Origin of the sequence: Paenibacillus terreus (genome assembly GCF_042138595.1) — a bacterium.
Lineage (GTDB): Bacteria > Bacillota > Bacilli > Paenibacillales > Paenibacillaceae > Paenibacillus > Paenibacillus terreus.
Genome location: NZ_JBHIRX010000024.1, coordinates 1 through 57,671 on the forward strand (window position 1 = coordinate 1; position 57,671 = coordinate 57,671).

At 52.0% G+C, this 57,671-nt stretch carries 47 protein-coding genes, 1 pseudogene and 2 riboswitches (1 of these 50 running past the window's edge); of the genes and pseudogenes, 10 read left to right on the forward strand and 38 right to left on the reverse strand.

All coding sequences use genetic code 11. The annotated features are described in order from the left end of the window. Nucleotides 1-131: 131 nt before the first annotated feature. The 7 genes from ACE5KN_RS27775 to gcvH form a co-directional block, all read right to left on the reverse strand. On the reverse strand, nucleotides 132-764 hold the full coding sequence (locus ACE5KN_RS27775) for a 50S ribosomal protein L25 (protein ID WP_375527358.1): 633 nt from the start codon (nucleotides 762-764) through the stop codon (nucleotides 132-134). 200 nt (nucleotides 765-964) lie between these two features. Further along, on the reverse strand, nucleotides 965-3,361 hold the full coding sequence (gene pulA / locus ACE5KN_RS27780) for a type I pullulanase (RefSeq protein ID WP_375527357.1): 2,397 nt from the start codon (nucleotides 3,359-3,361) through the stop codon (nucleotides 965-967). 362 nt (nucleotides 3,362-3,723) lie between these two features. Beyond that, complete coding sequence (locus ACE5KN_RS27785) at nucleotides 3,724-4,869, reverse strand: mannitol-1-phosphate 5-dehydrogenase (RefSeq protein ID WP_375527356.1); 1,146 nt, start codon at nucleotides 4,867-4,869, stop codon at nucleotides 3,724-3,726. Further along, complete coding sequence (locus ACE5KN_RS27790) at nucleotides 4,866-5,300, reverse strand: PTS mannitol transporter subunit IIA (protein ID WP_355320498.1); 435 nt, start codon at nucleotides 5,298-5,300, stop codon at nucleotides 4,866-4,868. The genes ACE5KN_RS27785 and ACE5KN_RS27790 overlap by 4 nt, the downstream gene beginning before the upstream one ends. After that, entirely contained in the window at nucleotides 5,297-7,375 is a 2,079-nt protein-coding gene (locus ACE5KN_RS27795) for a BglG family transcription antiterminator (RefSeq protein WP_375527355.1), read from the reverse strand. Before ACE5KN_RS27795 ends, ACE5KN_RS27790 begins: the two co-directional genes overlap by 4 nt. A 259-nt stretch (nucleotides 7,376-7,634) precedes the next feature. Then, a complete protein-coding gene (locus ACE5KN_RS27800; protein ID WP_375527354.1) occupies nucleotides 7,635-9,095 on the reverse strand; it encodes a PTS mannitol transporter subunit IIBC in 1,461 nt (486 codons plus the stop codon). Nucleotides 9,096-9,606: 511 nt separating this feature from the next. Continuing rightward, on the reverse strand, nucleotides 9,607-10,002 hold the full coding sequence (gcvH, locus tag ACE5KN_RS27805; RefSeq protein ID WP_375527353.1) for a glycine cleavage system protein GcvH: 396 nt from the start codon (nucleotides 10,000-10,002) through the stop codon (nucleotides 9,607-9,609). Between the two features lie 351 nt (nucleotides 10,003-10,353). Next, a riboswitch (glycine riboswitch) is annotated at nucleotides 10,354-10,467 on the forward strand. Then, nucleotides 10,468-10,561: riboswitch (glycine riboswitch) on the forward strand. A gap of 91 nt (nucleotides 10,562-10,652) precedes the next feature. On the opposite strand from gcvH, the gene gcvT reads away from it, so the two are divergent. Genes gcvT through gcvPB form a run of 3 tightly spaced genes read left to right on the forward strand, consistent with a single transcriptional unit; the run spans nucleotide 10,653 to nucleotide 14,616 of the window. Continuing rightward, nucleotides 10,653-11,756, forward strand: coding sequence for a glycine cleavage system aminomethyltransferase GcvT (gene gcvT / locus ACE5KN_RS27810; protein ID WP_375527352.1), 1,104 nt, complete (start codon nucleotides 10,653-10,655; stop codon nucleotides 11,754-11,756). A gap of 41 nt (nucleotides 11,757-11,797) precedes the next feature. Continuing rightward, nucleotides 11,798-13,153 carry an aminomethyl-transferring glycine dehydrogenase subunit GcvPA gene (gcvPA, locus tag ACE5KN_RS27815; RefSeq protein WP_375527351.1) on the forward strand — a complete coding sequence of 452 codons (1,356 nt, stop codon included), beginning with the start codon at nucleotides 11,798-11,800 and terminating at the stop codon, nucleotides 13,151-13,153. Next, complete coding sequence (gene gcvPB / locus ACE5KN_RS27820; RefSeq protein WP_375527350.1) at nucleotides 13,150-14,616, forward strand: aminomethyl-transferring glycine dehydrogenase subunit GcvPB; 1,467 nt, start codon at nucleotides 13,150-13,152, stop codon at nucleotides 14,614-14,616. Before gcvPA ends, gcvPB begins: the two co-directional genes overlap by 4 nt. Nucleotides 14,617-14,705: 89 nt before the next feature. On the opposite strand, the gene ACE5KN_RS27825 is transcribed toward gcvPB, so the two are convergent. The 11 genes from ACE5KN_RS27825 to ACE5KN_RS27875 all read right to left on the reverse strand — a co-directional run bounded on the left by ACE5KN_RS27825 (nucleotide 14,706) and on the right by ACE5KN_RS27875 (nucleotide 28,553). Then, nucleotides 14,706-14,987 (reverse strand): stalk domain-containing protein, encoded by a 282-nt coding sequence (locus ACE5KN_RS27825; protein WP_375527349.1) that lies wholly within the window; start codon nucleotides 14,985-14,987, stop codon nucleotides 14,706-14,708. A 513-nt stretch (nucleotides 14,988-15,500) separates the two neighbouring features. After that, on the reverse strand, nucleotides 15,501-17,213 hold the full coding sequence (ptsP, locus tag ACE5KN_RS27830) for a phosphoenolpyruvate--protein phosphotransferase (protein ID WP_375527348.1): 1,713 nt from the start codon (nucleotides 17,211-17,213) through the stop codon (nucleotides 15,501-15,503). Then, on the reverse strand, nucleotides 17,206-17,481 hold the full coding sequence (locus ACE5KN_RS27835) for an HPr family phosphocarrier protein (protein ID WP_375527347.1): 276 nt from the start codon (nucleotides 17,479-17,481) through the stop codon (nucleotides 17,206-17,208). The genes ptsP and ACE5KN_RS27835 overlap by 8 nt, the downstream gene beginning before the upstream one ends. Nucleotides 17,482-17,616: 135 nt before the next feature. Next, the gene (gene ptsG, locus ACE5KN_RS27840; protein ID WP_375527346.1) at nucleotides 17,617-19,659 is read right to left on the reverse strand and encodes a glucose-specific PTS transporter subunit IIBC; all 2,043 of its coding nucleotides are present in this window, start codon (nucleotides 19,657-19,659) and stop codon (nucleotides 17,617-17,619) included. Nucleotides 19,660-19,919: 260 nt separating this feature from the next. Then, complete coding sequence (gene glcT / locus ACE5KN_RS27845) at nucleotides 19,920-20,768, reverse strand: glucose PTS transporter transcription antiterminator GlcT (RefSeq protein WP_375527345.1); 849 nt, start codon at nucleotides 20,766-20,768, stop codon at nucleotides 19,920-19,922. A 138-nt stretch (nucleotides 20,769-20,906) separates the two neighbouring features. After that, entirely contained in the window at nucleotides 20,907-22,439 is a 1,533-nt protein-coding gene (gene floT / locus ACE5KN_RS27850; protein WP_375527344.1) for a flotillin lipid rafts scaffold protein FloT, read from the reverse strand. A gap of 44 nt (nucleotides 22,440-22,483) precedes the next feature. After that, nucleotides 22,484-23,002 (reverse strand): NfeD family membrane protein, encoded by a 519-nt coding sequence (locus ACE5KN_RS27855; protein WP_375527343.1) that lies wholly within the window; start codon nucleotides 23,000-23,002, stop codon nucleotides 22,484-22,486. 205 nt (nucleotides 23,003-23,207) lie between these two features. Continuing rightward, the gene (locus ACE5KN_RS27860; RefSeq protein WP_375527342.1) at nucleotides 23,208-24,371 is read right to left on the reverse strand and encodes an iron-containing alcohol dehydrogenase; all 1,164 of its coding nucleotides are present in this window, start codon (nucleotides 24,369-24,371) and stop codon (nucleotides 23,208-23,210) included. 395 nt (nucleotides 24,372-24,766) lie between these two features. Then, entirely contained in the window at nucleotides 24,767-26,368 is a 1,602-nt protein-coding gene (locus ACE5KN_RS27865; protein WP_375527341.1) for a UDP-glucose--hexose-1-phosphate uridylyltransferase, read from the reverse strand. A gap of 14 nt (nucleotides 26,369-26,382) precedes the next feature. Further along, a complete protein-coding gene (gene galE / locus ACE5KN_RS27870; RefSeq protein WP_375527340.1) occupies nucleotides 26,383-27,372 on the reverse strand; it encodes a UDP-glucose 4-epimerase GalE in 990 nt (329 codons plus the stop codon). A gap of 2 nt (nucleotides 27,373-27,374) precedes the next feature. Continuing rightward, a complete protein-coding gene (locus ACE5KN_RS27875; RefSeq protein ID WP_375527339.1) occupies nucleotides 27,375-28,553 on the reverse strand; it encodes a galactokinase in 1,179 nt (392 codons plus the stop codon). A gap of 245 nt (nucleotides 28,554-28,798) precedes the next feature. On the opposite strand from ACE5KN_RS27875, the gene ACE5KN_RS27880 reads away from it, so the two are divergent. Next, entirely contained in the window at nucleotides 28,799-29,653 is an 855-nt protein-coding gene (locus ACE5KN_RS27880; protein ID WP_375527338.1) for an AraC family transcriptional regulator, read from the forward strand. Nucleotides 29,654-29,738: 85 nt separating this feature from the next. Here ACE5KN_RS27880 and mgrA read toward each other — a convergent pair whose 3' ends face one another. The 3 genes from mgrA to ACE5KN_RS27895 form a co-directional block, all read right to left on the reverse strand. Then, nucleotides 29,739-30,755 (reverse strand): L-glyceraldehyde 3-phosphate reductase, encoded by a 1,017-nt coding sequence (mgrA, locus tag ACE5KN_RS27885; RefSeq protein ID WP_375527337.1) that lies wholly within the window; start codon nucleotides 30,753-30,755, stop codon nucleotides 29,739-29,741. A 115-nt stretch (nucleotides 30,756-30,870) separates the two neighbouring features. Further along, nucleotides 30,871-31,617: an NAD-dependent protein deacylase gene (locus tag ACE5KN_RS27890; RefSeq protein WP_375527336.1), complete on the reverse strand. Its 747-nt coding sequence runs from the start codon at nucleotides 31,615-31,617 to the stop codon at nucleotides 30,871-30,873. Next, nucleotides 31,614-32,417 (reverse strand): HAD family hydrolase, encoded by an 804-nt coding sequence (locus ACE5KN_RS27895; RefSeq protein ID WP_375527335.1) that lies wholly within the window; start codon nucleotides 32,415-32,417, stop codon nucleotides 31,614-31,616. Before ACE5KN_RS27895 ends, ACE5KN_RS27890 begins: the two co-directional genes overlap by 4 nt. Before the next feature lie 349 nt (nucleotides 32,418-32,766). On the opposite strand from ACE5KN_RS27895, the gene ACE5KN_RS27900 reads away from it, so the two are divergent. From ACE5KN_RS27900 to ilvD, 3 genes are all read left to right on the forward strand, one after another. Continuing rightward, nucleotides 32,767-33,840 (forward strand): acyltransferase family protein, encoded by a 1,074-nt coding sequence (locus ACE5KN_RS27900; RefSeq protein ID WP_375527334.1) that lies wholly within the window; start codon nucleotides 32,767-32,769, stop codon nucleotides 33,838-33,840. A gap of 105 nt (nucleotides 33,841-33,945) precedes the next feature. Then, a complete protein-coding gene (locus ACE5KN_RS27905; RefSeq protein WP_375527333.1) occupies nucleotides 33,946-34,194 on the forward strand; it encodes a KGG domain-containing protein in 249 nt (82 codons plus the stop codon). 197 nt (nucleotides 34,195-34,391) lie between these two features. Then, complete coding sequence (gene ilvD / locus ACE5KN_RS27910) at nucleotides 34,392-36,083, forward strand: dihydroxy-acid dehydratase (protein ID WP_375527332.1); 1,692 nt, start codon at nucleotides 34,392-34,394, stop codon at nucleotides 36,081-36,083. 95 nt (nucleotides 36,084-36,178) lie between these two features. Here ilvD and ACE5KN_RS27915 read toward each other — a convergent pair. After that, nucleotides 36,179-36,283: pseudogene (locus ACE5KN_RS27915) on the reverse strand (LysE family translocator); the annotation flags it as partial. A gap of 178 nt (nucleotides 36,284-36,461) precedes the next feature. Then, entirely contained in the window at nucleotides 36,462-37,868 is a 1,407-nt protein-coding gene (locus ACE5KN_RS27920) for a polysaccharide deacetylase family protein (RefSeq protein WP_375527364.1), read from the reverse strand. Nucleotides 37,869-38,248: 380 nt separating this feature from the next. On the opposite strand from ACE5KN_RS27920, the gene ytvI reads away from it, so the two are divergent. After that, nucleotides 38,249-39,409 carry a sporulation integral membrane protein YtvI gene (gene ytvI / locus ACE5KN_RS27925; protein WP_375527331.1) on the forward strand — a complete coding sequence of 387 codons (1,161 nt, stop codon included), beginning with the start codon at nucleotides 38,249-38,251 and terminating at the stop codon, nucleotides 39,407-39,409. Here the strand turns inward: ytvI and ACE5KN_RS27930 are convergent. The 15 genes from ACE5KN_RS27930 to cymR form a co-directional block, all read right to left on the reverse strand. Then, nucleotides 39,358-41,136, reverse strand: a complete 1,779-nt coding sequence (locus tag ACE5KN_RS27930; protein WP_375527330.1) for a peptidoglycan D,D-transpeptidase FtsI family protein — start codon at nucleotides 41,134-41,136, stop codon at nucleotides 39,358-39,360. The genes ytvI and ACE5KN_RS27930 overlap by 52 nt on opposite strands. Before the next feature lie 196 nt (nucleotides 41,137-41,332). Next, complete coding sequence (locus ACE5KN_RS27935) at nucleotides 41,333-43,483, reverse strand: methyl-accepting chemotaxis protein (RefSeq protein WP_375527329.1); 2,151 nt, start codon at nucleotides 43,481-43,483, stop codon at nucleotides 41,333-41,335. A gap of 323 nt (nucleotides 43,484-43,806) precedes the next feature. Further along, on the reverse strand, nucleotides 43,807-45,135 hold the full coding sequence (locus ACE5KN_RS27940; RefSeq protein ID WP_375527328.1) for a peptidase U32 family protein: 1,329 nt from the start codon (nucleotides 45,133-45,135) through the stop codon (nucleotides 43,807-43,809). Between the two features lie 19 nt (nucleotides 45,136-45,154). Then, the gene (locus ACE5KN_RS27945) at nucleotides 45,155-46,084 is read right to left on the reverse strand and encodes a peptidase U32 family protein (RefSeq protein ID WP_375527327.1); all 930 of its coding nucleotides are present in this window, start codon (nucleotides 46,082-46,084) and stop codon (nucleotides 45,155-45,157) included. Between the two features lie 12 nt (nucleotides 46,085-46,096). Continuing rightward, the gene (gene mltG, locus ACE5KN_RS27950; protein ID WP_375527363.1) at nucleotides 46,097-47,122 is read right to left on the reverse strand and encodes an endolytic transglycosylase MltG; all 1,026 of its coding nucleotides are present in this window, start codon (nucleotides 47,120-47,122) and stop codon (nucleotides 46,097-46,099) included. A gap of 117 nt (nucleotides 47,123-47,239) precedes the next feature. Beyond that, nucleotides 47,240-47,536 carry a DUF1292 domain-containing protein gene (locus tag ACE5KN_RS27955; protein WP_375527326.1) on the reverse strand — a complete coding sequence of 99 codons (297 nt, stop codon included), beginning with the start codon at nucleotides 47,534-47,536 and terminating at the stop codon, nucleotides 47,240-47,242. After that, complete coding sequence (locus ACE5KN_RS27960; RefSeq protein WP_355320535.1) at nucleotides 47,533-47,838, reverse strand: DUF1292 domain-containing protein; 306 nt, start codon at nucleotides 47,836-47,838, stop codon at nucleotides 47,533-47,535. The genes ACE5KN_RS27955 and ACE5KN_RS27960 overlap by 4 nt, the downstream gene beginning before the upstream one ends. Nucleotides 47,839-47,852: 14 nt before the next feature. Next, a complete protein-coding gene (gene ruvX / locus ACE5KN_RS27965) occupies nucleotides 47,853-48,269 on the reverse strand; it encodes a Holliday junction resolvase RuvX (protein WP_375527325.1) in 417 nt (138 codons plus the stop codon). Continuing rightward, entirely contained in the window at nucleotides 48,266-48,541 is a 276-nt protein-coding gene (locus ACE5KN_RS27970; protein ID WP_375527324.1) for an IreB family regulatory phosphoprotein, read from the reverse strand. The genes ruvX and ACE5KN_RS27970 overlap by 4 nt, the downstream gene beginning before the upstream one ends. Before the next feature lie 146 nt (nucleotides 48,542-48,687). Then, nucleotides 48,688-51,321: an alanine--tRNA ligase gene (gene alaS / locus ACE5KN_RS27975; RefSeq protein ID WP_375527323.1), complete on the reverse strand. Its 2,634-nt coding sequence runs from the start codon at nucleotides 51,319-51,321 to the stop codon at nucleotides 48,688-48,690. Between the two features lie 355 nt (nucleotides 51,322-51,676). Beyond that, complete coding sequence (locus ACE5KN_RS27980; RefSeq protein ID WP_375527362.1) at nucleotides 51,677-52,744, reverse strand: AI-2E family transporter; 1,068 nt, start codon at nucleotides 52,742-52,744, stop codon at nucleotides 51,677-51,679. Between the two features lie 167 nt (nucleotides 52,745-52,911). Further along, complete coding sequence (locus ACE5KN_RS27985; protein WP_375527322.1) at nucleotides 52,912-53,121, reverse strand: YrzR-like zinc ribbon domain; 210 nt, start codon at nucleotides 53,119-53,121, stop codon at nucleotides 52,912-52,914. Nucleotides 53,122-53,130: 9 nt separating this feature from the next. Then, on the reverse strand, nucleotides 53,131-53,652 hold the full coding sequence (locus ACE5KN_RS27990; protein WP_375527321.1) for a PRC-barrel domain-containing protein: 522 nt from the start codon (nucleotides 53,650-53,652) through the stop codon (nucleotides 53,131-53,133). A gap of 128 nt (nucleotides 53,653-53,780) precedes the next feature. Further along, on the reverse strand, nucleotides 53,781-54,932 hold the full coding sequence (locus ACE5KN_RS27995) for a cysteine desulfurase family protein (RefSeq protein ID WP_375527320.1): 1,152 nt from the start codon (nucleotides 54,930-54,932) through the stop codon (nucleotides 53,781-53,783). 16 nt (nucleotides 54,933-54,948) lie between these two features. Beyond that, complete coding sequence (gene cymR, locus ACE5KN_RS28000) at nucleotides 54,949-55,368, reverse strand: cysteine metabolism transcriptional regulator CymR (protein ID WP_375527319.1); 420 nt, start codon at nucleotides 55,366-55,368, stop codon at nucleotides 54,949-54,951. A gap of 249 nt (nucleotides 55,369-55,617) precedes the next feature. On the opposite strand from cymR, the gene mnmA reads away from it, so the two are divergent. Beyond that, nucleotides 55,618-56,742 carry a tRNA 2-thiouridine(34) synthase MnmA gene (gene mnmA, locus ACE5KN_RS28005; protein WP_375527361.1) on the forward strand — a complete coding sequence of 375 codons (1,125 nt, stop codon included), beginning with the start codon at nucleotides 55,618-55,620 and terminating at the stop codon, nucleotides 56,740-56,742. 136 nt (nucleotides 56,743-56,878) lie between these two features. After that, nucleotides 56,879-57,671, forward strand: the 5' portion of a protein-coding gene (locus ACE5KN_RS28010; protein ID WP_375527318.1) for a PPK2 family polyphosphate kinase. The gene runs 53 nt beyond the window's last position; only the first 793 of its 846 coding nucleotides appear in the window; it begins with the start codon at nucleotides 56,879-56,881; its stop codon lies off the right edge, out of view.

Below are 57,671 nucleotides of genomic sequence, written 5' to 3' on the forward strand. Positions count from 1 at the left end.
AAAAATAACACCCCCTAGAATTTCATCGGCTAAACCCGGGGGTTTTTCCAATGTCTATTCTAAGGGGTGCACTTCACTATGGCTCAAGGGCATTCTGTTCAGGCAAACAAGCCTGTATATTACGTCAACTTTTAAGAATCGCCTTCTGCACCCTCGGCTGCCTCAGCTTCCCCGGCATTGTCGGCCGCCTCATTCTCGGCTTCAACCGCGCGGGGAATCACAATGGAAGCAAGCAGCTCTTCTGAAGGGGAAATCAGCGTTACCTTGTCAGGCAGCTTGATGTCTCCTGCTGTCAGCTTGTCCCCGACCTCCATGCCTGAAATGTCAGCCTCGATCACAGACGGCAGATCATCCGGCAGCGCCTCGATCTCAAGCTCTGTTTCCTGTACCTGCAGAATGCCGCCTGTTTTGGTGCCTGCCGCCGTACCCTGATAGTCGATAGCTACACGGACACGGATGGGTTTGTTTTTGGAAACCTTCAGAAAATCAGCATGCAGCCATTGGCCGTCACGCTCCTGATAATCTTTGATCAGCACCGGCACCTTGCGGCCGCCTTCCAATACAAGATCCAGCATCTCCGTACGTCCCGTCCGGATCACTTTCTTGAATTCCTTGGCATCCACACTTACCGGAGTCCCCTCCATATCGGAGCCATACACAACCGCCGGAATACGACCATTCAATCTCAGCTTGCGCAGTTCCGAGCGCTTTGTCCCCGTTCTCGGCTCCGTCGTCAGTTGATTGCTTTTATTGCCGTTAGCCATAGTATATAACCTCCTCCAGGTTCTCTTCACAAGTGGCTGTGCCTTGATGTTCGGGCCGGCTGCCGCAGCGGCAAGGCTGCAAGCAAAACAAGCCCCATAAATATACCTTAACCATTTTACAGAGCGTTGACACATTTTATGCAAAAAAAGACGCTTTTTTCTCATGAAAGAGATAAAGCGTCCTAGTAATTCCGGGCCTGTTAAACCGCTTGTACCGCCACCGTTCCGCTGTGAATGATGACCCGGACAGGCTCGTTCCCGTCACCAAGCTCCAAATAGCGGTCCATATCGATATCCTTGTCCTCCCACTGGTTCAGCCTGAAAATATACCCGATCCTCCGTACATGCGGCGCTACCCGGATACGGGCTACAGCCCGTCCCTCCCGGGTCATCGTGAGCGGAACATGGCCGTCCTGTAGACCGGTTCCCCATACCCAGACGTTCCAGCCTTCATATCGGCCGTCCGCACGCTGGTAGTACATCTCAACCAACCGGAAGCCATCCTGCTTATGGACCTCCGCCATTTCACTGTCCGTATTTCCCACCTGAACGGAAAGCGGATCATCCATACCATCATGCAGCACCATCATGGACCAGCGCGGAACCGTCACCCTGTCGCCTTCAGCGATGGAAAGCGTCTCCGTGCCTGCCTCGCAATCATTGACGACGATGTGCCAACGCTCCGAATCGTCAGGCAAAAACATCGTTTCGTCCCGGTCGGAGCCGTTATAAATCACCACTATATTTCTCCAGCTGTCCCCGTTGGCATATCCATGGAGCCGGAAAGCGACCACATGATCGGAGGCGCGCAAAATTTCCAGATGCCGCTCCACCTGCTCACGGGTCCTCATGCGGAATGCGGGATGGCTGCGGCGCAACGCTATCAGCCCTTGATAATAAAGAAACACCGGCAAAAAGCGGGCTTTATTGCCCCAACGGATTGCATTGACCTCGTCGCCGCTGCGGTAGCTGTTATGATCCCCATACTTGGAGCGCAGCATCTCATCGCCTGCATGAATAAACGGAATGCCTTGGGAGGTGAGAACCATGCCATTGGCTAGCAGAGAACGGCGCACCGACTCCTCCTTCAGCAAATCATCCCCGTTCACCCAGCGATACGGATCCGCGGCTTCCACCGCTTCGGCCGCACTCCGTCCATCTGCCGGCACTCCCTGATTCCATTCCGGAAAAGAACACGCATGGCGCAGATGGCGGGCTGTAATGATTTTATCCCACAAATTCAGATTATCGTGGGCTGTCACATAGTTGACCGTTTCAGAGGGAAGCTCGGTAAAATCGTAAATAGCCCCGCGGATTCCCTGCACCACATCGTCTTCCTTGCCCCAGGCGCCGGTTGCAAATCCAGTGCCCCAGCCATCGCTGTCGCCTTTAATCGCATTGCGGTAATTGTCGTTGAAGACGGCAAAGCCTTTGCCCCGCTGCGCTCCCTTCAGCGTTTTGTGCTGCAGGGGGGACTCTCCGCCCGTCCAGGGCTCCCCGTAAATGATCATGCCTGAGAATACCTCGCTGCGCAGCTCTTTCGTAAGCTCTTCAACCGTAGGGGTATCAATCAGGCCCATCAGATCAAACCGGAAGCCGTCCACATGATACTCCTCGGCCCAAAACCGCAGCGAATCCTTGATGAACTTGCGGACCATCGGACGCTCGGTCGCCAGCTCGTTGCCTACTCCCGAACCGTTGGTCAGCCTGCCTTGCTCGTCTGTGCGGTAAAAATAACCGGGAACCACCCGTTCAAACGGCCCGTCATCCACAGAAAATGTATGATTGTACACCACATCCATAATGACGCCGATGCCTGCGGCATGAAGTGCCTGTACCACCTGCTTGAACTCGCGGATTCTTGCTGCAGGGTCCACAGGATCGCTGGCATAAGATCCTTCAGGCACATTGTAATGCTGCGGATCATAGCCCCAGTTATAGCCTGAACGGTCCCCCGCGGCCACTGCCAGCTCATTCACCGTCTTGTAATCCGGCACCGGCATCAAATGCACATGCGTAACACCCAGCTCCTGCAAATGATCAATGCCGATGCGATTGCCCTGTGCATCCTTCAGCCCTGTTTGCACAAACGCCTGAAAACCTCCTCGTCCACCCCTAAAAGGAGCTTCAGGATCGGAGGAAAAATCCCGCACATGCAGCTCGTAAATGACGGCATCCACCGGCTCCCCGCGCTGGGGGCGAACGTCATTTTCCCAGCCTACAGGGTTCGTTTCAGCCAGGTCGACAATGGCGGAACGCTGTCCGTTAGCAGAAACGGCAAAGCTGTATGGGTCAGCGGCATAATTCGGCTCTCTACCTGGCAAAGTGACAAGGTACATATAAAAATAACCTTTCCAATCCCCTTGCAGCTTCAGCGACCAAACGCCATATTCATTACGGGTTAGGGGAAATTCACGGCCTCCGCTATGATCCGTCACATTTCCCTGCTCATCATATTCACCCGCATCTTCGTACAAAGACACAACGACACGCTCCGCAGTTGGAGCCCATATGTTAAAAAGACAGTAATCCTTCGTGTAGGTCAAACCAAGGTCCCGGCCATGATAAACCGGATTGAGAGATGCTTCATTTGCCATCTGCATCACCACCATTATTTTCAATACTGCATTAAACTTACTTTGAAAGTCACATAATAAACCGATAAGCTGAATCTGTCCACTGACCAATACTACCATTTATGCTTCCTGAACCTCTTTTGTATACCTTTGCACCAACAAATAGTTCAGATATAACGGACTTATTTCCTGTCGCCGTTAGCCTGTCGAATATAGAAGAGGGGATTGATGACACTCTTCTATATATTCTATGCCATATCAAGCAGTGCTGCTATAGTCCGGCATAGAGTACCAGCGCCAAACTTACAGTCATATATGTATATACACAAAAAGCACCCAGGCGTATAAAGGGCCTGAATGCTTTTCTGCTCAAGTAAGTATCATTATGCGTTTAATTTCTCGTACTGCTCCAAAACTTGGCGATGTACAGGATGATCCTGCGGGATCGATGTATACCGTGTGATTGCGGCAGCCAATCCTTCGGTGCGGATCGCTTCCTGCAGCTCTACGGCTTCAGGATCTTCGCTGACATTAAACTTGCACGCAGCCGCCATGCCAAGCGCCAGGTGATCCGGGTTAATGCCGTATTCATAGGCTTGCAGGGCCGGACGAACAAGGCGATCGTTCGGCGACAGCTTCCGCAGCGGGGAGCGGCCCACGCGGGCGACTTCGTCAGTCAGATTCGGGTTGCGGAAACGGTCCAAAATTTTGCTGATATATTTATCATGCTCCGCCTGATCAAAGCCGAAGCGTTTGACCAGTACGGCCCCAGTCTCCTCCAGCGCACCTCGCACGGAAGCGACTACCTTTTCGTCAGCAATGGCCGCCTGGATCGTTTCGAAGCCTGCCACATAACCGAGATAAGCTGCAACACAGTGGCCTGTGTTTACGGTAAACAGCTTGCGCTCAATGTACGGCTCCAAATTATCCACATACAATACACCTTCGATTTCCGTATGGTCCGGAGCCATTTGGGAACGGTCAACCACCCACTCATAAAAAGGTTCCACCTGCACATGCAGCGGATCCTCGTGGTGCTGGATCGGTACGATCCGGTCTACCGCCGCGTTCGGGAAATATACGGAAGTCTCCGCTTTCGCGCGTACATCCTCTTCCAGCAGGGCAAATACATGCTCCTTCAGCTGCGCGCTGCCGCCGATGGCATTTTCGCATGCGATTACATGCAGCGGGGATGCCCCGTCTGCAATCCGCTGTGTGATGCCTTTGGCAATTCCAGGCGCGATATGCTTCAGAATATTTACGCCAACCGCCGTCGTTACCAAATCCGCAGTGGCCACCGCGCTGGCCACCTCATCCACATTTTTTCCGTCAATGGCGGTTACATTGGTTACGATTTCCGTGTCCTTGGCATCATTGGCCAATTCCACAGTGTACTGGTTGCGGCTGCGCAGCTCGGACACAAGTGTGTCGTTGACATCAGAGAAAATCACTTCATATCCGGCACGCGACAGCAGCAATCCGATAAATCCGCGTCCGATGTTGCCTGCTCCGAAGTGGACCGCTCTCATAGTTCCATCTCGCTTTCAAACAGATCGATAATTTCCTGTGCGCTTGTGGCGTTGCGCAGTTTGTCCATGTTCTCTTCCTCGGAGCATACCACGGCAATCCCGGTCAGAATTTCCATGTGCTCCCCTCCCTGTGCTGCGATGCCGATAACCATATATGCTTTCTCTCCGTTAAAATCCACACCCTGCGGGAATTGGATAATGGAGATGCCTGTAGAGTTGATAAACTCCTTGGATTCTTTTGTTCCGTGCGGAATCGCCAATCCATTGCCTACATAGGTGGATACGATTTCTTCACGCTCGACCATCTTGTCAATGTACGCTTCCGTAATGTGGCCGGCATCCAGCAGAATCTGGCCCGCCATGCGGATTGCCTCGTATTTGTCACTCGCTGTTGCGTTCATTTTAACTTTGTCTGTGGACATGATGCTCATTGTATGGTCCTCCCTGTCTCTAGTTTGCTGCGGAAAAAGTCGGCCAGTTCATCCGCTATATAGCTGGTGATTTCATCCCGGCTTCCGTGCTCCAGCAGCGTAATCATTTCTCCTTGAAGCAGCAATGCGCTGATTTCGCTGAGCACCTCCAGGCTCTCCTTGGACAGCTCGCGCGGCCCCAGCATTAACAGCAACTCATTTACCGCTTCCTGTGCTCCTTCCAACTCCAACGGTTCGCTCAGCCTGTACAGCGAAAGCGAAGGCGTGCGGATGTGTCTGCTGCGTGTGTGGAACAAGGCCAGCTGTGTATCCGGAATCACCTGACTGCCTTGCTGCTCTCTTTCGGCCAGAAGCTCTGCTACTGCTTCCGGGTCATGCACGGTTCCCCGCCCGACCTCGGAAATGCACATGGCGTATAAAACTTCATTCATATCCATTCCCCGGTTATCCAACGGGTAGACATGAAAATTCTGCACGATCCGCACAATCTCCTGCAGACTGTCCTTGAGCCCGACCAGCCACCCCAATCCTTGGTTCGGTTCCACAGTCTGCCCTTGCCTGCCGCTTACCTTCTTGAGTGTTATGTTCTGGATAAAATGACGCAGGCGGTCACTCTCCTCCTGCGTCAGCAGTGGACTGATTTTCAGATAACGATCCTTCTCAAGGGGCAGATCAACGGTCGAAATGACCAGATCGTAATCCTCCTTGGGAATGCGGGCCGCTTCGAACCATGACGCCCGGTCCACGATCTTGATTTGCGGAAGCTCCTTCGCAAGCCGTGTAGCCAGCAGCCGCGAAGAGCCTATTCCGCTGGTACATACCACAATGGCGCGCACCTCCCGCTGCAGCTGGCGCAGCCGCTCGATGGAAGCCCCGAAGTGCATGACCAGAAAGCCCACTTCTTCATCAGGCACATTCAGCTCGGTCATTCCCGACGCGGCCTCCTTGACCGCCTCGAACAGCTCGGCATAGTCCTTGCGGATCTGCTGCAGCAGCGGATTGCGAATGTCATTTCCTTCTTTCAGTCGTTTAATGACAGGCTCGACATGGGCAATCAGTCCTTCACGCAGGAGGCGATCCTCTCCAAAATGCACCCCTGCGTTCTCCTCCACTCGGCGGATCAGTTCATTCACAATTTCCAGCAGCACCAGATCATCCAGCGGCAGCAGCCTTGTCGAGCGATCCTCGGCGGAACGGAACAGATGTCTGAAATATTTTTTCTCCTGTTCAGGGAACTGAAGGGACAACGCAACGGACAATTCAGCGCATATTCGCTCCACCATAGCTGCCCGAACTTTAGCCTCTTCTTCATTGGCCCCCAGGATCAGCTCCGATTCCGGCTGCTCGACCGCAAAGCCCCGCCGGATGCGGGCGATGGCGACAGAAAGCTGAATCAGCAGTTCCATATATTTGCTCTCGACCATGTTTTCCAGCCATTTTTCATTCGGCTGCCACAAGGCGTTCTCTACCGTCAGCATCACATCTCTGCCGATGAGCTCCATCAGCTTATCCATGGCATGGGATGAGTGTCTGGTCGAATCCTTTCCGAACAAGTCGGATTCATCCAAATGCTCCAATCCCAGCTCTGATATGGCCCGCCTGATGTCCGTTTCCCTGCCTGTAATCTGCACACCGTATCCGCGCCTGCGCACAAGGGTAAGCCCATGCTTCTCAATCCAGGATTGCAGCTCGTCAAGATCATGGCTGACGGTAGCAACTGTTACCTTCAAATCAGCCGCCAGCGACATCAGCTTGATCGGCTCCCTGTCATCCAGCAGCATGCATAAGCTGTAAATCTTTCGCTCTTCTGCTGAATACTCTACCGACTCCGAGCGAAAAAGCTGCTGGCGAAGCTGGAAAAGCCGAGAGGGATCGGCATCCAAATGGATTCCGATCCCGGTTTTTTTTTCCAGCCTGACCCCATGGGGCTCCAGCCATTTCTCTACCGCACTCAGCTCGCGCAAAACGGTTCTCGTGCTGACATTGATGCGGGCGGCAATGTCGCCCGCAGTCACCTCTCTGGTCTGCTGCAGCAGGAATTCAAGAATTTCGCTTTGTCGTTTGGTAATATTCATCGTACCGTCCTCCCGATTTCGCTCTTGAACTGCCTGTGCGTATGACCCGAAAAACTTTACTGAAAGGCATTTCAAGTCAGTGTTCAAAAAGTCAGGTTTTCAGCACCGAGAAGGTTGAATGAAGCTAGGGACTGAGGAGCGGAGCGTACTTAGGGTACGTGAGCCCCGGAAGTCCCGGCTGAATTCAAGATTCGATGTCGAATCCGCTTCCTGACTTCCTTCGTGATCAAAAGATGACTTTTTGAACTACCTCTACGAATTATTTTTTCAGGCGTTCCACAAGCTCCTCATATTCAGGGCTCTTCAGGAAGTTGTCGATGGAAATATGCTCCGCATTCGGCGCAACCGTTTTAGCACGGTCAGTCAGCGTTTTCTGTGTGATTACGATGTCGGCATCCTGCGGAATTTCGCTGATTGCGGTGTTCGTTACGACCACATCCACGCCGGCCTGCTTCATTTTCTTGCGGAGAATGGATGCGCCCATGGCGCTTGATCCCATACCTGCGTCACAAGAGAATACGATTTTATTAACATCCGTTTTAACGACATTGTTGGAAGCCACTTCTGCCGCACGATCCGCTTCACGGTTATCGGCTGCTACAGCTGCATTACCTGTTTTGCCTTGGTTTTTCATTTCTTTCATACGCTCAGATGCATCTTCCAGGTTTTCATCTGTCTGTTTGCCTGTCTTCAGCAGAATTGCAGCAATGACGAAAGAGACAACTGCCGCTACAACAACACCGGCCAGCATCGGCAGGTAACCGCCTTTTGGCGTCATGATAAAGTAAGCAAAGATACTGCCTGGCGAAGGAGCTGCTACCAGACCTGCGCCTGTAATCATAAATGTAAACGTACCTGCAACACCACCGGCCATTGCGGCCAGGATCAGAATCGGTCTCATCAGAATGTACGGGAAGTAAATCTCATGAATACCGCCAAAGAAGTGAATGATCGCTGCACCTGGAGCAGATGCTTTAGCCGAACCGCGGCCCAGGAAGCAGTATGCAAGCAGAATGCCAAGACCAGGTCCCGGATTAGACTCCAGCATGAACAAAATCGATTTGCCCATTTGCGAAGCTTGCTCTGTTGCAATTGGTGTCAGGATGCCATGGTTAATGGCGTTGTTCAGGAACAATACTTTACCTGGCTCAATGATGATGTTGACGAGCGGGAGCAAGCCTGCATCCATCAGGAACTGAACTCCTGACGACAACACTTTACTGATCACTTCGATTACCGGACCAATGATCGTATGTGCAAGCAGGGCAAGAATGGCACCGATAATGCCTGCGGAGAAGTTGTTGACCAGCATCTCGAAGCCGGATTTGATTTTGCCTTCAACCGCTTTGTCAAACTGCTTGATTACCCATGCCGCGAACGGACCTGCGGCCATGGCGCCAAGGAACATCGGAATGTCTGCGCCGACAATGACACCGATCGTCATAATCGCGCCGACCACACCACCACGCTGTCCATGTACCATTGTACCACCTGTGTAACCAATTAACAGCGGCAGCAGATACTTGATCATCGGATCAACAAGCGTGGCAAAATTTTCGTTTGGAATCCATCCTGTTGGAATAAAGAGGGCCGTAATCAAGCCCCAGGCGATAAATGCGCCCATGTTCGGCATAACCATGCCGCTCAGGAAGCGTCCGAATTTCTGCACTCCAACGCGCAGGCCTCCGCCGCTTCCGGACTTAGCGTCCACTGAACTCATGTTGAAAACCTCCTCAATGTATTGAAACCTTCAGGTTAAGGATTCGTCAAAATTCGATACGAAATATAGGAATTTGTCGCTTTTTCTGATTTTGTCAAATCCTTAGGTAAAAGGCCTCATATCCTTTTGCTTACCTTCATCCTAATTGAAAACGGTATCTCCATCAATAAAATGAAAATGCAGTTTCGTCATGAACGTTGATGACAAAATTTAAATTTAAGATTCTCGGGGGAAGAATAGTATGCTCTAAATGCGATTCATATAGTCATACCTTAATATAAACGAACTTCGCCGGTATTAACCGCAATTTCCCTGAACATTATGTCTTGGTTCCAATGTTGTTGACCAAACGGCAAAAAGCATGGCCGCTGTATCTCACATGAGATATCAGGCTGCCATGCTTATCAATATGCTTGCAAAAACGAATATACGCTTGCATACACTTTATGTCGTTTTTCGAAAAAAAACGCAGTAAATAGGACAAATATCCTATTTTAGAGTGAATGCTTCATTAAGCCTCTTCCACAAGCCGGCTATACGCTTCTGCACTCAGCAGTTTGCTTACTGCATCATTAACGTCGCCATCCACCTGGATTTCAAGCATCCAGCCATCCTCGTACGGCGAACTGTTGACGAGCTCCGGCGAATCCTGCAGCGCCCCGTTCACTTTAAACACTGTGCCGCTTACTGGAGCATACAGATCGGACACCGTTTTGACAGATTCGATCGTACCCACGCTTGCGCCTGCTTCCAAAGTGCCGCCTTCCTCTGGCAGCTCGACAAACACAATGTCGCCAAGCTGGTGCTGCGCAAAATCGGAGATGCCGACCAGCAAGGTTCCTTCTTCCGTGATTTTCACCCACTCATGCTCTTCGCTGTACAAATAGTTTTCTTTAACTTCGCTCATGTATACCGCTCCATTTCCATTGGAATTTCCCACCATGAAAAGATTGTTCGCTTAGCAGCTCCTGCACCTTCTTGTTTTCAACGTAAGATTAAGCCAAGCAAGTTTCAAATGTCAATATTGCTTACAAAAAACCATTTCTTTTTTTCCGGATTAAAGCACTAAAGGAAGGGTAATGGCTTACATTTTGTTATCCATCTTAAAATATGACAAATTTATTGACATATGCCCGGTGATCGCGTATTAATGGATATAGATTGAATAGCGGATGAACGTATAGGGAGAGATTACCGATATTCCGGGAAAATGATGCGTCAAGGCGCATCTGTAACAAGCTCGGGCGGGGTGGCCGCATGGAGGATGAAGCCAGACTCATGCGTGTCTTGCAACCGTGGAATCAGCGGGTAACGCCGAAGGAGTAAGCCGGCAAGCGGTGAATCTCTCAGGCAAAAGGACCTTTACCGGACGCAACTCTGGAGAGAATCCGCGGCAGCGGGTCACCCAAGGGGAAACCTGTGAACCAACAGGGTAACTCTCAGGTATCAAGGACAGAGCTGAAGAATGGAATGGCTGGGAAGCCATGCACCGTTCTTTGGCCTGTCCTTTTTTGCTTTTTCATAAGCTGTGCCAACTCTTTTGCGAGGTGAATTGTGTTGACCGCATTGAAAAGAACACCGCTGTACCCGCTGTATGCCGGGAATCCCGGCGTGCGCTGCATTGATTTTGGCGGCTGGGAGCTGCCTGTCCAGTTCAGCGGCATTCAAAAGGAGCACGAGGCTGTACGCGAACGCGCCGGACTGTTCGATGTCTCCCATATGGGCGAGTTCAACGTTACAGGGGCTGAAGCAGAAAGCTTTCTGCAGCGTGTAACCACCAACGACGTGTCCAGGCTGGAAGACGGCCAGGCACAGTACACGCTGATGTGTTATCCCGATGGAGGAGTCGTGGACGACCTGCTTGTCTACAAGCGCGGCCGCCATTCCTACATGCTCGTCGTGAATGCTTCCAATATCGAAAAGGATTGGGAATGGCTGCTGCAGCATAAGCCCGCCGATGTGCAAATGGAAAATGTATCGGATCAAACTGCGCTGCTTGCCCTTCAGGGTCCTGCAGCAGCAGAGATCCTTTCCGGTGCCGTAGACAGCGATGTCACTTCACTCGGCCCCTTCCGTTTTGTTCAACATGCCAGCTTATTCGGGGCTTCTTCCGCCCTTATATCCCGCACGGGATACACAGGGGAAGACGGCTTCGAAATTTACTGCCGCGCTGAGGATGCCCCGCTGATTTGGCAGGGACTGATGAAAGCGGGGGAAGCTCACGGACTGGTTCCCGCCGGTCTGGGTGCACGGGATACGCTGCGCTTTGAAGCGAAGCTGCCGCTGTACGGCCAGGAGCTGTCTCCGACGATCTCCCCACTGGAGGCGGGACTGGGTTTTTTCGTCAAGCTGGATAAAGGGGCGTTTATCGGACAGGAAGCACTGCTTGCCCAGAAGGAGCAAGGTCCCTCCCGCAAGCTCGTTGGCTTGGAAATGGTGGACCGCGGCATTCCGCGTTCTCATTACCCGGTATTCGCGGAATCGGAGCAGATTGGCGAAGTGACAACAGGCACGCAGTCCCCTACCCTGAAGCGGAATCTGGGGCTTGCGCTGATTGACAGCCGTTTTGCCCAGTTAGGCACACAGGTTGAGGTGGAAATCCGGGGCAAACGCCTCAAAGCAGAGGTTATCAAGGCACCGTTCTACAAACGAACAAAATAGAGATAACCGGAACATTACGGATATTGAGAGGAGCGCAGCCAATGAATCAGCACAGATACTTACCGATGACCGAGCAGGATCGCGCCGAAATGCTTCGCACTGTGGGTGCCGACAGTATTGAGGACCTGTTCAAGGATATTCCCGAAAAAATTCGCTTCCGGGGCGAGCTCCCCGTTTCTTCCAGGCTGGATGAACGGGCCCTGACCCGTCATATGTCGGCGCTGGCCGGCAGGAATGCCAGCAGTGAAACCCACGCCAGCTTTCTGGGTGCAGGCATTTATGATCATCACATTCCGTCCGTCATCAATCATGTTATTTCCCGCTCGGAATTTTATACGGCCTACACCCCTTATCAGCCGGAAGTAAGCCAAGGAGAGCTGCAGGCCATTTTTGAATTCCAGTCCTATATATGCGAGCTTACCGGCATGGCGGTAGCCAATGCCAGTATGTATGACGGGGCCACCGCTCTCGCTGAAGCCGGCAATCTGGCAGCCGCCGCCACGCGCCGCAAGCGCCTTGTCGTATCCCGCGCCGTCCACCCTGAAGCCCGGCAGGTGCTGAACACTTACGCACATGGCCTTAACCTGGAGGTTGTTGAAGTAGGCTGCACAAACGGCGTTACCGATCCCGAGGCGCTCGCTGCTGCAGTAACAGAGGATACCGCAGCCGTGCTCGTGCAGAATCCGAATTTCTTTGGCTCCATTGAAAATCTTCGTCCAATGGCAGATTTAATCCATGCCCAGAAGGGTCTGCTGGTGGTCAGCTCCAATCCGCTTTCACTCGGATTGCTTGAAGCGCCGGGCAAGCTCGGAGCCGATATCGTGGTGGGAGACGCACAGCCACTTGGCATCTCCTCATCGCTCGGCGGGCCAACCTGCGGTTATTTTGCCGTATCGCAGGAGCATATGCGCCGCATCCCCGGAAGAATCGTCGGCCAAACAAAGGACCGCAACGGCAAGCGCGGCTTTGTTCTTACTCTGCAAGCACGCGAGCAGCATATCCGCCGCGAGAAGGCGACATCCAACATCTGCTCCAACCAGGCGCTGCTTGCCCTCTCTGCATCTGTATATATGTCCGTTATGGGCAGAAACGGCATGAAAGAGGTGGCGGAATTGAATTTGCATAAAAGCCGATACGCCCTTGAACGACTCACCTCCCTGCCTGGAGTAAAGACGGCGTTTACTTCCCCGACCTTTAATGAGTTCGTGCTCGTCCTGCCGCAGAATACTGATATGCCGTCCCTGCAGTCACGTCTGCTGGACGCCGGTTTTATCGGCGGTTACGATCTCGGCAGAGACTACGAAGAGTACAAAAACCATATGCTGATCGCCGTAACGGAGCAAAGAACCAAGGAAGAGATTGACCAATTCACATCGGTGCTGGAGGAATTGCTATGACTCAATCCGAACATGATATGCCGCTGATTTTTGAACTTAGCCGTCCGGGACGTGTCGCGTATTCACTGCCCGAATGTGATGTGCCGCGCCGTCCCGCTGACGAGCTCATTCCGTCCGAGCTGCTGCGCAGCGAGCCTGCCGCACTGCCAGAGGTCTACGAGGTTGACGTCATCCGTCATTATACAGAGCTGTCCCGCCGCAACTTCGGCGTAGATAACGGATTTTATCCACTTGGCTCCTGTACAATGAAATACAATCCGAAAGTCAATGAAGATGTCGCACGTTATTCCGGCTTCGCGAAAATCCATCCTTATCAGCCAGAGGAAAGCATTCAAGGCGCACTTGAGCTGCTGTATACGCTGCAAAATGATTTGGCCGGGCTGACGGGCATGGACGCCGTCACACTGCAGCCTGCTGCCGGAGCCCACGGGGAATGGACCGGCCTGATGATGATCCGCGCTTATCACGAAAGCCGCGGCGAGCAGCGCACCAAAGTGATTGTGCCCGACTCCTCGCACGGAACCAATCCGGCGAGCGCCACGGTTGCGGGATTCGAGACGATCACGATTCCTTCGACCTCCAAGGGACTTGTGGATCTGGATGCCCTGCGCTCCGCCGTTGGCAGCGACACTGCCGCTCTTATGCTGACGAATCCGAATACCCTTGGACTGTTCGAAGAGCAAATCACGGAGATTGCGGAGATTGTGCACGAAGCCGGCGGGCTGCTCTATTACGACGGAGCCAACTCCAACGCTATTATGGGCATTACCCGTCCAGGGGACATGGGCTTTGATGTCGTGCACCTGAATTTGCACAAAACGATGAGTACCCCGCACGGCGGAGGCGGCCCGGGAGCCGGTCCGGTCGGCGTCAAGCAGCTGCTCGTTCCGTTTCTGCCAAAACCTCTTGTCGTCAAAAACGAGGACGGAACGTACACATGGGATACGGAGCAGGCCCATTCCATCGGCCGCGTCAAAGCATACTACGGCAACTTCGGCATTCTCGTCCGTGCCTATGCGTATATCCGCACCTACGGACCGGACGGCCTACGCGCCGTTTCAGAATGCGCCGTGCTTAACGCCAACTATATGATGCACCGCCTGGCTCCTTACTTCGAGGTTCCGTATCTGGGCGTCTGCAAGCATGAATTTGTCATGTCCGGCCGCGGCCTGAAAAAATTCGGCGTCCGCACCCTGGACGTCGCCAAACGGCTGCTCGATTTCGGCTACCATCCGCCAACCGTGTACTTCCCGCTGAATGTGGAGGAATGCATCATGATCGAGCCGACCGAAACGGAAAGTAAAGAAACGCTGGACGGCTTTATCGATACGATGATCCGCATTGCCAAGGAGGCCGAGGAAAACCCAGAGCTGGTGCTGAACGCCCCTTACACCACAACGGTCACACGCCTGGATGAAACGACCGCTGCACGCAAGCCTGTTTTGAACTGCGCCTGTAGTTAATGTTTACCAAGAGCTTCATGAAAAAAGGAGCCCAAGGCCTGTGACCTGGGCTCCTTCTTCATATACAAGCGCATAGTAAGAATCTTGGGTTAACACAATGTCATATCCGTGCCCGATGCAGTAACCGATTTTGTTTCTTGGTCCCAGTATACGTTCATATTGAATTTTTCAAAGATAGGTCTAAAAGGCACATAGGTAATTCCTATTGGAGAAACTCTAGCCTCAAATGCTCCACCTCTAGTGATCTTATCTATTTTCTCATTATTCACATACACTTCTGGATGGTCTAATGATGCAAGAGCCGTGCTGGAAGTTCCCAATATTAACGCTAGTATTACGGTGAACACAGATAATATTTTCGTTGTTTTCATTTTCCGCTGACCTCCAAAAAATGCGGCATTAGTAAAAACTCCTTATGTATTTGGTACACTACCCAATATATTATCTTCCTTATGAAAATATCAACATATTTTTTGGTGTGTACTAGGGTAAATTACAGCAAAAAGAAATATCCTTTTGTTCATGATTAGCCTAGTAGTGTTATATTCTTTTTCATCCTCGAATCAACCCACAAAAAACCTCCCTTGAACAAACAAAGCGTTCAAGGAACACTATACTCCCAAGTGCCCGGAATTCTTCTGGAGAAGCGGAGCGTTCGCCTTTATCCCCGGATTTCTTCCACTGTCCATTTCAATCAGGAAATCCGGGGATAACAGCGATCGGAAGAAGAATCCGGGTACGCCCCAGCGATCGGAAGAAGAATCCGGGTACGCCTGAATCCGGGCACGCCAAAAAAAGCCGGTACCTCTTAAGGTACCGGCTGCTGTATAACTCAGCATGAGTATGTTTTGGAAAAAGATAAACCTTATGAAAAACGGATAAGCTTACCCTTCAATGCTCTGAACCAGTGCAACAACCTCTTCGGCTGTCTGCATGTCCAATGCTTGTGCGGCCAGCTTCTCCATGTCCGCGCGGGACAGCTTGGAGATCTGGCTGCGGGCAGGCAGGATGGAGGTGGCGCTCATACTGAACTCATCCAGTCCAAGTCCGAGCAGCAGAGGAATCGCTGTAGCGTCCCCTGCCATCTCACCGCACATGCCCGCCCAACGTCCATTCGCATGAGCTGCGTCAATAACCATTTTGATCAGACGCAGTATGGCCGGGTTGTATGGTTGATACAGGTAAGATACCCGTTCGTTCATGCGGTCTGCCGCCATCGTATATTGAATCAGGTCGTTGGTGCCAATGCTGAAGAAATCGACTTCCTTCGCGAATTGGTCTGCCAGCACCGCCGTAGATGGAATTTCCACCATGATGCCCACCTGAATTTCCTCAGATACCTGAACACCTTCGGAAGCAAGCTTCGCTTTCTCTTCCAGCAGGATCGCTTTGGCTTCACGGAATTCACCCAGCGTAGCAATCATAGGGAACATAATACGCAGATTGCCGTACACGCTGGCTCTCAGCAAAGCGCGCAGCTGTGTCCGGAAGATATCCTGACGGTCCAGGCAGAGACGAATGGCCCGGAAGCCCAGGAATGGGTTCATTTCCTTCGGCATGTCCAGATAAGGGAGCTCCTTGTCACCACCGATATCCAGTGTACGAACTACGACTGGCTTGCCTTCCATTTTCTCCAGAACCGTTTTGTAAGCATTGTATTGTACGTCTTCCGAAGGAAGCTTGTCGCGTCCCATGTACAGGAATTCCGTACGGTACAGGCCTACGCCTTCCCCACCGTTCTCAAGCACACCTGTAACGTCGTTTGGTGTACCGATATTGGCAGCCAGCTCGACGTGAACGCCGTCTGTTGAAACGGTCGCTTCGTCGCGCAGCTTGCGCCATTCTTCGCGCTGCTTCTCATAAGCCTGCTGCTTTTGACGATATTCTGCAACCACTTCGTCGCTCGGATTCACGAACACCTCTCCATCCAAACCGTCCACGATGATCAGGTCACCGCTTTTTGCTTGAGAAAGGACGTCCTTTGTACCGACGACAGCCGGAATTTCGAGCGAACGCGCCATAATGGCGGAGTGTGATGTACGACCGCCGATATTTGTGGCAAAGCCTTTGACATATTTACGGTTCAATTGCGCTGTGTCGGAAGGTGTCAAATCTTCTGCAAGCACAATCGTTTCTTCGCTGATTTCAGCAGGGCTCATGAACTTCAGTCCAAGCAGGTGATTCAGCACACGCTTGGTTACGTCGCGCATATCAGCCGCCCGCTCCTGCAGATATTCGCTCTTCATGTTTTCGAACATGGCAATAAATTGCGATGCTGTTTCATCCAATGCAAATTCCGCATTGACTTGTTCGTTTCTGATTTTATCCTTCACCGGATCGATCAGCTCGGGATCGTTCAGAATCAGGAGGTGGGAAGCAAAAATTTCAGCCTTCTTCTCTCCCATTTCCTGAAGGGTCCGTTCCTTGATACTCTCCAGCTCGGATTGCGACTGCGCCAATGCTGCGTCCAGCTTCGCGATTTCCGCTTCGACATCCGTTACCGTGCGTTTTTCTACAGAGTAGTTAGGATGCTCCAAGATAAACGCCTTGGCAATAGCGATGCCTGCCGAGGCAGCGATCCCGGAGATTTTAAGCATTTACTTCGCCCAGCCCTTCTTTAACCATTACATCTTCCAGCGCTTGCAGAGCTTCTGCTTCGTTGCCGCCTTCACAGATGATGTTGATCGTGTCGCCTTTTTCCAGACCCAGGGACAGTACGCCCAGGATGGATTTCAAAGTTACCTTTTTGCCGTTAGCTTCAGCAAAGGATTCTACACCGCTGAATTTTGTCGCAGTGTTAACCAGAGCTGTTGCCGGACGTGCGTGGATACCGTCTTCGTCAGTGATTGTAAATGTTCTTTGCATGATGATTCTCCCACTTTCTGAATATATTATTGTAAATCTGCTGCTTGCTGATATGACATCAACCGCTTATACCCATAGAACGCTCCCGCGGTCCTGAGACCGCTGCGGAACGTTCACTATAGAAGCAGATCGTTACTATTTTATCGTAATAATATTATCTTCGCCAGCTTTGAGTGTTCCGCTCTTGTCCAGCGTGACTCCTGCACCCTGCGGCAGGTTGGAAAAAATGATCGGAGAAATGATCGATTTGGCATTTTCTTTCACATACTCCAGATCCACTTTCATAATTGGCTGGCCAGCGGATACGAGGTCTCCCTCGTTCACAAGAACCTCAAAGCCCTGTCCTTTCAGTTTTACGGTATTGACACCGATGTGCACCAAGACTTCCTTGCCGCCGTCGGACATAATGCCAACCGCATGCTTGCTCGGGAACACGTTGAACACCTTGCCGTATACTGGAGAAACAATGTTGCCGTCATGCGGCAGAACCGCAAATCCGTCACCGGTCATACGCTCGGAGAATACCGGATCCGGCACTTCGGTAATCGAAAGCAGTTCACCGTTTACCGGCATTACAATGTCCTCACTGATAATGGCTTGCCCTGCTTCACCGGCCGCTTTTTCAGTCTCAGGCTCAGGAGCGGCTGCCGGTGCAGGTGTGCGGCCTGCCATAATATCCTGCATTTGCGATTTAATCGTATCAGAACGTGTACCAAAAATCGCCTGTACGTTATTGCCGACCTCCAGCACGCCGGAAGCTCCGAGCTGCTTCAGACGATTTTTGTCAACATTGGCTTTGTCGTTGACTTCGATGCGCAAGCGTGTAATACAAGCATCCAGATGCTTGATATTGGACGGACCGCCAAATGCCGTCAAAATATTATGCGGAAGATCATCGGTTGCCCCTCCGCCGGCATTTTCATTCTCTTCGGCCTGCTCTTCGCGTCCAGGTGTTTTGAGATTGAACTTGCGGATGATGAAACGGAAACCGAAGTAGTAGATCACGGCCAGCACAAGACCAACGATAATGACATACCACCAAGGAGTCCGGTTCGGCAGAATACCAAAGATCAGGAAGTCGATAAAACCGCCGGAGAACGTCATCCCGATTTTTACATTCAGCAGATACATCGTCATGAAGGACAAGCCCGCAAAGATGGTATGCACTGCGAACAGCAGCGGAGCTACGAACAGGAAGGAGAACTCAAGCGGCTCCGTAATACCTGTCAGGAACGAAGTCAATGCAGCGGAACCCATGATACCTGCCACATATTTCTTATGCTCCGGTCTGGCTTCGTGGTACATGGCCAAAGCAGCGGCAGGAAGCCCGAACATCATGAACGGGAACTTACCAACCTGGAATGCGCCTGCGGTGAATGGCACACCATCTCTCAGCTGAGCCATGAAAATGTGCTGGTCACCGCGGATGACCTGACCTGCTTTGTTGACATATTCCCCAAATTCAAACCAGAACGGAGAATAGAAAATGTGGTGCAATCCGAATGGAATCAGAGCGCGTTCGATCACACCGAAAATAAATGTTGCCAGTACAGGGTTCGTGTCCACCATAAAGTGGGACACCGCGTTCAGGAAGCTTTGCACCGGCGGCCAAATGACAACCAGCAGCAAGCCGATGATCAGTGCGCCAACCGATGTTGCAATCGGAACAAAGCGTTTGCCGGCAAAAAAGCCGAGATAAGACGGAAGCTCGATTTTGAAAAAACGGTTGTACATCGCTGCCGCCAGGATCCCGATGATGATGCCCCCGAACACACCGGTTGACAGCGTTGGGATACCCAGAATACTCGCGTAACCTGGAATTTGCTGTGCGATAAGCCCTGGTGTTACGCCCACCGCAGTACCGAGCGTCACGTTCATGATCAGATAACCGATGATGGCGGCAAGACCCGCAACACCTTCACCGTTGGCCAAACCGACGGCAACACCGACCGCAAACAGCAGTGCCAGGTTGTCAAAGACAATTTGACCGGCATTCATCATGATGGTTGCAACGGATTCAACCCAGCCAGCGCCAAGGAAAGGCATGTACTGAATCAAATCCGGGTTAACCAGCGCGTTGCCGATCCCCAGCAGCAATCCTGCAGCAGGCAGGATTGCTACGGGAAGCATCAAAGCTTTACCGACACGTTGTAGAACGCCGAAAAGCTTTTTAAACATGAAACCCACATCCTTCAATATTATTCATCTCAAAACAACAACAGAATAGAATGCAAAAAGGCATGAGCCAATAAAGCATAAAGGTAACAACCTTGGGATGTAGCTTTCCCCCTGGAGGCTGTCTCCAATCATACTTTAATCAACTCATGCCTGATCGAATCAGTAACACGTTTTCATCTTCAATTGTTGTTTTGCTTATTGACGAAAGTCATTGTAGCACCGCTCGTCGAAAAATGCAATCCTTTTCATCACAAAAAAATTCAGCTTTCGTCCTTCCGCTGCTGCAGGCGCTGGAGGTGCATCGTAAGATAGCTGACCTCCGCCGGATAGACTGGCTGGTGAAGCCGGTTTTCCATAATTTTGGTCAGCTTCCACGCCAGCATATACATTTCCGGATACTCCGCATTCAAAAGCTTGTCGAGCTTGTGCATTTCCTGCACCTTCTCGCCGCGCCGGATTCGCTCCAGCGCAAATCTCAAATGGGTCAGCAGCCGGGAATAATCCAGTGAATCCGTAGGAATTTTATAATCAAGCGTCTGTTCCACGACCTGTACCAGATCTGAAATAAGCTGAGAATGCTCCTTGACCTGGGAAATGTGCTGGTTGGTCAAAGCGCTGTAAATATGGAGCGCAATGAAACCGATTTCGTCACTGCCCAAATCTATGTTCAGCTTGTCACGGATTTTCCGGACCGCGGATTCAGCCAGTTTATACTCCTCCGGGTAGATTTCCTTCGTCTCATACAAGAACGGATTATGAATCGTAATTCCCTGCTCTTTGCGCTTCATGGCAAAAGCAATATGATCCGTTAATGCAATATGGATATGCTCGTTCAAGGGCGCGTTGACCTGGCCTTCAATATCATGTATGACTTCGCCGATAATTTCGATCAGCTTCTCATCCACCTGGGGAATGAGCTGCTTGTACTGCTCCTGCTCATCCTGATTCGTCAGGATAAACATCTTCTCAGCGGCGGACAATGAAATCTGGTCTCTGGACTTGCGGTTGAAACCGATTCCTTTTCCGATGACGACAACTTCCTGATAATCCGGATGTATGCCTATGATGACGTTATTATTGAGTACTTTGGACACTTGTAGGCTGCTCACATTCGCACCTCTTTTTTCATACCCACTTCTATCAGCTAAAAGTAACAAATAATAAGCTGGAGGTCAATAGAAGCGCTTTACACTGATGAAGCCGCCCTGCGGCACCCTTCTATGGTTTGCATGGCGGCTTCATTTCTCTTATTCCTTAGTTGACGATAATTCGCCGGCTGTAGCGGCAGCCTCGCTGCCCGCTGCTGGCACTGGCACAGGTTGTGCCGTTTTCGGCTTGGTCAACCCCTGGATCAACGCTTCCAAATCAATCCCGGATACACTTTTCAGCATTTCAGGAGCCGTGGACATCAGCTCGGTGACATAATTGCTAACACGTGCCGCGCCTTCCCCCTTGCCTGTATCAACCACCGTCAGCTTGTCGATGGAGGAAATCGGAGCCGCAACGCGTCCGGCCAGCTCAGGCAGCATTTTGACGATAATGTCGAGAACGGCTGCTTCGCCGAACTTCTGGAAAGCTTCCGCCAGCTTCTCCTTCGCCTCCGCCTCAGCAAGTCCGCGCAGACGGATGACCTCCGCGTCGGCTGAGCCTTTGGCCAGCTCTGCATCTGCCATTGCCTGGCCTTCCAACCGCTTCTGTTCCGCCGTTGCCTGGGCCTGTTTTTCAATGGAGTATTGCACCGCATCCGCCTCACGCATTTTGCGGGCTTTTTCCGCTTCGGCCGCCTGCTCAACTGCGTAACGGTCTGCCTCCGCTTTTTTCTTCACTTCAGCGTCATACTGCTTTTCACGCACCAGAATCTCTTTCTCCTGCAGGTCAATTTCACGTTCCTTACGCACAAGCTCCACCTTCATTTGCTCTTCCACTGCAGTTTGCTTGGCGCGGGCTTCCTGAATGTAATAAGCTTGATCCGCTTCCGCTCTGGCTGTATCCTGCTCCTTTTTGAAGGCTGCTACCTTCAGTTCCTTCTCTTTCTCCGCTTCGGCAATATTGGTGTCACGCAGCAGCTCGGCCTTCTGCCCTTCCTGCTCCGCACTTGCCTTCTGGATCCGGGCATCCCGCATCGCTTCCGCTTCCGCGATCTCCGCATCCCGCTTGACGGCCGCAATCCGCGGTTTACCGAGCGCATCCAGATATCCGTGCTTGTCACGAACATCCTTGATGGTAAAAGAGACGATCTGCAGCCCCATTTTCTTAAGATCACGAGCGGCTACTCCCTGTACCTCCTGGGCGAAACGGTCACGGTTCCGGTATACTTCTTCCACAGTCATGGAGCCGAGGATCGCCCGCAGATGACCTTCAAGCACCTCCTGGGCCTCGCCCTTCAGCGCTTCAAGCGGCTTGCCGATAAACTGCTCCGCAGCCGTCGCCACATCTTCAATGGAGCTCCCCACCTTGATGATGGCAACTCCGTCCGCGATAACCGGCACCCCTTGCTCTGTATACACCTCAGGTGTAGTCACATCCAGCTTGTGGGACAGCAGGGAAATAAACTCGGATTGCTGGAAAATCGGCCATATAAAAGCGCCCCCGCCCCGCACAATTTTAATTTTCCGGCCGGACTCATCCTCTGAAATATTTTTATTACCCAGAAAAGAACCCGTCACAATCATGGCCTCATCCGGCCCCACCGTCTTATACCTTGCCCAAAAGGCAATACCCAGAACGACAATAACCGCAACTACAATGCCCGGAATCAGAAAAATATCCCATGCTTCCATACAAACCCGCCCTTTCTGTTTATGTAGATTAAGAGCCTAACACACTACATCTCCAGCCCGGATACACTTACTACTCCGTCACTCACTTTAACCACCACAATGCGTGTACCTGCTGAAAGCGGCATGCCGTCAAAACTGGAGGCCGTATGGATCGTATTGGCTGCGCCAAACTTGATCATAACCTCGCCGTAGCCCTTCCCGGGAACCGGGATGGTCACCTCCCCGATCTTTCCTTCCAGCTCCCGCATGGAAAAACCGGTGGAAGTTTCGCTATTGGCTGCAGGGATGACAAAACCGAAGAATACCAGCAAGGCAGCCGCGACAGCGATGAGCAGTGAAACCGCCAGGACGGCTCCGCTTCCCAGGGAAGTGTATTTTGACAGCAGAATGCCGGCTCCTCCAAACGCTGTACCCGCTCCCGCAATAACGATTGGTTTGAGCCAGTCAAGGCCGGGAAACTCAAAGGACGCTTCAAGCCAGTCACCGAGAACATCACCAATAAACACAGTTATTAGAGTAAAAAGAACACCGCCGATCAAAAAACACCAAAACACCGTTTCCATCCGATTTCCTCCTTCCGCCGCTTGTGTAGGCCTATAACAATATATACGTATAAAGCTAGCATAGGTTTCAGGATTTTCCTTTGTTACCAGAGAAATCGCTGTAAGTGTCTGTTCTGGAAGTGCCCGAATGCACAAAAAAGCTGTCCTCCGCCAAGAAAGGAGGGAGGACAGCCTTAAGCTTAGTAATGGAATTTTCCTAAGATCACTACAGAGAAGCCTTGTAGATGGCAACAACATCCTCTCGGTGCAGTTTGTTGAAGCCGCCGAAAGGTCCAAAGCGCATTGCTTTGTCCGCCATCAGCTCAATATCCTTATCGCCGATATCATAGTCGGCCAAACGGCTTGGTGCCCCAATAGAGCTCCAGAAATCACGCAGCGCCTGAATTCCTTCTTCACCCACCTGCTCATCACTTTTTCCTTCCGGATTCACGTTAAACACGTTGACTGCAAGCCGTTTGAAACGCTCGGGCTTCACGTGCAGGTTATGTTTCATCCAGTTCGGGAAGATAATCGCAAGCCCTCCGCCGTGAGGGATATCGTATACAGCCGATACGGCATGTTCAATATTATGCGTGGCCCAGTCGCCGGTAAGCCCCATATTCAGGAAACCGTTCAGTGCCATGGTGCCGCAATACATAATCGCCTCACGCAGCTCATAATTTTCGAGATCCTCTACAAGCTTTGGCGCTGTATCAATCACGGTACGCAGCACGGTTTCACACCAGCCCAGCTGCACCGGGGTATTCGTTTCCAGGTGGAAATAATGCTCCAGAACGTGGGACATCATATCGACCATACCATATACCGTCTGATCTTTAGGTAACGTGAAAGTAAAGGTTGGGTCGAGAATGGAAAAAGCCGGATAGGTAAGCGGACTGCCCCAGCCCATTTTTTCCTGAGTGGCCTCATTCGTAATCACTGAGCCGCTGTTCATCTCCGAGCCGGTCGCCGCCATCGTCAGCACTGTGCCAAACGGAAGCGCGTCCTGAGGAGCGGCTTTACGTTCTACAAAATCCCACATATCTCCATCATATTTGGCACCGGCAGCAATCGCCTTGACACAGTCGATCACACTGCCTCCCCCAACCGCCAAAATCAGCTCAATGTGATTGGTCTTGCACAGCTCCACACCTTTATGTACGGTGGACAGGCGCGGGTTCGGTTCAACACCAGGCAGTTCAGTGACTTCCGCATCGCTTTCGCGAAGCAGGCCGATCACCTGATCGTACAGACCGCTGCGTTTAATGCTGCCGCCTCCATATACAAGCAGCACCCTTTTACCATATTTCGGAACCTCGCGTTTGAGCAATTCAAGCTGGCCCTTGCCAAAGATTAAACGGGTCGGATTACGAAATTCAAATGCTTTCATCGTAAACGCTCGCCTCCTATGTTTGAGTTTGATTAGTTTTCTTCTATACACTTTAAGTTCGTGTTCAAAAAGTCAGGTTTTCAGAACCGAGAAGGTTGGATGAAGCTAGGGACTGAGGAGCGGAGCGTACTTGGGGTACGTGAGCACCTGAAATGTTTCCGTAGGAAACATGCTTCGTAAGCATCCGCTTAGTCCCGGCTGAATTCAAGATTCGATGTCGAATCTGCATCCCGACTTACTTCGTGATCAAAAGATGACTTTTTGAACTACCTAATTAATATTATATTCCTGTCGAAAACGATAAACAAATTGTGCCCTTCGCAAAAAAGAAAGCCGCATGCACATGGGACTTATCCCCGTACAAAAGCGGCTTTCCGTTGAAAATATTACTGCAATCAGGCCGGAAGATAACCAAGGCTCGCAAGAAAACGGCGGAATGCCTCTTGTCCCTCTTCGTCTCTTTTAAACACACCGGCATGCTCCAGAATCGTGCTGAATTTCAGTCCAACCTCATTTTGCAGCAGACTTACGGCCTCAGCCTTATCCACATTCCGGCCATATCTCCCCATTAATTCATCGATCCAAGCGGCATGCTTATGCAGCGGATGGCCGTCCTGTGTTGCAGCATTCGCAAGGTCCGTATCTCCGGACAGAATATTCGCGATGGCATCCAATTCTTCTTTCAACCGGCCCGGAAGAATGGCAAGGCCCATTACTTCGATCAGGCCGATGTTTTCTTTTTTCAGATGATGCATCTCCCGATGCGGGTGGAATATTCCTTCCGGATGCTGCTCGCTTGTACGGTTGTTTCGCAGCACAAGATCCATTTCATAGCTGCCGTCCAGCCCGCGGCGCACAATCGGCGTCACCGTATTATGCGGCACCCGTTCCCCATCGGTTTCGGTGAAAGCCAGCACGTCTACAGAAGGATCGCTGTACTGCTTCCAAGCTTCGTATAAAGCGTCGCCTGCTTCCAGCAGCTGCTGCGGATCGGCAGAGGTGAACCGCACCACCGACATCGGCCATCTCACAACAGCCGCCTGCACACCCGGATAGGAAGGATGTGTGAACACCTGCTCTTTTTCCGCTTTTTGGATCGCAAACGTATGCCGACCTCCCTGAAAATGGTCATGGGTCAGTATCGATCCGCCTACTATCGGCAGATCCGCATTCGAGCCGATAAAATAATGCGGAAATGAGTCGGTGAACGACAGCAGCCGTTTGAGCGTATCACGTGTCAATTTCATGGGCACATGATCATGATGGAATACGATACAGTGTTCATTGTAGTAAACGTACGGCGAATATTGGAAAAACCAGGGCTCTCCATTCATATCCAGCGGAATAATGCGCAGGTTCTGACGCGCCGGATGGTTCAGCCGTCCCGCGTAACCGACATTTTCCCTGCAGAGCTGGCATTTTGGGTATACGGGAGGTGGCAGCAGCTTCGCCATGGCAATTTCCTCAGGGCTCTTCTCCGGCTTGGACAGATTGATGGTAATTTCCATCTCTCCATACGGAGTCGGCTGCTTCCAGTATACATTTTTGTTCACACGATCCATCCGGATGTAGTTGGAGTCAATGGACAAACGGTAAAACCAATCCGTCGCCGCTTCAACTCCTCCTTCTGCCGCCTTCACCCGGAACGACCGCGCCACTTCCGACGGTCTGGCCATCAGCATGCCCATGATTTTGGCATCCAGCAGGTCCCGGTACGTATCGGTGTTCTCAGGAATCAGCCCGATCTCATAGCCATAATCAATCAAAACATCCAGCGCAGGCTGCGGGCTGTCAAGCACGGCAGCATCCGCCTCCCCTGCAAAAGGCTCGTCAAAGCCGAACCGTTCCAGCAGCAGATTACGGCTGTAATCGATATCGGCCTCTTCAATTAATCCGCGTGCGACCGCAAAGGCGGTCAGGCGCTCTATGGCCTGAAGAGCCGCCTCCTGCAGCCCGGACTGTTTTTCAGACACAGAAGTCTTCACTTCGTCAGTCATGGTGCAGCTCCTTCCTAGTTGTCACCATATCCGCTCGGATGGGACTGATGCCAGTTCCAGGCGCCGCGGATAATGTCCTCAAGCTTCGTACGGCTCGGTGTCCAGCCCAGCACGCTGCGGGCTTTATCCGAGGAAGCCACCAGTACCGCCGGATCACCGGCACGCCGCGCTTCCATCACTACCGGTATATCCAGTCCTGTCACCTGCTTCGCTGTTTCGATCACCTGTTTGACTGAAAAGCCCTGGCCGTTGCCGAGGTTGAAAATATCGCTGTTATTTCCCTTGCGCAGGTAATCCACCGCGCGCAGATGGGCGTCAGCCAGGTCGCTGACATGAATATAATCGCGGATGCAGGTACCGTCCGGGGTATCATAGTCTTCCCCAAACACCGAGATATGCGCCCGCTGCTTCAGTGCCGCCTGCAGCACAAGCGGAATAAGGTGGCTCTCCGGACGGTGATCCTCGCCGATTTTGCCGCTCTCATGCGCGCCTGCAGCATTGAAGTAACGAAGGGACACGTACTTGATGCCCAGCACCTTGTCAAACCAGGCCATCATACGCTCCATCATGAGCTTCGTTTCACCATATACGTTGGTCGGTTCCGTGCGGTCTCCTTCCTCAATCGGCACCTTCTCGGGCTCGCCGTAAGTCGCGGCCGTGGAAGAGAATACGATTTTGGAAACGCCCGCCTCCTTCATCGCCTCAAGCAGGCACAGCGTCCCGAATACGTTGTTGTCATAGTACTTGCCCGGGTTCTGCATGCTTTCCCCGACGAGGGAATTTGCCGCAAAGTGAATGACCGCATCAATCTCATTTTCCTTGAATACCTTGGCGAGCAGCTCTTTATCGCGCAGATCCCCTTCATACAGCTTGCCGCCGAGCAGCGCGCCGCGATGGCCTGTCTGCAGGTTATCCACAATCACAACATCCTCGCCTCTATCCAGCAGGGCCGCCACTGTATGAGAGCCGATATAGCCCGCTCCACCCGTCACCAAAATCGCCATTGTCACATATCTCCTTTCAGTTCATTAACTCCGTCGCCCACTCCGCAAACGTAAAAGCTGGCTTCAAGTCCTGTTCGAGTCCGGTAGGCCTCCCCGACCTGTTTTACAAACTCGTCCACATCTCCCTCATGCACCAGGGAAACCGTACAGCCGCCGAAGCCGGCGCCTGTCATACGCGACCCGAGCGTTCCCTGGATACGGCGCGCTTCCTCAACCATCACATCCAGCTCCTTGCAGCTGACCTCATAGAGGTCCCGCAAGGAGTCGTGGGATGCATTCATCAGCTGTCCGAATGTGACCAGGTCATTGCTGCCCAGAGCCTCGACCGAGGCCAGCACTCGGGCATTTTCCTCAACCACATGCCGTGCCCGTCTTCTGACGGTTTCATCTCCGATCCGGCCCTCCAGCTCCTTGAACTGCTCCTCGGTGAGCTGTGCCAGATATTCCAGCGACGGCAGCTCCTTGCGCAAAATGTCCAGGGCTTCGACGCACTGGGTGCGGCGCTCATTATAGGCGGAATCCACCAGGCCCCGGCGTTTGTTCGTATTGCCGATAATTAATTTATAATTGCCTGTTTTAAACGGCACTTTCTTGTATTCCAGCGTGTCGCACATCAGCAGGATCGCATGATCCTTGGCGCCGTTGGCTACGGCAAACTGGTCCATGATGCCGCAGTTCACGCCAACATAACGGTTCTCGGCCCGCTGGGAGAGCAGTGCGATTTCAACCGTGTCCGTTGCCTGTCGCTCAAGGGACAACAGGGTATAAGCAGTAACTACCTCAATGGATGCCGAAGAAGACAATCCCGCACCGTTTGGAATTTCTCCATGGAACAGCAAGTCGTAGCCGCTGGAGAGCTCGATGCCTTTTTCCTTCAGCTCAACGATCACCCCGACAGGGTAGTCCACCCATTCGCCTGTTTTCTGCTTGCCGGCGTCTTTGACGGGTACAACCGCCTCATATTCAAAATTGGTGGAAGCAAAATGAAGTTCGTCGTCATCCCTTGCCCGGATCACCAGCGTCGTTCCGAATTCCAGCGCTGCAGGCAGCACGTATCCGCCGTTATAATCGATATGCTCCCCGATCAGGTTAACCCTTCCCGGTGCCTGAAACAGGCGGACAGGATGGGCTCCGTCCCCATACTTTTGCTTAAATTGTTCTGTCAGCTCATGTGTATTCATGTTTTATCCACCCCACTGCAATAATCAGTTCGTGCCTCATGCGCGGCTTCGGCATTACCGGGAACCCGATGGTGCCGGTGCAGCAGCATTTGAATATCCTTCTTTATGTAGACAGTATAAATGAAAAACTTCCCTGATGTAATGCAGCCATGTGTTGAACATATGGATAAATGTGACCTTGGACAGTACAATGGAGATAATCGCAACCTGAGTCCCAGATTTATCTTTGGAAAGGAGAAGGCGTTATGGATCATCCGGCCCATACATATTCCGTGGCCTCCAATCCGGTATATTACGAGCACAGCCCGCTTCATGTGCTGTTCGCCGGAGAAAGCCAGACGAAGCCAGGGCATACGCTTGGCCCCAAGCTGTATGATTATTATCTGCTCCATTTCGTGGAATCCGGACAAGGCCGGTTCCGGACGGAGCAGCGGACATATCACCTGAACGCCGGAGACTGCTTTCTGATCCATCCGGGCCAGTTGGTCAGCTATGCATCCAACACGGATGATCCCTGGCGGTATAGGTGGTCCGCTTTTACTGGCAGCCAAGCGGGTGATCTCGTCGAGGAAGCCGGATTCGGGACGGATGCACCGGTGTTCAGGGCTTCCGGAGACAGCCGGATTCCCAACTGGATTCACTCCATGCAGGATGCCTTTTACAGCAGAAAAGCCAGCTCCCATCCCGCGTCTATCGGTTATCTGTACCTCATCCTTGCCGAAGCGGGGGAGCATCTGACAGAAGCAGCCAAGCTGCCTGGCCCTGATTCACAGGTCAGGATCACGGTCAAACAAATGATTCAGTATATGTCCACACAGTATGCCCATCCCGTGTCCATCGAACAGATGGCCACCAGCCTCGGATATAACCGTGCCTACTTGTCCCGCATTTTTAAAAAGGAAACTGGCCTGTCGCCGGTAACCTATCTGCTCAAGCTGCGGATCGACAAGTCGCGGCAGCTTCTGCGCGAACGGCCGGAGCTGTCCATCGAGCAGGTCGCCGCCTCGGTGGGGCTGCCGGATGCTCTTTATTTCTCCCGCCAGTTCCGGCGCTTCTACGGGCAATCCCCGACAGAATACCGGATTGCGGTAGGCAAGTAAGCTAAATAAGCTGCCCCCGGCAGATACAGAGGCAGCCCGCTCTCATGGGCGGGCTGCTTTCCCGGACGGCTTCCAATGCCATCCTTTATTTATGTCCTTCCTGGCCCCCGACGGGCTGCAGGATGGAATCAATTCTATCCAGTTCATCCTTTGTGAATTCCAGGTTTGATAGAGCCGCAACATTTTCTTCAATCTGCGACACCCTGCTCGCGCCGATTAAAGCCGAGGTTACACGCCCGCCGCGAAGCACCCAGGCCAGCGCAAACTGCGCAAGGCTCTGCCCGCGCGCAACAGCCATCTGGTTCAGGGCGCGTATTTTGCGGATCGCGTCCGGAGTAATATGTTCTTTATTTAAAAAGACCGATGTGCCTGCAGCCCGCGAATCCTCCGGTATCCCGTTCAGGTACTTGTTCGTCAGCATTCCCTGGGCAAGCGGACAAAAGGCGATGCTTCCGATTCCGTTCTCATCCAGCACATCCTGCAGCCCGTGTTCAATCCAGCGGTCCAGCAGCGAATACTTCGGCTGATGAATCAGCAGCGGCGTGCCCAACTCCTTCAGAATGCGGCTCGCTTCAGCGGTCTGTTCAGCATTGTAGTTCGACACGCCTACATACAGCGCCTTGCCTGACCGGACGATATGATCCAGAGCCATCATCGTCTCCTCCAGCGGAGTCTCCGGATCGAAGCGGTGGGAGTAGAAAATATCCACATAGTCCAGCCCCATCCGCTTCAGGCTCTGATCCAGGCTGGAGATCAAATATTTACGCGACCCCCACTCGCCGTAAGGACCTGGCCACATATAATAACCGGCCTTTGTGGAGATCACGAGCTCGTCACGGTAAGGCTTCAGATCGCCGGCGAGCACCTGACCGAAAAATTGCTCCGCCGAGCCGGGCGGAGGTCCGTAGTTATTCGCCAGATCAAAGTGGGTGATGCCCAGATCAAACGCCCGGGTAATCATGCTGCGTCCGTTCTCTGCGCTGTTGATACCGCCGAAATTATGCCATAATCCCAGTGCAATAGCCGGCAGCTTCAGCCCGGATTTTCCGGTACGGTTGTATTTCATGCCTTCATAGCGGTCATCGCTAGCCAAGTAAACCATACCCATCCCTGCCTCTCTGACTCTGAATTAGTGACTGATTAAATGCTTCCCAGGTTCATCATAGCTCTTCAAGCCGGCCTTTGACAAGAAAACGATTACACTCACTTCCCAAGGCTCAGCCTGCGGACAAAATCGCCGCGACCCGCTCCATCACCTGGCCGATCGGATCGGTGATCAGCAGATTCGCCTTTGCATCATAAGGAGTCGGGTCGGCATTCATAAGCACGGTCCTCGCCCCTTTAAAATACGTAACCAGAGACGCGGCCGGCTGAACCGTCAAGGAGGTTCCTCCGATGATCAGCAGATCCGCCCGGGAAATGGCCTCAACGGAATTGTAAAGCGTCTCCTGGTTCAGCTCCTCCTCATACAAAACGACATCCGGCTTGATGATCGCACCGTCATGCTGACAGCGTGGAACCGTATCCTCTGCAGCCATCACTTCCTCCAGACTGTAAAAGCGTGCGCATTTCATGCAGTAATTCCGGTGCACGGAGCCATGAAGCTCCAGCACCCGGCTGCTGCCCGCCTTCTGGTGGAGTCCGTCAATGTTCTGAGTAACGACCGCCTGCAGCCTGCCCTCCTTTTCAAGATCCGCCAGCAGCCGATGACAGCCGTTCGGCTCAGCGGCAGGGTGCAGCATTTTACTGCGGTAAAAAGCAAAAAAAATGTCCGGATGCTCCATAAAAAACGTCCTGCTCAGCATCACTTCCGGCGGATAGGGCAGCTGCTCTTCCTGCCGGTAAAGTCCCGCAGCAGACCTGAAATCAGGGATGCCGCTTTCCGTAGACGTTCCCGCCCCTCCGAAAAATACAATATTGCGGCTTTCGCCGAGCCATTGTGCCAGCCTTTCCTCCGGCTTCATCCTTTATCCGCCTCCATGACATTGAACTTGTTAAAATAATTTACCTTCAGATCCTCATAGCTGTGAAAAATGATGTCCGCATCCGCCAGATGCTCCGTCAGTTTCGGATCAGGGGCAAAGCCCAGCTTCAGCCTCACACCGGCATGCTTTCCCATCTGCATGTCCCCGTTGCTGTCCCCGATAACCACCGTTTCAGCCGGGGTTACACCCAGTTCTTCACAGGCTTTCAGCACCATATCCGGCGAAGGTTTCCCTTCCCTGACATCATCATAACCGATCACGGCCCCGAAATAGCGGCGGAAGCCGAGCCAGCCCAAATGCTCCTCCGCTTCCCTCCCGCCATCCGAAGTAACGACACCCAGCTTCAGTCCGGCTGCACGGCATTGCTCAAGAAAAGCGGACAGCCCCGGAAAAGCCTGAGCGGGGCGGCGGCTGCGAAGGTCGGCCACGGCTATTTTGCTGAAATGTCTGACCTGCATCACCGCCTCATCCCATGGCACCCCGGCAGCGTAGAGCTGCCATGCCAGCAGGCCGGTCGTTTCTTCGACCGTGCCCATGGCGAGCGGTCCGCGCATGTCGTAGCCGGCAACACGCCCTTCCTGGTCAAACACGGTGCCCAACAGCCGTTCCTTGCCGCCGATAAATTCAGTCCCGATCACGGCCAGATGCTGTTCCATCATATTCAGGACGGAGCTCGTCCATGGTCCCCACATCTGCAAAAAATCTAGCAGCGTCCCGTCCTTATCAAACAGGATGGCCCGGCAGGGCTCAACATGCGTCCCAACCTGAAGCTCGGGCATGCTTTTCCTCCTTTGCGGCGGTATCTCTTTCACGATTCCCGCACTGGATGATTCTCCCTAATTATAACTCACCTTTCGGCAAAACCATATCAAAGGAGAGATATAAGAGCGGTCCAGAAACGAAAGCAGCAAGCTTAATAAAAGCGTATCACCATGGCAAGAGGCGGGTCAAATTCCGGGATCAAGAGCTTTTGACCGCATCCTTCATACAACAGACACAATTGAGGAAAGTGTGAGCGTTTACTATTGTGAATATTATCACAATTCATAATGCCAGGATATCGTATGTTTTGAATATAAGATTTTTAGAAAATACGGCGGCTGTGCCGACCGTATGGAGGGATAGGATATGAACGGCGTGTCGGCCCGGAGTGGAGATGCTTTTTTTCTGAATTTAAGATTTTTATTGATCGTATGTGTGTTTGCTACCAATGCGCTTGAGCCTTTAATAGATGCCAGCAGTCTGGCAGACCGTTGGTATACCTGGATCTTTATGTTTCACATGCCACTGTTTGTGTGGGTGACCGGTTATTTTGCCCGTCCCGGCCTGAAAGGTGAAACGGGTGTTAAAACGCTGCTGCAGATTATGGTTCAATACCTTATTTTTCAGAGCCTGTACTCCCTGTTCGATGCCGCTTTCTTCCACGTGCAGGGGGTGCATCATTCCTTTTTTGCTCCCTATTTGCTGCTGTGGTTCCTCGCCAGCCATTTCTGCTGGAGGCTGCTCCTGCTGGCTATGCGGCGGCTGTCGCCGTCTGTACAGGTTGTCGTTTCCATTGTGCTGGGAACGCTTGCCGGATATCTCCCCTTTGAGGGGACGTGGCTGAGCATATCCAGAACCTTTGTGTTTCTGCCTTTTTTTGTCCTTGGCTATCATATGACTTATGAAAAAATATCATATCTCCGGAACCCACGCTTCAGAGCGGCCGCCATTTCGGGGTCCATGCTGCTGCTCGCTGCAGCAGTCTGGACATCTGCACATCTGCAGACAGGGTGGCTGTACGGAAGCATGACTTACGCCGAGCTGGGACACGGAGAATGGTACGCCGGTTTATTCCGGATCGGCATCTACCTGCTGCAGCTCGTAGCGTCTTCTGCCTTCCTCGGTTTCGTGCCTTTTGCTGCCGGCTGGCTGTCCCGGTTGGGAAGCCGGACTTTATATGTGTTCCTGCTGCACGGGTTTATTATTCGCGGGGCAGCTGCAGCAGGAATATTCGCTTATATCCATACAGCCTTTGGAATCATATGCATTATGGTGACAGCCTGCCTGCTGACCGTTCTGCTAGCCCTGCCTGCGTTCAAACGTGCTGCACATCCGCTAATAGAGCCGAATGTGGATTGGCTGTTCACACACGCCAACAGAATTGCGGTTCATTTACCCAAAAGCCGGGGCGCGTCAAATCCCATGCAGCCGAAATCCTGAATTTATCCGTGAGTCTCCTTTTCCGCAATTGTTTCAGGAAGCATGGGCAGTGGTAAGTAAAGGATGCGCGCAACAAAAAACACTTTTTAAAAGGAGTGATTTGTTATGGCACGAAATCAGGAGAATGGTAAAATGAGCCGTGAAGAGGCAGGACGTTTGGGCGGAGAAGCGACTTCCAAAAATCATGATAAAGAATTTTATCAGGAAATTGGACGTAAAGGCGGAGAAGCCACGGCCGAATCCCATGATAAAGAGTTTTATCAGGAGATCGGGCGCAAAGGCGGAGAAGCGACAGCTGAATCTCACGATAAAGAGTTTTATAAAGAAATCGGACGCAAGGGCGGTCAAAACTGAGCGCCCCCCTCTATCCCAGGAAGCTTGTCCCGCAGCAGCGGTGACAGGCTTCTTTTTTTGGGCAAAGCTCTTTCATCTTCTGTAATATATATAGAAAAAAAGCCACAGTTATGGTAGACTTTCTAGAAACCATTCACCGCTTTCAAGCGTTGCTTCACAGCGCTGAATCAATATAGGAATTTGGGAGGTCAGACTTCATGACAGCTAACAAGAAGAAGATGAGATCAGATATGATCAAAAAAGGCTTTGACCGTGCGCCTCACCGCAGCCTGCTGCGGGCAGCTGGAGTAAAGGAAGAAGATTTCGACAAGCCGTTCATTGCCGTGTGCAACTCCTACATTGATATTGTTCCCGGACATGTTCATTTGCAGGAATTCGGCAAAATCGTAAAAGAAGCCATTCGCGAGGCAGGCGGTGTGCCTTTCGAATTCAATACGATCGGTGTGGACGACGGGATTGCCATGGGACATATCGGAATGCGTTATTCCCTGCCGAGCCGTGAAATTATCGCTGACTCCCTTGAAACGGTGGTATCCGCACACTGGTTCGACGGTATGGTCTGTATCCCCAACTGTGACAAAATCACACCAGGCATGATGATGGGCGCTCTGCGCGTCAACATTCCGACGATCTTCGTTAGCGGCGGACCGATGAAAGCGGGTAAAGACAGAAACGGCCGTTCCATCTCCCTGACTTCCGTATTTGAAGGCGTCGGCGCTTACCAGGCCGGCAAGATTGACGACCAAAGCCTGCTGGAGCTTGAACAATATGGCTGTCCAACCTGCGGCTCCTGCTCCGGTATGTTTACAGCGAACTCCATGAACTGTCTGGCTGAGGCCCTGGGAATCGCGCTTCCAGGCAACGGAACGATTCTGGCTGTTGATCCGGAACGCAAGGAATTTGTCAAACGTTCTGCAAAACAGCTGATGGAACTGATCAAAATGGACCTGAAGCCGCGTGATATCGTGACCAAAGAAGCCATCGACAACGCCTTCGCGCTTGATATGGCCATGGGCGGCTCCACAAACACGGTGCTGCATACCCTTGCGTTGGCTAATGAAGCGGAAGTCGACTATCCGATCGAACGCATCAATGAAGTTGCCAACCGTGTGCCGCATCTGTCCAAACTGGCTCCTGCTTCCGATTATCACATCGAGGACGTTCACAATGCCGGCGGCGTAAGCGCCGTGCTGAATGAGCTGTTGAAGAAGCCTGGCGCTCTTCATCCGGACTGTATTACCGTTACCGGTAAAACGCTGCGCGAGAATGTGCAGGATCAGCCGATTCTAGACGAGAATGTTATCCACCGTCTTGACAATCCTCATTCCGAGCGCGGCGGACTTGCCGTACTGTTCGGCAATCTCGCTCCGGAAGGCTCCATCATCAAGGTTGGTGCCGTGGATCCGTCCGTCGGCGGATACCACAGAGGCCCTGCCATTTGCTTCGATTCTCAGGAAGACGCGCTGGCTGGCATCGCCAACGGCAAAGTTAAAGAAGGTCATGTAGTCGTTATCCGCTACGAAGGACCAAAGGGCGGACCAGGCATGCCGGAAATGCTGGCTCCAACCTCCCAGATCGTCGGCATGGGTCTTGGCGCCAAGGTCGGCCTGATTACGGACGGACGCTTCTCCGGCGCTTCCCGCGGCATCTCCATCGGCCATATCTCTCCGGAGGCGGCTGAAGGCGGACCGATCGCTTTCGTGGAAGATGGCGACTTCATCGAACTGGATCTTAACAACCGCACCATTCAGCTTGAGATCAGCGACGAGGAATTTGACCGCCGCCGCGCCAATTGGAAAGGCTTCGAGCCGAAAGTGAAAACAGGCTACCTGGCCAGATATTCCAAGCTTGTAACGAATGCCAGCAACGGCGGTATCATGAAAATTTAACTATTAAACAGCCCTTTCGCTTCCCTCAGGAAGCGGAAGGGCTTTGTTTTGTTACTGGGCATCTGCCACGTTCAGTTGCAAAACATGCTGAAAGTCTTTCGGATTCCGTAATGCCTTGCAGTAGATAGTATAACAATATTGCTGGGTCCGGGAGTAAAGGTAACGATAATGCAGTAAAAGAGAAAGGATGTAAAATTCATAGTGCCTCCTGGAGTAGTTGTTGCCTGTATCATACTCCCGGGCAATAGTTGCGCTATAGTACATTATTGCAGACAGCGCCAATATCCTTTGATCTTGATTCCCGGCAAAAAAAGGCCCTCACGGCAAGCCATCATATGCTGGCTTGCCGGAAAGCCCCTCTCATGTTAAGCAACTGCTTCAAGCAATTGTGCTTGTCGTGCTGTTCACCGCCTGGGCGGATGCGGTACCTCTGCCCATCTCTTCCGCAGGTTCGGAGAGCGGATGATCTTTCAGGCTCATACCGGTTCTTGCTGAATCATTCTTCAGGAAACGGCCTATTAATACGGAGGCCGGCATGACGATTAGCTTCGGCACAAGCAAATCGGAGCGATGCTTCAGCCTTTCCTGCCCGGACGGATGAATGACGCTGAGCAGCAGCCGCAGATACAGCGTAGAGGTGGCAGCGAACAGGCCGCGGGGTAAATCGCGGATGATAAAACCGAGTTTCTCCGCACCGCGGTTGATCATACTGACACCGTAAATGGCCTTGACACCTTCAAGCCGGGGATCATCAACAACTTTTGCTGCGAGATCCGGGAGCTGCTTCTCGACGGAACGGATCATTTGGATCGCTACATGCATCGGTGTCTTGGCCGTGGAGCCGATCTGGTACAGCCTTTCATTATCAAAATGCAGCTCAAGCACCTCATCTCCTTTAACGAGCGAGGAGCCATCGGCAAAGTCTACAGGCTGCCCCTGATATTTGCGCCGTCTGAAATGCAGCATTGGCTCCTGCGGATTTACCGGCTCAAGCCGGAAAAGGGCGTGAAATGCGCGCTCATACAGCAGCCAGCCTCGGACTACAGCCTTTTTAAACCAGCCTACAGAAGTGTTCATTTCCATTGCACCTCCTGCCAACTCGTCTATCCGTACGCTGCGCAGGCCTCTGCGTCCGGCCTCCATCAGCACACGTTCCAGCGCAATCAGCATATTTTTGGGAGCGTCTGCATTAGCGCCAAGCGTCCTGCCGCAATCATGCAGCAGCATAACCTCCCCGGCGCGCAGCTTTTGCAGCATTCTGCGGGCTAACCGGTCCGCCCCCGTCTTGGCGCGCCAATCGCCGAACATGGAAGACCAGAGAATGATGCGGCGACCGTTCGATTTGGCAAAATCAAACAGATTCACAATGCCCCAAGGCGGACGGTAATAGGCTGTGCGTTCGCCGGTGACTTCATGGATGATTCGCTCTGTACATAAAATCTGTTTGCGCACGGTCGCCGGACGCATAAACCAGTTGGATTTATGCACATAATTGTGAATACCAATCAGGTGCCCCTCTTCATGGATTCTCCGCAATATGGCCGGGTGCCGCTCTGCATTCGCTCCCACGACAAAGAACGTCGCCTTGGCATCAAAGCGCTGCAGCAAATCCAGCAATTGAGGGGTATACACGGGATCAGGCCCGTCGTCAAAGGTAAGAGCGAAGGCATGCTCCTCATTCTTTCCCCGGCGGAATACCCGAAAGCCGAACAGGCGGCTTATGATTCCGGGTATAAAAGCGTAAAATGAAGTAATGTAAAAAAGCCATAGCAGTACATTCTGCAGCACGTCTTATTCCCCACTTCTCTATTTTGACATAGCGTGCCGTTAACCTATTTCAATCCACGCTCCTGTACAAGGAGCGACCTGAGGAAAACTCACTAACTTTATTTTAACATAAAAGGTTAGAAAATTAGGCTGACTTTATATAAATGGTGTACAATATACAAAAATGATTTACCCAAAGTGCGTGTTCAAAAAGTCAGGTTTTCAGCACCGAGAAGATTGGATGAAGCTGGGACTGAGGAGCGGAGCGTACTTAGGGTACGTGAGCACCGGAAGGCCCGGCTGAATTCAAGATTCGATGTCGAGTCCGCTTCCTGATTTTCTTCGTGATCAAAAGATGACTTTTTGAACTACCTCTAAAAAAGGAGTCGTTGTATTTTATGCTGCCTCTTTATAAAAAGTATTGGCGCACCGCCTTCGATATAGCTCTGATTGCGCTGACCGTCTATCTGATTTTGTTCATATCAAGCCAGTTGTACCATATTGCGGCTCCGGTCTTTCTCTCGTTCCTCGTGTTCTGGTGCATTGAACCGCTGGCCCGCTATCTTAACAAAAAGGGAATGCGCAAGCCGTTTGCTTCCGCCATTTCCGTGCTGCTGTTTGTGGTCATCCTGCTCGCTTTATTTTTCGGGCTGGGATTGATCGTCGTGACACAGCTTGCCCGCCTGGCTGATGATCTCCCGCGTTACACCACCATTGTGCAGCAGGCATTTGTGAATCTGACGACTTTTATGCAGGGTAAAATCGCCAGCTTGCCACCGTCGATCACCCAGAACATCAACGATTATTTTGATACAGCCACGAAGCTGGCCTCAACCTGGGGAACCAGTGTACTGCAGAAGATCGTTGCTTTTCTCGGCTCCTTCTCAACCTTTATGACCAACTTTGGGGTTGCCATTATTCTGGCATTTTTTCTCAGCATGGAAATTGATCTGTGGAAGGTCATCGTGCGCAAAAAAACACCCCATACGATGAAAACAGCGTTCAGCTTTTTCAGAAACCATGTATTAAAAGCAATCGGTTCCTACATAAAAGCTCAGGCTATTCTTGTATCCATTACGTTTGTCATTATTTTTCTCGGCCTGCTCATTCTTGGTACAGGCAATGCCTTTACGATTGCAATCTTAGCGGCGATATTTGATATTCTCCCGCTGCTTGGCGTTCCGGTCATCCTGATCCCGTGGTCCGTCTATCTGTTCATTATCGGCAATACCGGCCTTGCCATCGGGCTGCTGGTGCTTTTGGCCGTGACCATGCTCGTTCGCCAGCTGGCCGAGCCGAAGATTGCAGGCAATTCCATCGGCGTGACATCAGCCTACCTGATGCTGTCGTTTATGTTCATCTCACTTTCGATCTTCGGGGTGGCCGGCCTGATCCTCTCTCCAATCCTGCTCATTTTGATCAAGGAGCTGTGGCAGCAGGGATATCTGCAGAAATGGATTCGTTTTCCGAAAGAAGAATTTGACGAGCCGCCTTTCCTGGCCAGACTTCAGGAGGAAGAAACGCCGCCTTCCGAGGAAGCAAGCAAATCCATGACTTGACCAAACAGCTTTGTAGCCTGGTTCGGGGTATCCGCCGGAACATTCTGCACAAGGACGGCCACCGCATAGCGCGGATTTTCCACCGGACCATATCCAATAAACCATTGATGATTGACCGCCCTGCCGGCCTGCCCGGTCTGGGCGGTTCCTGATTTTCCGGCAAGCCTCCACTTGGCGGAGGCCAGTCCCTTGCCGGTTCCCTCCTGCACCACCTTCTCCATCCAGTGCAGCAGAGTATGCGCAGTGTGCGGATGTATTGTTCCTTTCGCCGCAGGCAGAGCATGAGCGGGCAGCTCCAGAAGGGTGCCGCCATTCGCATATTGTATGCGGCGCACCAGCCGCGGCGAGCGCACCTCTCCGTTATGAAGCAGCGTAACAACCAGATTGGCTGCCTGTAACGGTGTCATTCTCACATCCCGCTGCCCGATGGCTGTCTGCACCCGCGCACCTGTGTCCTCAGCTTTAATCCTGCTGTCAAATATGCGGCCCGCCTCTTCGCCATCGAACAGACGGAGCTGCTTCATCCCCGCCAGATTCTCACTCTGCCATCCAATCTGCTGCCCCAGGCCAAGAGCCTCTGCCATCTGTGTCAGCTGCCTAGTGCTTAAGCGTTCCGCCAGCTTGGCGAAGACGGTGTTGCATGACTCGGCAAAGCCCTGCTCGAGGGACAATGTCCCGTGGCCCTCTTCCTTCCAGCAGGCCAGGCCATAGGCTCCATATTCTCCGCGGCAGTGAAAGGTTTCCCCCTCCTTGGCAGCTCCGGCTTCCAGGGCTGCTGCAGCCGTGACAATTTTGAAAATAGAGCCGGGCACAGCGGCCTTCACAGCACGGTTGGACCACTCGGAGTCCTGTGGATTGACATGCTGGGGGTCGTAAAAAGGACGCGAAACCATCGCCAGCACATCCGCGTTGCCGGCATCCAGCACAACCACGGCCCCTTCCTTCATCGGACTATGCTCCGTCAGATCCTCGATTTTGCGCTGCAGGGCAAGATCAATGGTTGTCTGCACCTGCAGCGGATAATAGCTGTTGGCGGGCTTGCTCATGCGCAGTCCGGTGTCGGGGAGCGTATGACGCTGTGCATCCACCAAATGGGATATGACGGTTTCTCCTTCCCCTTTCAACAGCGGCTGCAGCATCTTCTCCAGACCGGCTGCTCCTGACTCCGTATGGTATGAGTCCTCAGGACGTTCGTAAAGAAAGCCAAGCCACTGCATGCCGTTTGCTGTCCTGTTATACCTTCTTCTGTACGGCAGGGCTTCAATGGCCCCGGGGGCAAGACGGGCAACGTAGGCGGCTTCCCGCTCGGACAGCTCCAAAGGCGAACCGCTGCTGTCCTTCCAGATCAGAGGCGAGCCGAGGCCACGCCAGCGGTGGAGAAGCTCGGCGGCATCGGTGTGCAGAATCCGGGCCAGCTGCTTAAGGCTGTCATCCTGCTTTACAGGCCCTCCGGGAAACAGCACAGGCACCCGGACCCAGGTGCCTGTTATGCTGTGCCCGAACCTGTCCGTAAAATCTCCCCGGCCGGCATCCACCACAATGCCCTCCTGCCGCTGAATAACGGCTTGCTCCCTGACAGTCCTGCTTCCGTTAGGGACCGTGCTGCGTCCGAATACGGTCTGAATCCACCCCAATCGAAGAATAAGGATGACGATCAGGATGGAAAGTATGGCCGTTACATATTGGATACGCTGGTGTCGTTCGATCCGGTTCGTCTGGTTCTGCAATCCCGGCCCGCCTCCTGTAAGCTGATCTTGGGAATAGTATGTCCCCTTGCCTTTGCAGTCAAACGCCGCCTCCCCTAAATATCCCGAACACGGAAAGGAGCAGCTCACAACAGAAAAATCTGCTTAAGAGCTGCTCCCTATAAGAGGCTGTTCAAAAAGTCATCTTTTGATCACGCACTATAACATGTACCGGAAATTATATTCTGAAGTTGGACAAGGTTTGCTGCAGGCTGCCAGATACGTTCTCAAGCTTCTCGGATAATTGCACGAGCTGGCTCGCGACGTTCTCCTGCTCGCTGCTGAGCGAGGCGACCTCCTCCGAGGTGGCGGAGGATTGCTCTGCTACCGCGCTGACGTTGCCCATGGCATCGGACAATACCTCCTGCGATTGATTCAGTTCTTCAATCGAACCGGTCACCGCCGTCAGACTGCTGATGAAATCCTTCATCTGCTGCTGTACGGACTGGAAGATTTCCGAGGTGTCCTCAACAGCTTCAATTTGCTGCCTGAACAATGGATACGCCTCCGTTAACGCTTCTACCGTTTCATTCATTTCGGAAACGATATTATCAATGATGCCGCCGGCCATAATAATGGACTGCCGCGATTGATCGGCCAGCTGCCGGATTTCATCCGCCACCACCATAAATCCGCGTCCGGCTGTGCCTGCACGTGCCGCTTCGATGGTCGCATTCAGGGACAGGATATTTGTCTGCTTCGTAATGTTCTGCAGGGCATCCAGCACCTGGAACACCGTAGAAGTGGTTCCTTTCAGCTTGTCCACTTTCGCGACGAGTGAACGTGTCGTTTCTTCCGTTACCTTGGTCTTGCTCATCAGCTGCTTGAGTTGCTCGCTGCCTGTTTCACTGGAGCGCCCTACATCCCGCGCAGCCCCTCCCATTTCGGTATTGTGGGCAATAACGATCTCCATTTGGCGCGTAATATTGTCGGTCAGCGTATTACCGCGTTCCGCTTCCGTAGCGAGACTGGAGGCTCCGTTTGCAATTTCCTCGGTCGCAACAGCAATTTCCCTTGCGGAGATGGCCGTCTTTTTGGAAGCATCGCTCAGCTCGGAGGCGGTCAGCAGAACGTCCTTGGCTGTTGAGTTTGTCTGCTGAACCAGTCCGGTAATCTGCTCCATCATTTCGTTAAAGCTTGTGGAGAGCTGGCCGATTTCATCCCTGGAGCGGTAATCGGTGCGAACAGCAAGATTGCCTTTGGCACCTTCGTTCATCAGATCCTTCATCCGCTTCAGCGGGCGGCCGATCATGCGCACCATCCACCAGCCGAGCAGCATGGCCACGATTGCAGCCGCAATCACAAACACCCAGGTGAGAATCAGAATGCCTTTGGTACTTTGCAGCAACGCGGATACCGGTACGATTCCGTTCAGGATCCATTGGGAGGTGCCAAGTGTCGTATGAACGGATAGCACTTCCTGGTCCGTGCCATTAGAATTCACATTCACCGTAGCACTGCCCTGAGGATCTTTTAAATCCTTTACATAATCCAGAGTCTGTTCGCTTCCCGCCAGCTCCTTCTGGCTTGAGGCCACCGGGACCCCGTCCTTAGTCACCAGGTGAATGGCTCCGCCATCTCCCAGATTCAGGCCCTCCAGCTGCTCTTCGAGGGAGCTCACTTTGAGATCCATCACCAGTACATACTTGGAGCCAAGCACGGAAAGGTCATTCATGGAACGGACGAGACGGTACGTCTTGATGCCAGAACTGCTAACCTCTGTGGGCAGCCAGCGGACGCCTGTATTTTGCAGCATTTCGTTGAACCATGGTTCTGTCCTTACATCTTTTTTGTTGCCCGTTCCCATGACGACCCCATCCGGATCTTCAGGGTACAAATAAATGGAGTCGATCGCTTTATTGTTAAACGCCACGTTGGTCAGCTTTTTGGTCACGGAGTCTGTCGCCATGAACGCATCATAGGAAGAAACACCCGGATTGTTCACTTTCCGCAGCAGATCGGCAATTTCCGTGTCAAAGAAGATTTGGGTTGATGTATCCAGAAAACGTTCCAAAATAATATCCAGCTTTTCGGACGTCTGGTTTACCGTCTGCTGATAAGCCAGCGCGGCATTTTGCTCGATCGTATTGCGAGCGGTTGCATAAGATATCGTGCCCAAGCTGACTACCGCAATCATGATCGTAATAAAGAAAATCAAAAACAGCTTCATCCCGACCGATTTTACCGGATTCGCTTCTTTGATCAAGGACATGTATTCCTTGGGTGATCTTTTAAAAACTTCGCTGATGCCTTTTCTTTTGCCAGGATCTCCTTCCCCGCGCTTGCCCCTTCCCTTTTTTCGCCCGGGAAGCTTCCAATTCATCTTCATGGAAGGTAATTTCGGCTTGCTTTTTGGGTTTGGAACTGCGGCTTTCTTTGCGGTGTTTTGCGATTCTTCAGTTTTTTTCTCTCTTTTTGGCATTACGCCCATTTCTCTCACCTGCCGGAAGTTATTCATTCCCCACACTATCCTTAACACTATCCTTAACACTCTCTTTATGTATTTAACGATATTATACGACAAAAGTCGGTCTTGTCAGCCTTTATTGCCAAAATAAACTAAAACTTTTTTCCTATAAAAATATAAAAAAAAGAGGCCTCCCGACCGATATAGGAGGACCTCAATCACATATTTTCAGAATAAATGTCTCTTTATTTCCGCTTCCGCATCATATCAAAATAAGAAACAGGCTGGTCTACGATCATCTTTACCGGTTGCAGCGGATGACGGGCAGCGTCCAGCTCGTTGCCTTCTTCATCCCACAACTTGCCTACCGTTTGCTTGAAGAACGTCCCCCCAGGCCCGAAAAATTCAACCTGCTGTCCAGGCTTGAAATGGTTGCGCTGCTGAATCGTCGCCAAACGTGTCTCGGGATCATAATCCAGCACCAATCCGGCAAAGTCATAAGGCACAGCTTTCTCTTCCGGCTCGTAAATATGATCCTCATGATCCGGCGTATCATAGAAAAAGCCGGTGTTCAGCGGCCGATTGGCCGCTTTGTTAATTTCCTCGATCCACTCTGGCTTGAGCACATAGTTGTCCGGATCAGCCATGTACGAATCAATCGCCTGGCGGTATACATTGATCACCGTCGCCACGTAATGGATGGATTTCATGCGTCCTTCCACTTTGAAGCTGTCCACACCGGCATCAATCAGATCCGGGATATGCTCGATCATGCACAGGTCCTTGGAACCCATGCTAAACGGATTATCCTGTTCATCATACAGTGGCAGCTGATTAACTCCAAGGTTAAATTGCTCCAGCACCCGGTTATCTCTGGCTTCTTCCTCGGATACCCACACTGCGGAAGGGCGAGCATCTTCAAAAAGATCATATTTCCAGCGGCAGGACTGGCAGCAGCCCCCACGGTTGGAGTCCCGGTCTGTAAAGTGGTTGGACAGCACACACCGCCCGGAGAAGGAAGAGCACATCGCACCATGGATGAACGCCTCAATCTCGATATCCACATGCTCCTTGATTTCCGCAATTTCGTCCATGCTCGTCTCCCGGCCCAGCACGACTCGCGGCAGCCCTTCCTCTTTCCAAAACTTCACGGCCTGCCAGTTCAGTGTCGATTGCTGTGTGCTCAGATGCACCTCCAGCTCGGGAACAGCTTTGCGGGCCACTTGAATAATGGCAGGATCTGCAGCAATGATGGCGGAAATCCCCACCTCATGCAGCTTGCGCAAATATGCTTCAATACCTTCAATATCTTCATTATGGGCATAAATATTGGTAGCCACAAACACCTTGGCGCCATACTTTTTGGCAAACTCGACGCCTTCCTTCATTTCCTCGAAACTGAAATTGTCGGCATTGGAGCGAAGGCCATAGTGCTGGCCGCCAATGTAAACAGCGTCTGCCCCATAGTGAATGGCAAATTTCAGCTTTTCCAGATTACCGGCCGGTGCGAGCAGCTCCGGCTTATCCAGACGATAACGGTTGCCCGTGTATTTACGCTTTGTTAAAGTTCCCATCGTCACGTTCACCCCTTTTTTAATAGACCTGTTCTTTATAGAAAAACCCGAAGGAAAGCTCCCTTTCCGGGTCCTGCAGTCTGCGCACTTCATCCAGCCATGCTTCATCATAAGCATAGTCTTCCGGATTATTATAATAGCTGTCGATAGCCGTGCGGTAAGCTCTGACCACCGCCTCGTTATATGCTGCCGGCTTCAGAAGCCCTTCAATTTTGAAGCTGTGCACTCCTGCCGCCATAAGTAAGTGGAGGTCTTCGATAATGCATATATCATCCGAGCTCATAATATGAGTTCCGTTGATGTCCTCATAAATCGGAAACTTCTCTTCCCGGCGTTCCGCCTCGATCAGGAACAAATGACGGTCCTTCCCGAGATCCCCTTCCACGGGTCTGCCCTGATGCTGCATATAGCTGGCCACCAGGCGCCGCTTGGAATGGTAAATATTCGTCATCCCGTGCACCTGTACCTGGGCTTCCAGCTTCAGATGGGGTATCATTTCAGTAATCTCATCCATATTAAGCTCTCTTGCCAGCACGACGCGGGATGCTCCCTTTTCCCCCCAATAATTGGCGGTAGAGTAATTGGTGGAGGTCATCTCCGCATTCCAGAACAGCGCGATATGGGGAGCATACTCCTTCACGGCTGCAAGAACGGACGGGTCATTAAACTCTACCGCATCCACCCCTATGGAACCGAGCATCCGCACATAATCGGGAATTTCACGAAGCAGATCATTGGTCATCAGGTTATTCATGGAAACATATACTTTGGCAGCGCGCGCATGCGCAGCCTCAACGGTAGCTTTGATCTCGTCGGGTATAAAGCTGCCCGCCAGACGCATGCCGAAACGGTCTTCTCCGATCAGCAGCGCGTCCGCGCCTGCATCCAGCATATGCTCAGCCTCTCCCGGTGAAGCTGCCGTTACAAGCAATTCGGGTTTATCAGCCACTTGGTTTACCTCCTATTGTGTCACACTTTGACTTTTTTTGATATTGTTTAAATGTTCCTGATACGTCTTGGCGAATAAGTGCTCCTGCGAGCCGTCCTTTTTCGTAACATAGAAAAAATAATCCGTCTTGGCCGGCTCAAGCGCCGCCTGAATGGAGCTTAAGCTCGGGCTGGCAATGGGACCTGCAGGCAGACCCTCATTCGTATACGTATTATAAGGCGAATCTACTTCCAGATCTTTAAACAGCAGCCGTTCCTTCTGCTTATTCAACATATATTGAACGGTTGCGTCAATTTCAAGCTTTTGCCCTTTTTCCAGCCGGTTATAAATAACCCCTGCAACAATCGGACGCTCGGAATCCACAACAACCTCACGCTCCACCAGCGAAGCGACGGTAAGCAGCTCATGAACCGTTTCGTGGCGCTCCTCAAGCTTTTGCTCCAGATTCGGAATACTGTCCAGCTCTTTCTGAGTCTGCTCCAGCATTGCCGTCATAATTTCTTTAACTGTGCTGCCCTTGGGCAGCTCATAGGTTTCAGGAAACAGATAACCTTCCAGCTTGTAGCGCAGCTGCTTATTCTCCGGGATATGCGCCAGCAGAGGCATGTCAAATTGTGCCGGATCATTTGCGAGCTTCAGAAACTCCCCCTTGTCGGCAATGCCTTCCTGCTGCAATCTATCGGCGATTTGCAGCACCGTGAATCCTTCGGGAACGGTAAACCTAATCATTTCCTCCGGCACAACATCTCCACTGGACAGCTTGGCAATCAATTGCTCGTATGTCATACCCGGCTGTGCTTCGTACTTGCCGGCCTGAAAGTTGCTGCCTTGCTTCGTAAGTTTTAAGTAGGCTTTAAAAACATTAGAATTTCGAATAAGTCCTTTTTGCTCAAGCAGATCTGCAATCTGTGATGTTCTCATTCCCTGCTCCACGGTAAACGCGATGGTTCCCGCTTGCTGTTGGACAGGCTGCATCATTTGCCAAAGATAGAGTGCCGAGCCTGCCACGACAAGTAATAAGACAAGCAGGAGCAGCACCCTGGTCCTAGCCTTGCGCTTCAAATTATCCAACCCCTTCACAACCAAAAAGAGCGGACAAGTCCGCCCTTTCCGGGTTATCATTCACTCTAAAGTCGTTTCAAAACTGCGGGCGGGTTATTCCGGGAACGTGCACTCATCGTACAGCTCCGCAATATCCTCCCATTCGTCATCGTCTTCGATGACCGTCAGCTCGGGCACATCGCCTTTCCATACCACCCTGAAAAGCTCATACTCCTCCGCAGCCGACTTCTGTCCGCGCAGAACCGCGTATGCCTGTCCGCCCACCTCAAATTCGGCCTCCAACGTATAAGGAACAGAATGTCCCTCCCCGTCCTCAAGCTCTACTTGGGAACCGAAGGCTTCCTTCAAACCGTTCGTCCAGGTTAAATCTTCACGGGAATACATCGTCATTTCTCAAAATCCTCGTCATCTGCTTCTACAAACGTATTAAATGTTTCTTCAACAATTTCCCATTCGGCATCATCCGTAATGGGGTACAATTTAATATCGTCACCGTCTTCCTCATACCGGAAGGCGTACACATCGGTTTCATCTTCTTCAGGTTCGACCGGTGCAACCATCATATATTTGGCATCAGAGCCATCCACTTCGAATTTCATGATGACCTCGAATTCTTCTTCGTTGCCCTCTTCGTCGTCGATATAAATAATTTCCGGTTGCTCTTCTTCCAGGTCCAATCGATTATCCGCCATCTGCGAAATCCCCCTCACCTTTTAATGTTAGCATCCAAATAGTTTTGCAAAATCAAGCTTGCGGCCATTTTGTCGACAACCTGCTTGCGCTTCTTCCGGCTGACGTCCGCTTCCAGCAGCGTCCGTTCCGCGGCAACGGTTGTAAGCCGCTCATCCCAAAGGTGAACGGGGATGTTCAATAACTCGCGTAATTTTTCGGCAAAAGCCATTGCAATTTCGCCCCTTGGGCCAACGGTTCCGTTCATGTTCTTGGGCAGGCCGACAACAATCTCGGAAACCCCGTTGTCCCGCACCAGTTCGGCAATCTTGCCATACTCGCTCTCGTCCTTACGCCGTTCGATAACTTCAAATCCCTGGGCGGTCCAGCCGAAGGCATCGCTTATGGCGACGCCGATCCTGCGGTCCCCGTAATCCAGACCCATTACTTTCATTCCGTCTTCCCCTGACGATGGCTGGCCAAATAAGAACGGACCAGTTCTTCGATCAGCTCATCACGTTCTTTCTTGCGCACCAGACTTCTGGCGTTATTGTGCCGGGGAATATAAGCAGGATCCCCCGACAACAGGTAACCGACGATCTGATTGATGGGATTGTATTCCTTCTCGACCAGAGAATCGTATACCGTAAGCAGTATTTCCTGCGCCGACGCTTCCTTCTCGTCAGCCTTGACGTTGAATTTCACCGTCTTATCCATGGAATCCATGTAGACACCTCGCTTCCACAAAAACATGACACACATGTTTATGCCAGCTATTCCTTTATATCATACCATAACCTGGTGCCTGCAAGGAAACAAACGGCCCGAATTTCCCAGATTTCTGTTATTTTTCAGAACTGCAGCTGATTTGCTCAGCTTCCGGAAGCCTCGGTCACCAGCTCGACAGCACGGGCAAGCGCTTCGTCAAGCTTGGAGGCATCGCGCCCTCCTGCCTGAGCCATATCCGGACGGCCGCCGCCGCCGCCGCCGCAGATAGCCGCAATTTCTTTGACCAGCTTGCCGGCATGAAGGCCGGACTTGACCTGCTCCGCAGGTACAGCTACGACAAAGTTCACTTTATCCTCCATCGCTGCTCCGAGCACCAGCACAGCGGATGGCAGCTTGCCTTTCAGCTCATCGGCAATCGCACGCAAGTTATCCATCGTAGACGCCTGTACGCGGACAGCCAGCAGCTGCGTGTTTCCTGCCTGCACTACCTTATCGGTTAATTGTCCTGCCTCGATAGCGCTCAGCTTACCCTGCAGCGATTCATTCTCGCGGCTGAGCTCCTTGATCTGCTGGTGCAGCCCTTCAATCCGTTTCGGTACTTCATTAACGTTCGATTTCAGAATCGCCGCAGCGGTCTTCAGCAGTTCCAGCTGGCCTTCCGAATATTCATACGCATAACGTCCGGTCACCGCTTCAATTCTGCGCACGCCGGAGCCGATGCCACTCTCGCTCACCAGCTTGAACAGCCCGATTTGCGAGGTGTTGCTCACATGGCAGCCGCCGCAGAGCTCAATGCTGTAATCTCCCGCTTTGACGACCCGCACAATGTCCCCGTATTTTTCACCGAACAGAGCCATCGCTCCCAGTGCCTTGGCTTCATCAATCGGCATCAGATCAATGGTTACTTTGTCCTGGCTCCAGATATGGCTGTTGACTCTGCGCTCGATATCCGCCAGCTCTTCAGCCGAAATGCTGCCGAAATGCGAGAAGTCGAAACGCAGGCGTGAGGCCTCCACCAGGGAGCCTGCCTGATTGACATGCTCGCCCAGCACCTCTTTCAGCGCTTTATGAAGAAGGTGTGTGGCGGTATGGTTTTTCTCGATATCCTGACGGGCCTCAGCGTCCACTTCCGCCCGTACGGTATCACCCACACGCAGCTCGCCCGCCTGCACCAGAATCTGGTGAACATGCTGTCCCAGCGGCGCTTTGCTCATGCCCTCAACCTTTGCGGTCACCGCTGCACCATGCAGCACCCCGCGGTCGCTCACCTGTCCGCCGCTTTCCGCATAAAACGGAGTAATATCAAGCACAATCTGCGCTTCCTGGCCCTCGCTTACAGTATCCACCATGGCATCTTCATAAATAATGGCCAGCACCTTGGATTCCGTCACGAGGTCATTATATCCAACAAAATCACTTTTAACCGTCAGCTCGGAGAGCGCCCCGCCCTGTACCTTCATGCTGCCGCTGTCCTGGCGTGCCGCGCGTGCACGCTCGCGCTGCTCCTGCATCGCCTGATCGAAGCCTTCACGATCAACGGTTAAGCCGTGCTCGCTGGCGTAATCCTCCGTAAGGTCAAACGGAAATCCATAGGTATCGTACAGCTTGAAGGCATCTGCACCGCTGATAACCGTATGACCCGCCGCTTTTGCCTGCTCGCTGATCTCGGCCAGAATGGCAAGACCATCGCTTAGCGTTTCGTGGAAGCGCTCCTCTTCCGTTTTGATCACCTTCACGATGAAATCGCGCTTGTCCACAACCTCCGGATAATAGACTCCCATCACATCACCGACAGTTTCCACCAGTTCGTACATAAACGGCCGGTCAAGCCCAAGCATCTTGCCGTAGCGGACAGCGCGCCGCAGCAGACGGCGGATTACGTAGCCGCGTCCTTCATTGGAAGGAAGCACACCGTCGCCCACAGCGAAAGTTACCGTGCGGATATGATCCGCAATAACCTTGAGGGCAACGTCCTTCTCAGGATCCTCGTTATATTTTACACCGGCCATGGCGGCCGTCTTCTGAATCATCGGTTGGAACAGGTCTGTATCAAAGTTGGAGTTCACATCCTGCAGGATGGAAGCCAGACGCTCCAGACCTGCGCCAGTATCGATATTTTTGTTCGGAAGCGGCGTATAGCTGCCGTCCTTATTATGGTTGAACTGGGAGAACACAAGGTTCCAAACTTCCAGATAGCGTTCATTTTCTCCGCCAGGATACATCTCCGGGTCAGACATGTCGCTGCCGTAGGCTTCGCCCCGGTCATAGAAGATTTCAGTACAAGGACCGCACGGCCCCTCGCCGATATCCCAGAAGTTGTCCTCCAGTTTGATGATGCGCTCCGCAGGCAAGCCGATTTTCTCATTCCAGTATTTGTAGGCTTCTTCATCCTCCGGATAGACGGTGACGGACAACCGTTCAGGATCAAAACCGATCCACTTCGGACTCGTCAGAAATTCCCACGCCCAGGTGATTACTTCTTCTTTAAAATAATCCCCGATGGAGAAGTTGCCCAGCATCTCGAAAAAAGTATGATGTCTGCGCGTTTTGCCGACATTCTCAATATCATTGGTACGGATGCATTTCTGGGAATTCGCGATACGCGGATTTTCAGGCTTGACACGTCCGTCAAAATAAGGCTTTAAAGGCGCCATGCCCGCATTAATCCACAACAGCGTAGGGTCGTTATGCGGTACAAGCGAAGCGCTCGGTTCAATCGCATGCCCTTTTTCCTTAAAAAACTCCAGCCATTTGGAGCGAATTTCACTGGCTTTCATAACACATGCCTCCATCGGTTCAAAATTAGATAAGGTAAAAACAGAAAAACGCCCCTGAAAAAATCAGGGACGAATATATCGCGGTACCACCCTGGTTATCGCCGCCTCTGCCCGGGCATAAGCAAACGATCGCCTTATATGGACCGGTAACGGGGTCCTGCCGGCGGGGATGAGCCGCACTCCGAAATGAGCTTTCCGCCGTTATCTGACACAGGCTCTTGCAGCCTTCACGGAAGAATCTGTGAAGAAGCCCGCTCTCTGGGACAGAACCCCGGCGTACTTAATTTCATCAACGTTTTATCCTGTAAACATACATAACTAATTATACTTACGGGTATAGGCAATGTCAATAAATTCAAACTGTTTTCCGCTTAATATAATAGGCGAAAAGCCGCTGCACTACTACCTTGAGCACAGCCATGACCGGCACGGCCAAAATCAGGCCCGGAATACCTGCAATCTCCCCGCCTACCAGAAGCGCAAAAATAATTGCGAGCGGATGCAGGTGCAGCGTCCGGCCTACCACCTGCGGCGACACCACATTACTCTCCAGGATTTGGCATATGACATTTACGATAACGACCATGATCACCATTTTCATGGATATCGTTGAGGCCATAATGACGGCTGGTGCTGCGCCAAGAAAAGGCCCCAGATACGGAATGATATTAAAGACCGCCACGATGCTGGCCAGCAGCAAAGCATAAGGCATGCCTGCAATCATGTATCCGACATAAGCGAGTGCCCCGATAATGACACATACAAGAAATTGGCCTCTAATATAGTGCCCCAGCGCTGTATCGATTTCCTTCAGCATCACAACGATCCCTTTGCGATGGGCTCCCGGCAGAATCGACACTACTGCCCGCTCGAACACGTCAAAATCCTTCAGAATATAAAAGATCAGAAACGGCACGATGAAAATATTGAGCAGCGTATTGATCATGCCGCCGATATTATCCATAATGCCCGTAATCACTGTGGAAATACGGTTTTCCAGTTGAAAAAACCATTGATTCATACCGCTGCGCACGCCGCCGGGCATCATTGGATTATCCAGATCGGACAGAAGCCCCTGCGCATGCATCGTAAGTTCAGGCAAATGCTCATTTAATTCTTCCAGCTGCTCAATCAGCATGGGAATGATGTTCATCAGCACGACTCCCAGGCAGGTCAGGAAAAAGGCATAAATGAGCAGCACCGCCACTCCCCTTGGAACCTTTCTGCCGCTGAGCATGTTAACGACAGGGTTAAGAACATAGGAAATAATCATGGCCACGGCAAAAGGCGCAATAATCGTTTTTAAAAATCGGTATGTAGTGAAGAACAGCGGGCGCAGGAGCCACAGGAAATATAAAATCATCAAACCGAGCAGCAGCAGCACACCGTAACGGAAAAATCTGTTTTTGGCTAGATGCTCCATCTTCTGCTTCACCTTCTTTTTGGGACTTGCTCTCCGATTCAGTATATGCGGAAGCAGACCGGATTAACCCTCGTCCCTCCTGCCAAAAAAAAACGCTTGTTCTTCCGGAGTCCGGTAGAACAAGCTCGTGTTAAACCACAGCAATGCGAATCCGACAGCATAAAGCTTTAAGAGGATGCGTGGGCCTGCGGGAATTCCTGGGAATATTCCTCTCCGAAGAACAGATCGTCCAGCGAGCTGAGCGTTCCGTCTTCTTCGACCTGGTAAACGGACATTTTATCGCCGATTACCTGCAGTTCAATATAACAGCCCCAGCAATAAAACTGGTGGGAGCCGATTTTGCCTATATCTTTGGAATTACAATTTGGACATTTCATAAATTCACCCTATCCGTTAACAGAATGTATAACCTTCTCCAATCGCTGCTCGCTAAGCGGGGGAACCATGATGGCATTCTCCCCGATGGACATGCCGTCGGTGCATGGCAGCCATTTCCGCCCCTCAATCAAGTCCGAAACGAAGCCCTCGCTTATTTCAATCCCTTTTACCTTGTTTCCCAATTCCTGGTCAAAATAAACATCGGTGACATGTCCAAGCATAAGGCCTTCCTCCGTCAAAACGGACAGATCCTTAAGCTTGCTGCCGCCAAGAAGGTAAGTATAATGTATGTCGTCGGCTTCCGTCTTGCGGATCGCCTGCTGATTGCGGATCATTACGGCATCTTCTCCGTACGCTACGATGTCTTCCCAATCAACGGTCTTGACGTGGGAGGAAAACAGACTCTTCCCTTCCAGTTCAATCCCTTTAATGGTCCAGTCCGCCGTAAGTATAAAATCATGTATTTTGCCAATCTGCTTGCCGTCTTCCACATCGAACACAGCAAGACCGATCATCTCCTGGAGCTTCATGCCGGGTACCTCCTCATCATTCAAATTCCGAACTGCGTTGAAATCTTGCTCTAGTATGCAACCGCTTTGCCGTTCGGCTGATGAAATGGAAAACCGTGCTATCCTCCTTTCAAAGTCCGGAGCTTCCCTTAATGCCTATTACGCAGCCTTTGTGATATGGTTGCAATTTTTTCGGCCGTATATTCCATTTCTTCCGTAGTATTACCCAAACCGAAGCTAAAACGAATCGCGGAACGCAGAATATCTCCGGGAAGATTCATAGCCTTCAACACATGAGACAGCTCAATGGAGCCGGAGGTGCATGCGGAGCCGCTTGCCGCCGCAATCCCTTCCATATCCAAATTCATCAGCATCGTCTCTGTGCTGCAGCCTGGAAAGCTGAGATTCACAATGTGAGGGAGAAAATGCTCGCTGCTGCCGTTGACCGTAAATCCATCGCTGCCAAGCCGATTTTTCAGACTGTTCAGCAATGTTTGGCGAAGCGACAGATCGTGCTCGCTCCGTTCATGCACCGCAGCAGTTGCAATGGCAGCAGCCTTCGCAAAGCCGGCGATACCTGCCATATTTTCAGTGCCTGCCCGCCGCTGCTTCTCCTGCAATCCCCCGTACTGCCGGGGCTGAAGGGCTGTGCCGCGGCGCACATACAAAGCCCCGATCCCTTGCGGTCCGTTGATTTTATGTGCCGACACGCTCAGCAGGTCCACGGGCAGATCGCGGCATGAGATCGGAAGCGCCCCGAAGGCTTGTACAGCATCAACATGAAACAGGATGCCTCGGCTGTGCGCCAGCTCTCCCACTTCAATAACAGGCTGAACTGTTCCAACTTCATTATTGGCATACATCATGCTGATGAGAAACGTATCCGGCCGTATTGCCGCTTCCACCTCTTCCGGATGCACACGCCCGGTATGGTCCACCGGCACATAAGTCACTTCGTAGCCCAGGCGCTCCAGCTCCGCACAGGTGTGAAGAATCGCATGATGTTCTATTGCCGTTGTTATGATATGACCGCTCCTGCGACCTTTGGCGAAGGCCGCTCCGAATAAGGCCAGGTTGTCGCTTTCCGTGCCGCCAGACGTAAAAGTCACCTCTTCCGGCAGACAGCCTAAAGAAGCCGCAACGACATCACGTGCTTCGCTGACGGTGCGCTTGGAGGCACGGCCGAAAGCATGCACGCTCGAAGCGTTGCCAAATTGGCCGGTCATGATGTCCATCATAGTCTGCGCAACCTCAGGATGTACAGGAGTCGATGCGGCATGGTCCAGATAAATGCGTTTCATCGCTAGCCACCTCGTATCAGATGTAGAACATGTAGTTATCGGCCTGATCCTTTTCCTGATAGGTTATCAAGTCCTTAAGCGTTGTCGAATCCAGCACTTCGGCAATGCTGTCCCGAATGCGCAGCCACAAATCCCGCTTCGCCGGATCGTCCTCTTCCGTAAAATCAACGGGGGAAATCGGCCCCTCAAGCACGCGGATAATATCTCCTGCAGTGACTTCCGCAGGATCGTTCGACAGAATGTACCCACCGTATGCCCCGCGGATGCTTTTCACGAGACCCGCATTGCGAAGCGGTGCGATCAGCTGCTCCAGATAGTGCTCGGACAGCTGGTTTTTCTCGGCAATGCTTTTCAAAGAAGTCGGCCCTTCTCCGTATTTCGCTGCTAGCTCCATCATTATAGTTAATCCGTAACGTCCTTTAGTCGATATCTTCAAAGGTGCCACCTCTTCATTAATAAATTGCTGCAAGATGCATTAAAAAAACATTCTATTCCGATCATAGCTCTTATGGTATCATATCCAGACCGTTTATGGTAACCATTCCTTGCGGGATTGTCAAATTGTTTTTGAACCGCCCTTGACATTTTTAACAGATCGCGTCGCAACTTGCAACATATTATGTTACAATACGAGGGTTAAGGATTCACGTCCTTGACCAATCCAACGAAAGAATCGGTGATGACGATGGCAAAAGCCAATAAAGATACCCGTGTCGTCGTCGGTATGTCGGGAGGCGTCGATTCCTCCGTTACGGCTCTTCTGTTAAAGCAGCAAGGCTATGACGTGATCGGCATCTTCATGAAAAACTGGGATGACACGGATGAGTTCGGCCGCTGTACGGCCGAAGAGGATGCGGAAGATGTACGCCGTGTCTGTGAGCAAATTGATATCCCTTACTATACCGTCAATTTCGAAAAAGAATATTATGATAAAGTATTCTCCTATTTTCTTGATGAATATAAGTCCGGACGCACTCCAAATCCGGATGTCATGTGCAACCGTGAGATCAAATTCGGCGAATTTCTGAATAAAGCGCTGGATTTGGGCGCCGACTATGTGGCTACAGGCCATTATGCAAGGGTTGTGGGGAATGACGGTATCTATACACTTCTGCGCGGTGTGGACAGCAACAAGGATCAAACCTACTTCCTGAATGCGCTCAACCAGAAGCAGCTGTCGAAAGCGATGTTCCCCATCGGGCATATCCCCAAGCCGGAGGTGCGGCGGATTGCCGAAGAAGCGGGACTGTATACAGCCAAGAAAAAAGACAGCACCGGTGTATGCTTCATCGGCGAGCGCAACTTCAAGGAGTTCCTCAGCAACTACCTGCCTGCCAAGGGCGGCGATATGGTCGATATCGTGACCGGAGAAGTTAAAGGCCGTCACGATGGCCTGATGTACTACACGCTCGGGCAGCGCCAGGGGCTGGGTATCGGCGGATCTGGAACCGGCGAGCCGTGGTTTGTAGCCGATAAGGATCTGGAACGCAACATTCTGTACGTCGTTCAAGGAGACAAGCACCCGAGTCTGTATTCCACAGGCCTCATTGCCGAGGGTGTGAACTGGATTGGCGGCACGGACGCCATTCCGTCACAGCCGCTGCACTGTACGGCCAAATTCCGTTACCGCCAGCCCGATCAGGGCGTAACGCTGACTTGGCGCGAGGACGGCTCCGTTCATGTTGCTTTCGACCAGCATCAGAAAGCGGTAACTCCGGGACAAGCCGTTGTATTTTACGACGGCGACATCTGTCTCGGCGGAGGCACCATCGATAAAATCGAGAAGCTGCAGGTACAGCCTCAAGCCTGATATAACTTGAATACTCTCATGCTATCGCTAAGCCATTCTTCCCCCGGGAAGGATGGCTTTTCAAGTTAGTAGATCGTGATATTTTCTCTGTTGAGGGGTATGTATATAATAGCCTATCGCAGAGGAGAGATCACCCATGAACGAAGCATTTATTGTGCCGCCCGGCGCTCCGGTGAAGTTAAGCTCCATCGATCCCGGGAATACGGGCGGGTACCGCAGCCGGGAGGAGACTGGGAAAGAGCACAAAAGGCTGCTGAAAAAACTTGAGGAGCTGCAGGAACCACTGTTTGCGGGCAAGAAGCACGCTGTCCTGTTTGTTTTTCAGGGAATGGACTGCAGCGGCAAAGATGGGGTGATCAACCATGTTTTTTCCGCCGTCAATCCGCAGGGTCTGCTCACGTACAGCTTTAAAACCCCAACCGCTGAAGAGGCCACACATGATTTTCTATGGAGAGCCCACAGTAGGATCCCAGGCAAAGGGTATATCGCAACTTTTAATCGTTCTTATTATGAAGATGTGCTCATTACACGCGTTCACCGGACCATCTCTGATCAGGAAGCGGCACGGAAATTCGACCAGATCAATGCATTCGAACAGCTGCTGATGGACAGCGGTGTGAAAGTGGTAAAGATATTTCTGCATATCTCAAAAGCGTTTCAGCTTGAAAAGCTGATTGACCGGATTGAGACACCTCATAAGAACTGGAAGTTTGACGCAGGCGACCTGACGGAGCGTAAATCCTGGGATTTGTATCAATCCTACTATGAAGACATATTCGAGCGCTGCAGCAGTCCGGAGCTGCCCTGGCATATTGTGCCCGCCGACCACCGCTGGTACCGGGATTTTGCCGTACTGCAGATCGTCGTGAGCACACTGGAGGGTCTGGGTCTCTCCTTCCCCGAACCGAAGCCGGAGCTGAAGGAGCTGC

What these genes read in the sequence shown, in the direction of transcription:
- alaS (WP_375527323.1), bottom strand. Translation starts at nt 51,321, where the DNA reads ATGAAAGCCAGTGAAATTCGCTCCAAATGGCTGGAGTTTTTTAAGGAA.
- galE (WP_375527340.1), bottom strand. Translation starts at nt 27,372, where the DNA reads ATGGCGATTTTGGTGACGGGTGGAGCGGGCTATATCGGCTCTCATACA.
- gcvH (WP_375527353.1), bottom strand. Translation starts at nt 10,002, where the DNA reads ATGAGCGAAGTTAAAGAAAACTATTTGTACAGCGAAGAGCATGAGTGG.
- ACE5KN_RS27800 (WP_375527354.1), bottom strand. Translation starts at nt 9,095, where the DNA reads ATGAGTTCAGTGGACGCTAAGTCCGGAAGCGGCGGAGGCCTGCGCGTT.
- ilvD (WP_375527332.1), top strand. Translation starts at nt 34,392, where the DNA reads ATGACAGCTAACAAGAAGAAGATGAGATCAGATATGATCAAAAAAGGC.
- ACE5KN_RS27970 (WP_375527324.1), bottom strand. Translation starts at nt 48,541, where the DNA reads ATGGATTCCATGGATAAGACGGTGAAATTCAACGTCAAGGCTGACGAG.
- ACE5KN_RS27875 (WP_375527339.1), bottom strand. Translation starts at nt 28,553, where the DNA reads ATGAATACACATGAGCTGACAGAACAATTTAAGCAAAAGTATGGGGAC.
- ACE5KN_RS27860 (WP_375527342.1), bottom strand. Translation starts at nt 24,371, where the DNA reads ATGAAAGCATTTGAATTTCGTAATCCGACCCGTTTAATCTTTGGCAAG.
- pulA (WP_375527357.1), bottom strand. Translation starts at nt 3,361, where the DNA reads ATGGCAAATGAAGCATCTCTCAATCCGGTTTATCATGGCCGGGACCTT.
- ACE5KN_RS27980 (WP_375527362.1), bottom strand. Translation starts at nt 52,744, where the DNA reads ATGGAGCATCTAGCCAAAAACAGATTTTTCCGTTACGGTGTGCTGCTG.
- ACE5KN_RS27985 (WP_375527322.1), bottom strand. Translation starts at nt 53,121, where the DNA reads ATGAAATGTCCAAATTGTAATTCCAAAGATATAGGCAAAATCGGCTCC.
- ACE5KN_RS27990 (WP_375527321.1), bottom strand. Translation starts at nt 53,652, where the DNA reads ATGAAGCTCCAGGAGATGATCGGTCTTGCTGTGTTCGATGTGGAAGAC.
- mnmA (WP_375527361.1), top strand. Translation starts at nt 55,618, where the DNA reads ATGGCAAAAGCCAATAAAGATACCCGTGTCGTCGTCGGTATGTCGGGA.
- ACE5KN_RS27935 (WP_375527329.1), bottom strand. Translation starts at nt 43,483, where the DNA reads ATGAAGATGAATTGGAAGCTTCCCGGGCGAAAAAAGGGAAGGGGCAAG.
- ptsG (WP_375527346.1), bottom strand. Translation starts at nt 19,659, where the DNA reads ATGTTTAAAAAGCTTTTCGGCGTTCTACAACGTGTCGGTAAAGCTTTG.
- ACE5KN_RS27795 (WP_375527355.1), bottom strand. Translation starts at nt 7,375, where the DNA reads ATGAATATTACCAAACGACAAAGCGAAATTCTTGAATTCCTGCTGCAG.
- gcvPB (WP_375527350.1), top strand. Translation starts at nt 13,150, where the DNA reads ATGACTCAATCCGAACATGATATGCCGCTGATTTTTGAACTTAGCCGT.
- ACE5KN_RS27955 (WP_375527326.1), bottom strand. Translation starts at nt 47,536, where the DNA reads ATGACGATGTATTCCCGTGAAGATTTAACCTGGACGAACGGTTTGAAG.
- ACE5KN_RS27890 (WP_375527336.1), bottom strand. Translation starts at nt 31,617, where the DNA reads ATGAAGCCGGAGGAAAGGCTGGCACAATGGCTCGGCGAAAGCCGCAAT.
- floT (WP_375527344.1), bottom strand. Translation starts at nt 22,439, where the DNA reads ATGGAAGCATGGGATATTTTTCTGATTCCGGGCATTGTAGTTGCGGTT.
- ACE5KN_RS27995 (WP_375527320.1), bottom strand. Translation starts at nt 54,932, where the DNA reads ATGAAACGCATTTATCTGGACCATGCCGCATCGACTCCTGTACATCCT.
- ACE5KN_RS27940 (WP_375527328.1), bottom strand. Translation starts at nt 45,135, where the DNA reads ATGGGAACTTTAACAAAGCGTAAATACACGGGCAACCGTTATCGTCTG.
- ACE5KN_RS27790 (WP_355320498.1), bottom strand. Translation starts at nt 5,300, where the DNA reads ATGAGCATCATGTCCACAGACAAAGTTAAAATGAACGCAACAGCGAGT.
- ACE5KN_RS27895 (WP_375527335.1), bottom strand. Translation starts at nt 32,417, where the DNA reads ATGCCCGAGCTTCAGGTTGGGACGCATGTTGAGCCCTGCCGGGCCATC.
- gcvPA (WP_375527351.1), top strand. Translation starts at nt 11,798, where the DNA reads ATGAATCAGCACAGATACTTACCGATGACCGAGCAGGATCGCGCCGAA.
- ACE5KN_RS27905 (WP_375527333.1), top strand. Translation starts at nt 33,946, where the DNA reads ATGGCACGAAATCAGGAGAATGGTAAAATGAGCCGTGAAGAGGCAGGA.
- ACE5KN_RS27960 (WP_355320535.1), bottom strand. Translation starts at nt 47,838, where the DNA reads ATGGCGGATAATCGATTGGACCTGGAAGAAGAGCAACCGGAAATTATT.
- ACE5KN_RS27835 (WP_375527347.1), bottom strand. Translation starts at nt 17,481, where the DNA reads ATGCAAAGAACATTTACAATCACTGACGAAGACGGTATCCACGCACGT.
- ACE5KN_RS27775 (WP_375527358.1), bottom strand. Translation starts at nt 764, where the DNA reads ATGGCTAACGGCAATAAAAGCAATCAACTGACGACGGAGCCGAGAACG.
- ACE5KN_RS27825 (WP_375527349.1), bottom strand. Translation starts at nt 14,987, where the DNA reads ATGAAAACAACGAAAATATTATCTGTGTTCACCGTAATACTAGCGTTA.
- ruvX (WP_375527325.1), bottom strand. Translation starts at nt 48,269, where the DNA reads ATGAAAGTAATGGGTCTGGATTACGGGGACCGCAGGATCGGCGTCGCC.
- ACE5KN_RS27865 (WP_375527341.1), bottom strand. Translation starts at nt 26,368, where the DNA reads ATGACTGACGAAGTGAAGACTTCTGTGTCTGAAAAACAGTCCGGGCTG.
- ACE5KN_RS27900 (WP_375527334.1), top strand. Translation starts at nt 32,767, where the DNA reads ATGAACGGCGTGTCGGCCCGGAGTGGAGATGCTTTTTTTCTGAATTTA.
- ACE5KN_RS27855 (WP_375527343.1), bottom strand. Translation starts at nt 23,002, where the DNA reads ATGGAAACGGTGTTTTGGTGTTTTTTGATCGGCGGTGTTCTTTTTACT.
- ytvI (WP_375527331.1), top strand. Translation starts at nt 38,249, where the DNA reads ATGCTGCCTCTTTATAAAAAGTATTGGCGCACCGCCTTCGATATAGCT.
- mgrA (WP_375527337.1), bottom strand. Translation starts at nt 30,755, where the DNA reads ATGGTTTACTTGGCTAGCGATGACCGCTATGAAGGCATGAAATACAAC.
- ptsP (WP_375527348.1), bottom strand. Translation starts at nt 17,213, where the DNA reads ATGCTTAAAATCTCCGGGATCGCTGCCTCGGCAGGCATCGCTATTGCC.
- ACE5KN_RS27785 (WP_375527356.1), bottom strand. Translation starts at nt 4,869, where the DNA reads ATGAGAGCGGTCCACTTCGGAGCAGGCAACATCGGACGCGGATTTATC.
- ACE5KN_RS27880 (WP_375527338.1), top strand. Translation starts at nt 28,799, where the DNA reads ATGGATCATCCGGCCCATACATATTCCGTGGCCTCCAATCCGGTATAT.